The 57261-nt window shown below is 63.4% G+C and carries 50 protein-coding genes and 2 pseudogenes (1 of these 52 only partly in view); 30 read left to right on the top strand and 22 right to left on the bottom strand.

Features of this window, described 5'->3' with window-relative positions; genetic code table 11:
• Window positions 1-1532, top strand: partial view of an ATP-binding protein gene (locus K7I12_RS07420; RefSeq protein WP_231663756.1) — the 3' portion only. The gene continues 97 nt to the left of window position 1, outside the view; the window shows 1532 of its 1629 coding nt (coding positions 98-1629); the start codon falls outside the window, past its left edge; its stop codon occupies window positions 1530-1532.
• A 23-nt stretch (window positions 1533-1555) separates the two neighbouring features.
• The gene (locus K7I12_RS07415; RefSeq protein ID WP_031382491.1) at window positions 1556-2005 is read left to right on the top strand and encodes a lipocalin-like domain-containing protein; all 450 of its coding nucleotides are present in this window, start codon (window positions 1556-1558) and stop codon (window positions 2003-2005) included.
• Here K7I12_RS07415 and K7I12_RS07410 read toward each other — a convergent pair whose 3' ends face one another.
• Entirely contained in the window at window positions 2006-2920 is a 915-nt protein-coding gene (locus tag K7I12_RS07410) for a LysR family transcriptional regulator (protein WP_031382492.1), read from the bottom strand.
• Between the two features lie 135 nt (window positions 2921-3055).
• Here K7I12_RS07410 and metE point away from each other — a divergent pair, with 135 nt between their 5' ends.
• The 5 genes from metE to K7I12_RS07385 all read left to right on the top strand — a co-directional run bounded on the left by metE (window position 3056) and on the right by K7I12_RS07385 (window position 8749).
• Entirely contained in the window at window positions 3056-5344 is a 2289-nt protein-coding gene (gene metE, locus K7I12_RS07405; protein ID WP_231663755.1) for a 5-methyltetrahydropteroyltriglutamate--homocysteine S-methyltransferase, read from the top strand.
• A gap of 185 nt (window positions 5345-5529) precedes the next feature.
• A complete protein-coding gene (locus tag K7I12_RS07400) occupies window positions 5530-6147 on the top strand; it encodes an FMN-dependent NADH-azoreductase (protein WP_031382494.1) in 618 nt (205 codons plus the stop codon).
• A gap of 34 nt (window positions 6148-6181) precedes the next feature.
• On the top strand, window positions 6182-6586 hold the full coding sequence (locus K7I12_RS07395; protein WP_031382495.1) for a DoxX family protein: 405 nt from the start codon (window positions 6182-6184) through the stop codon (window positions 6584-6586).
• Window positions 6587-6765: 179 nt separating this feature from the next.
• A complete protein-coding gene (gloA, locus tag K7I12_RS07390) occupies window positions 6766-7206 on the top strand; it encodes a lactoylglutathione lyase (RefSeq protein WP_031382496.1) in 441 nt (146 codons plus the stop codon).
• A 388-nt stretch (window positions 7207-7594) separates the two neighbouring features.
• Complete coding sequence (locus K7I12_RS07385; RefSeq protein WP_051907319.1) at window positions 7595-8749, top strand: GGDEF domain-containing protein; 1155 nt, start codon at window positions 7595-7597, stop codon at window positions 8747-8749.
• A 19-nt stretch (window positions 8750-8768) separates the two neighbouring features.
• Here the strand turns inward: K7I12_RS07385 and K7I12_RS07380 are convergent, their stop codons facing one another.
• The 4 genes from K7I12_RS07380 to K7I12_RS07365 form a co-directional block, all read right to left on the bottom strand.
• The gene (locus tag K7I12_RS07380; protein ID WP_031382498.1) at window positions 8769-11669 is read right to left on the bottom strand and encodes a valine--tRNA ligase; all 2901 of its coding nucleotides are present in this window, start codon (window positions 11667-11669) and stop codon (window positions 8769-8771) included.
• Between the two features lie 155 nt (window positions 11670-11824).
• Window positions 11825-12259, bottom strand: a complete 435-nt coding sequence (locus K7I12_RS07375; protein ID WP_031382499.1) for a DNA polymerase III subunit chi — start codon at window positions 12257-12259, stop codon at window positions 11825-11827.
• A 313-nt stretch (window positions 12260-12572) separates the two neighbouring features.
• Window positions 12573-13670: a branched-chain amino acid aminotransferase gene (locus K7I12_RS07370; RefSeq protein ID WP_231663753.1), complete on the bottom strand. Its 1098-nt coding sequence runs from the start codon at window positions 13668-13670 to the stop codon at window positions 12573-12575.
• 205 nt (window positions 13671-13875) lie between these two features.
• A complete protein-coding gene (locus K7I12_RS07365) occupies window positions 13876-15399 on the bottom strand; it encodes a leucyl aminopeptidase (RefSeq protein WP_231663752.1) in 1524 nt (507 codons plus the stop codon).
• Window positions 15400-15602: 203 nt separating this feature from the next.
• Between K7I12_RS07365 and lptF the strand changes: the two genes are divergently transcribed.
• The 3 genes from lptF (at window position 15603) to K7I12_RS07350 (ending at window position 19030) form a co-directional block, all read left to right on the top strand.
• Window positions 15603-16688: an LPS export ABC transporter permease LptF gene (gene lptF / locus K7I12_RS07360; protein ID WP_231663751.1), complete on the top strand. Its 1086-nt coding sequence runs from the start codon at window positions 15603-15605 to the stop codon at window positions 16686-16688.
• A complete protein-coding gene (lptG, locus tag K7I12_RS07355) occupies window positions 16685-17743 on the top strand; it encodes an LPS export ABC transporter permease LptG (protein ID WP_231663750.1) in 1059 nt (352 codons plus the stop codon). The genes lptF and lptG overlap by 4 nt, the downstream gene beginning before the upstream one ends.
• Window positions 17744-17959: 216 nt before the next feature.
• Entirely contained in the window at window positions 17960-19030 is a 1071-nt protein-coding gene (locus tag K7I12_RS07350; RefSeq protein WP_231663749.1) for a lipopolysaccharide kinase InaA family protein, read from the top strand.
• Window positions 19031-19035: 5 nt separating this feature from the next.
• On the opposite strand, the gene K7I12_RS07345 is transcribed toward K7I12_RS07350, so the two are convergent.
• The 3 genes from K7I12_RS07345 to K7I12_RS07335 form a co-directional block, all read right to left on the bottom strand.
• Window positions 19036-19752 (bottom strand): hypothetical protein, encoded by a 717-nt coding sequence (locus K7I12_RS07345; RefSeq protein WP_231663748.1) that lies wholly within the window; start codon window positions 19750-19752, stop codon window positions 19036-19038.
• Between the two features lie 80 nt (window positions 19753-19832).
• Window positions 19833-20834 carry a glycosyltransferase family 2 protein gene (locus K7I12_RS07340; RefSeq protein ID WP_087718478.1) on the bottom strand — a complete coding sequence of 334 codons (1002 nt, stop codon included), beginning with the start codon at window positions 20832-20834 and terminating at the stop codon, window positions 19833-19835.
• Window positions 20831-23245: a mitochondrial fission ELM1 family protein gene (locus tag K7I12_RS07335; protein ID WP_231663747.1), complete on the bottom strand. Its 2415-nt coding sequence runs from the start codon at window positions 23243-23245 to the stop codon at window positions 20831-20833. Before K7I12_RS07335 ends, K7I12_RS07340 begins: the two co-directional genes overlap by 4 nt.
• Before the next feature lie 145 nt (window positions 23246-23390).
• Here K7I12_RS07335 and K7I12_RS07330 point away from each other — a divergent pair, with 145 nt between their 5' ends.
• Window positions 23391-24644: a glycosyltransferase gene (locus K7I12_RS07330; RefSeq protein ID WP_231663746.1), complete on the top strand. Its 1254-nt coding sequence runs from the start codon at window positions 23391-23393 to the stop codon at window positions 24642-24644.
• A gap of 63 nt (window positions 24645-24707) precedes the next feature.
• Here K7I12_RS07330 and K7I12_RS07325 read toward each other — a convergent pair whose 3' ends face one another.
• The 6 genes from K7I12_RS07325 to K7I12_RS07300 all read right to left on the bottom strand — a co-directional run bounded on the left by K7I12_RS07325 (window position 24708) and on the right by K7I12_RS07300 (window position 31434).
• Entirely contained in the window at window positions 24708-26426 is a 1719-nt protein-coding gene (locus K7I12_RS07325; protein WP_231663745.1) for an ABC transporter ATP-binding protein, read from the bottom strand.
• Window positions 26427-26467: 41 nt separating this feature from the next.
• Window positions 26468-27667, bottom strand: a complete 1200-nt coding sequence (spt, locus tag K7I12_RS07320; RefSeq protein ID WP_231663743.1) for a serine palmitoyltransferase — start codon at window positions 27665-27667, stop codon at window positions 26468-26470.
• Complete coding sequence (locus K7I12_RS07315; protein WP_231663742.1) at window positions 27667-27915, bottom strand: acyl carrier protein; 249 nt, start codon at window positions 27913-27915, stop codon at window positions 27667-27669. Before K7I12_RS07315 ends, spt begins: the two co-directional genes overlap by 1 nt.
• An 80-nt stretch (window positions 27916-27995) precedes the next feature.
• Entirely contained in the window at window positions 27996-29006 is a 1011-nt protein-coding gene (locus K7I12_RS07310; RefSeq protein WP_231663741.1) for an NAD-dependent epimerase/dehydratase family protein, read from the bottom strand.
• 5 nt (window positions 29007-29011) lie between these two features.
• Window positions 29012-30784, bottom strand: a complete 1773-nt coding sequence (locus K7I12_RS07305) for a fatty acyl-AMP ligase (RefSeq protein WP_231663740.1) — start codon at window positions 30782-30784, stop codon at window positions 29012-29014.
• Between the two features lie 194 nt (window positions 30785-30978).
• Window positions 30979-31434 carry an HIT family protein gene (locus K7I12_RS07300; protein ID WP_231663739.1) on the bottom strand — a complete coding sequence of 152 codons (456 nt, stop codon included), beginning with the start codon at window positions 31432-31434 and terminating at the stop codon, window positions 30979-30981.
• 306 nt (window positions 31435-31740) lie between these two features.
• Here K7I12_RS07300 and K7I12_RS07295 point away from each other — a divergent pair, with 306 nt between their 5' ends.
• Both K7I12_RS07295 and K7I12_RS07290 read left to right on the top strand, forming a co-directional pair.
• Window positions 31741-32946, top strand: coding sequence for a hypothetical protein (locus K7I12_RS07295; protein WP_231663738.1), 1206 nt, complete (start codon window positions 31741-31743; stop codon window positions 32944-32946).
• Window positions 32930-33736, top strand: a complete 807-nt coding sequence (locus K7I12_RS07290) for a nucleotidyltransferase family protein (RefSeq protein ID WP_231663737.1) — start codon at window positions 32930-32932, stop codon at window positions 33734-33736. The genes K7I12_RS07295 and K7I12_RS07290 overlap by 17 nt, the downstream gene beginning before the upstream one ends.
• Window positions 33737-33813: 77 nt before the next feature.
• Here K7I12_RS07290 and K7I12_RS07285 read toward each other — a convergent pair whose 3' ends face one another.
• Together K7I12_RS07285 and K7I12_RS07280 are read right to left on the bottom strand one after the other, a co-directional pair.
• Entirely contained in the window at window positions 33814-34599 is a 786-nt protein-coding gene (locus K7I12_RS07285) for a phosphocholine cytidylyltransferase family protein (RefSeq protein ID WP_231663736.1), read from the bottom strand.
• Between the two features lie 232 nt (window positions 34600-34831).
• Window positions 34832-35854, bottom strand: a complete 1023-nt coding sequence (locus tag K7I12_RS07280; RefSeq protein ID WP_231663735.1) for a metallophosphoesterase family protein — start codon at window positions 35852-35854, stop codon at window positions 34832-34834.
• A gap of 43 nt (window positions 35855-35897) precedes the next feature.
• On the opposite strand from K7I12_RS07280, the gene K7I12_RS07275 reads away from it, so the two are divergent.
• From K7I12_RS07275 to K7I12_RS07245, 7 genes and pseudogenes are all read left to right on the top strand, one after another.
• On the top strand, window positions 35898-37109 hold the full coding sequence (locus tag K7I12_RS07275) for a CDP-alcohol phosphatidyltransferase family protein (RefSeq protein WP_231663734.1): 1212 nt from the start codon (window positions 35898-35900) through the stop codon (window positions 37107-37109).
• Window positions 37110-37119: 10 nt separating this feature from the next.
• Window positions 37120-38112 carry a diacylglycerol/lipid kinase family protein gene (locus K7I12_RS07270; protein ID WP_231663733.1) on the top strand — a complete coding sequence of 331 codons (993 nt, stop codon included), beginning with the start codon at window positions 37120-37122 and terminating at the stop codon, window positions 38110-38112.
• Window positions 38113-38157: 45 nt separating this feature from the next.
• On the top strand, window positions 38158-39159 hold the full coding sequence (locus K7I12_RS07265) for a hypothetical protein (RefSeq protein ID WP_231663732.1): 1002 nt from the start codon (window positions 38158-38160) through the stop codon (window positions 39157-39159).
• A 22-nt stretch (window positions 39160-39181) separates the two neighbouring features.
• Window positions 39182-39940, top strand: coding sequence for an aspartyl/asparaginyl beta-hydroxylase domain-containing protein (locus K7I12_RS07260; protein WP_231663731.1), 759 nt, complete (start codon window positions 39182-39184; stop codon window positions 39938-39940).
• A gap of 122 nt (window positions 39941-40062) precedes the next feature.
• Window positions 40063-40239: pseudogene (locus K7I12_RS07255) on the top strand ((2Fe-2S)-binding protein); the annotation flags it as partial.
• Between the two features lie 285 nt (window positions 40240-40524).
• Window positions 40525-41007, top strand: coding sequence for a bacterioferritin (gene bfr / locus K7I12_RS07250; RefSeq protein WP_231663730.1), 483 nt, complete (start codon window positions 40525-40527; stop codon window positions 41005-41007).
• A gap of 387 nt (window positions 41008-41394) precedes the next feature.
• Window positions 41395-41574, top strand: a complete 180-nt coding sequence (locus K7I12_RS07245) for a hypothetical protein (RefSeq protein WP_231663728.1) — start codon at window positions 41395-41397, stop codon at window positions 41572-41574.
• Here K7I12_RS07245 and K7I12_RS07240 read toward each other — a convergent pair.
• Window positions 41571-42239 carry an MFS transporter gene (locus K7I12_RS07240; RefSeq protein ID WP_331460578.1) on the bottom strand — a complete coding sequence of 223 codons (669 nt, stop codon included), beginning with the start codon at window positions 42237-42239 and terminating at the stop codon, window positions 41571-41573. The genes K7I12_RS07245 and K7I12_RS07240 overlap by 4 nt on opposite strands.
• Window positions 42213-42512, bottom strand: a pseudogene (locus tag K7I12_RS17595) (MFS transporter); the annotation flags it as partial. The pseudogene K7I12_RS17595 and the gene K7I12_RS07240, both read right to left, overlap by 27 nt.
• A gap of 286 nt (window positions 42513-42798) precedes the next feature.
• Between K7I12_RS17595 and K7I12_RS07235 the strand changes: the two are divergent.
• Entirely contained in the window at window positions 42799-43503 is a 705-nt protein-coding gene (locus tag K7I12_RS07235; RefSeq protein ID WP_231663726.1) for an extensin-like domain-containing protein, read from the top strand.
• Window positions 43504-43754: 251 nt separating this feature from the next.
• Here the strand turns inward: K7I12_RS07235 and K7I12_RS07230 are convergent, their stop codons facing one another.
• Window positions 43755-44390 carry a hypothetical protein gene (locus tag K7I12_RS07230; protein WP_231663725.1) on the bottom strand — a complete coding sequence of 212 codons (636 nt, stop codon included), beginning with the start codon at window positions 44388-44390 and terminating at the stop codon, window positions 43755-43757.
• An 86-nt stretch (window positions 44391-44476) separates the two neighbouring features.
• Here K7I12_RS07230 and K7I12_RS07225 point away from each other — a divergent pair, with 86 nt between their 5' ends.
• Window positions 44477-45616 (top strand): IS630 family transposase, encoded by a 1140-nt coding sequence (locus K7I12_RS07225; RefSeq protein WP_231663798.1) that lies wholly within the window; start codon window positions 44477-44479, stop codon window positions 45614-45616.
• Between the two features lie 32 nt (window positions 45617-45648).
• Here K7I12_RS07225 and K7I12_RS07220 read toward each other — a convergent pair whose 3' ends face one another.
• Window positions 45649-46314 (bottom strand): HAD-IA family hydrolase, encoded by a 666-nt coding sequence (locus K7I12_RS07220; protein ID WP_231663724.1) that lies wholly within the window; start codon window positions 46312-46314, stop codon window positions 45649-45651.
• A gap of 42 nt (window positions 46315-46356) precedes the next feature.
• Complete coding sequence (locus K7I12_RS07215; RefSeq protein WP_231663723.1) at window positions 46357-47205, bottom strand: MurR/RpiR family transcriptional regulator; 849 nt, start codon at window positions 47203-47205, stop codon at window positions 46357-46359.
• A 185-nt stretch (window positions 47206-47390) separates the two neighbouring features.
• On the opposite strand from K7I12_RS07215, the gene K7I12_RS07210 reads away from it, so the two are divergent.
• Genes K7I12_RS07210 through K7I12_RS17665 form a run of 8 tightly spaced genes read left to right on the top strand, consistent with a single transcriptional unit; the run spans window position 47391 to window position 55754 of the window.
• Window positions 47391-49343 carry a bifunctional 5-dehydro-2-deoxygluconokinase/5-dehydro-2-deoxyphosphogluconate aldolase gene (locus K7I12_RS07210; protein ID WP_231663797.1) on the top strand — a complete coding sequence of 651 codons (1953 nt, stop codon included), beginning with the start codon at window positions 47391-47393 and terminating at the stop codon, window positions 49341-49343.
• A gap of 3 nt (window positions 49344-49346) precedes the next feature.
• Window positions 49347-50849, top strand: a complete 1503-nt coding sequence (locus K7I12_RS07205; RefSeq protein ID WP_231663722.1) for a CoA-acylating methylmalonate-semialdehyde dehydrogenase — start codon at window positions 49347-49349, stop codon at window positions 50847-50849.
• Window positions 50850-50892: 43 nt separating this feature from the next.
• The gene (locus K7I12_RS07200; protein WP_231663721.1) at window positions 50893-51582 is read left to right on the top strand and encodes an SDR family NAD(P)-dependent oxidoreductase; all 690 of its coding nucleotides are present in this window, start codon (window positions 50893-50895) and stop codon (window positions 51580-51582) included.
• Between the two features lie 52 nt (window positions 51583-51634).
• Window positions 51635-52669 carry an L-idonate 5-dehydrogenase gene (locus K7I12_RS07195; protein ID WP_231663720.1) on the top strand — a complete coding sequence of 345 codons (1035 nt, stop codon included), beginning with the start codon at window positions 51635-51637 and terminating at the stop codon, window positions 52667-52669.
• Window positions 52670-52694: 25 nt separating this feature from the next.
• Window positions 52695-53189 carry a TRAP transporter small permease gene (locus K7I12_RS07190; protein ID WP_231663719.1) on the top strand — a complete coding sequence of 165 codons (495 nt, stop codon included), beginning with the start codon at window positions 52695-52697 and terminating at the stop codon, window positions 53187-53189.
• A 9-nt stretch (window positions 53190-53198) separates the two neighbouring features.
• A complete protein-coding gene (locus tag K7I12_RS07185; protein ID WP_231663718.1) occupies window positions 53199-54491 on the top strand; it encodes a TRAP transporter large permease in 1293 nt (430 codons plus the stop codon).
• 19 nt (window positions 54492-54510) lie between these two features.
• Window positions 54511-55518 carry a TRAP transporter substrate-binding protein gene (locus K7I12_RS07180; RefSeq protein ID WP_231663717.1) on the top strand — a complete coding sequence of 336 codons (1008 nt, stop codon included), beginning with the start codon at window positions 54511-54513 and terminating at the stop codon, window positions 55516-55518.
• A gap of 5 nt (window positions 55519-55523) precedes the next feature.
• Window positions 55524-55754, top strand: a complete 231-nt coding sequence (locus K7I12_RS17665) for an extensin family protein (protein ID WP_442908031.1) — start codon at window positions 55524-55526, stop codon at window positions 55752-55754.
• Between the two features lie 181 nt (window positions 55755-55935).
• Here the strand turns inward: K7I12_RS17665 and aguA are convergent, their stop codons facing one another.
• Window positions 55936-57078 (bottom strand): agmatine deiminase, encoded by a 1143-nt coding sequence (gene aguA, locus K7I12_RS07170; protein ID WP_231663715.1) that lies wholly within the window; start codon window positions 57076-57078, stop codon window positions 55936-55938.
• Window positions 57079-57261 lie beyond the last annotated feature (183 nt).

Raw genomic sequence — 57261 nt, 5'->3', positions numbered from 1 at the left:
TGATCGTCGATCAGGTGCGCCGCGAGTATTACCGCGAGTCCATGGCCGAGGCGCCCATGGCGCTACTGGCGACGCTGGTCGCCGAAGTCGATCCCGCCAAGCGAGAATCCTGGCTGGCCGATCAGAGCAAGCGTCTCGGCATGCAGCTGACCTTGCGCGCGCTCGACGAGCCCGACTTCAACTACTTTCAGCGAGCGCGCCTCGAGGAATCCCGTCCGCTGGTTTCACGCGATGGTGACGGCAACTGGCATTTGTGGCGGCGCCTGTCCAACGAGCCGCTATTGCTCGAGGCGCGTCTCAGCTCTCTCTCCGAACAACAGCTACGTGGCCTGGTCGGCAGCCTGCGTGTCTGGCTAGAAGGCAAGTACTCCCCCGAATTGCCGTTGCAGAGTCTGATCGACCGTCAGGCACTGCCGGTCTCGCTGTCCCTGACGCCGCCCACGGTACTCGACGAAGAGCAGCTCGAGCGCCTCGCGGACGGCGACGTGGTGATGCATCTGCTGCCCGAGCGTGGCACGGTCTCGGCTTTCGCACGACTCAAGCCGATGACCGATAACAGCGGCACGCGCTGGATACGGGTCGGGCCGCTGTATGCCTTCGACCCCATGCCGCTGGTGCTTACCCTGGGGTTGGTGCTGGTCGCGCTGACGCTGCTGGCGGGAGCGATCTACTTGATCGTGCGCAGCGTCGAGGCGCGCATGGCGCGGCTGGAAAAGGCTGCGACACGCATCGCCGGCGGCTATCTGGATACCCGCGTCAAGGTCGACAGCAGCGACTTCATGGGCCGTCTGGGCATGGCCTTCAATGGCATGGCCGCTCAGGTTCAGTCGTTGATCCGTGCCCAGCAGGAGATGATCCGTGCGGTCTCCCACGAACTGCGCACGCCGGTGGCGCGGATTCGCTTCGCCGTGCAGATGGTCGACGACATGACCGAGCAGGAGGGCGTGCGCCGCCAGCTCAAGGGCATCGACAGCGATATCGAGGAGCTCGACCAGCTGATCGACGAGATTCTCACCTACGCCAAGCTGGGCAGCGACAACGCCAGCGGCGTGCGCCTCGAGGCCGAGACGGTGGAATGCCGCGACCTGGCGGGGCGGGTCGTCGAGGCGCTCGACTCGCTGCATCCGCATATCGAGCTGGCGATCGCCCCCGGCGAGGAGATCGAGGTGGTCGCCGAGCCTCGTTACCTGCAGCGCGCGTTGCAGAACCTGGTCGCCAACGCCTGCCGGCACGCCGAGTCGCGGGTGTTGATCACACTGTCCCGCGATGCCCGGGCGGTCCGCCTGGACGTCGAGGACGATGGCCCCGGTGTGCCCGAGCATGAGCGCACGGAGGTCTTCAAGCCCTTTGCCCGGCTCGACGATAGCCGGACTCGGCGCTCGGGCGGCTACGGCCTGGGCCTGTCGATCGTCCAGAAGATCATGCTCTGGCATGGCGGCAGCGTCGTCGTCGACGATAGTCAGATCCTGGGTGGTGCGCGCTTCAGTCTGCTGTTGCCGGGCACCGCTTCGCCATCGCGTATCGGTAACTGACCGACCCTTCACGAGGTATCACCATGACCGCATCTCACTCAGCGACGCCTGCGCCTCACGATCTGGCCGGCTCCTGGCAGCTGGTGCGCTTCGTCTACTGCTGGCCGGATGGCCGTGAGCTGGCGCCGCTGGGCGACGCCGCAGGCCAGCTGTGCTATCTGCTCGACGCTGATGGCGAGCCCGGACGCATGGCGGTGCAGATCGTGGCGCGCGACCGTCCGCCCTTCGACATGGCCAGCGAAGCCAGTCTGGCGGCGCATTTTCGCAGCGGTTTCGCCTACGCCGGCCAATGGGCGCTGGAGGAAGATCAGGTCCATCACGACGTCGACCTGGCCAGCCTGGCGTGTTGGGAGGGCGCGCGGCTGTCCCGTACGGTGCGGCTGCAGGGCGGCCGACTGACGCTGACCACCGACCAGCCCAGCCCGCAACGGCCCGAGGGCGGGTATGTGACGCTTCTCGAATGGCGGCGCTGATCAGGCCGGCTTGATGCCCTCGAGTACCGCGAACGAGGTCTCCCGCGCGGTACGCAGGAAGTCCTCCATCCATGGCAGTTCGCGGCTTTCCTCGCGGATCGCCGCGAACAGCGTGCTCCATACGCCCTGTTCGCCGAGCGGCAGCGCCTTCACGTAACCGCGCTCGAGATATTCGGTGAGCGCCCAGTTGGGCAGCGCGCAGACCCCGCGACCACTGGCCACCAGTTGCATCATCATGATCGTCAGTTCGGCGGTGCGCACCTCGCGCGGCGCCAGTCCGGCCGGGTCGAGGAACTGGCTGAACACGTCCAGCCGGGCGTGTTCGACCGGGTAGGTGATCAGCGTCTCGTCGGCGAGTTGCGCAGGGGTGACGAAGCCGTGTTCGGCCAGCCGATGCTGCTTGGCCACCGCCAGCAGGCCCTCGTAGCGGAACAGCGGCTCGTAGTGCACGCCGGGCAACGGTTGCGGGTCGGCGGTGATTACCAGATCGAGCTGTTCGCGGGCCAGGGCCGGCAGCGGGTCGAAGTTATGGCCGCTGGGAATGTCGACTTCCACTTCCTGCCAGTGATTGCGAAAGCGGTCGATGGTCGGCATCAGCCACTGGAAGCAGCTGTGACACTCGATGGCCATATGCAGCCGGCCTTGCTCGTCGCCGGCCAGGCGGGCCAGGTCGCGCTCGGCCATGCGCACCTGCGGCAGGATCTGATCGGCCAGCGTCAGCAGACGCTCACCGGCGCGGGTGAAGGTCACCGGACGCGTCTTGCGCTGGAACAGCGGGTTGCCCAGGCGCGCCTCGAGATCCTTGATCTGGTGCGACAGCGCCGATTGGGTGAGGTGGACGCGCTCGGCGGCCTCCACCAGCGAGCCGGCGTCACGCAGGGCGATGAGAGTGCGGAGATGACGTAGCTCGAGCATGTCATGAAAGCCATTCACGTTGATGATTAGATAATTTAGTTTGATTCACCCGGCGGTGCCAGCGAGACTCTTTGGCCAATGGCGACGGTACAAGCCGCCCCATCTTACCGGCTAACAGCAACCGAGGAAGCAACGATGACGCTGGCACATACTCTGGGCTACCCCCGCATAGGCGCTGGGCGCGAGCTGAAGAAAGCCGTCGAAGCCTATTGGCAGGGCGAGAGCGACCAGGCAACGCTTCAAGCCACTGGCGCCGAGCTGCGCGCCCGGCACTGGCAGGCGCAGCGCGACGCCGGGCTGGATTTCGTCACGGTCGGCGACTTCGCCTTCTACGATCAGGTGCTCAACGTCTCGGCGCTGATCGGCGCCGTGCCGCCGCGCTTTGGCGATGTCGCGGGCGCGATCGATCTCGATACCACGTTCCGCATGGCCCGCGGGCGGGCGCCGACCGGCACGCCGGCCGCCGCCTGCGAGATGACCAAGTATTTCGATACCAACTACCACTATCTGGTCCCCGAACTGCAGCCGGGCCAGACCTTTCGCGTCGCCAGCGAGCAGTTGTTCCGCGAGGTCGACGAAGCCCATGGCGCCGGCCATCCGGTCAAGGTCGCGCTGACCGGTCCGCTGACCTGGCTGTGGCTGGGCAAGGAGAAAGCGGCGGCGGGCTTCGAGCGGCTCGAACTGCTCGACGGCCTGGTCGCCGTCTACGGCGAGATTCTCGCGCGGCTCGCCGGGCAGGGTGTGGAATGGGTCCAGCTCGACGAGCCGGCGCTGGTCCAGGATCTGCCGCGCGCCTGGCAGCAGGCCTATGAGACGGCCTACAACAAGCTGCAGTCGGCACCGGTCAAGCTATTGGTGGCGAGCTATTTCGGCGAACTGGGCGACAATCTGAACCTGGCCGCCGGGCTGCCGGTGGATGCCCTGCACGTCGATTGCGTGCGCGCCCCGGAGCAGCTCGAGCGGGTGCTCGACCGGCTGCCGGCCTACAAGATTCTCTCGCTGGGGGCGATCGACGGGCGCAACATCTGGCGCGCCGATCTGGCGGCGCTGCGCGAGAGCCTGGCCACCGCGCGCATGCGCCTCGGCGAGCGGCTGTGGCTGGCGCCGAGTTGCTCGCTGCTGCACGTGCCGGTGGATCTCGACGCCGAAACCCGGCTCGACCCGGAACTCAAGCGCTGGCTGGCCTTCGCCCGCCAGAAGCTCGACGAGGTGGCGACCCTGGCGCGGCTGCTCGACGGCCGCGGCGGGGCTGCCGATCGCGCCTATCTCGAGGCCGCCAGCGAAGCGCTCGAGTCGCGCCGCCAGTCGACGCGCATTCACAAGCCGGCCATCGGCGAGCGATTGGCGGCGGTGAGCGCCGATGACGCCCGGCGCGCAAACGACTATCCGCAGCGCGCCCGGACCCAGCGCGCGCGGCTTGACCTGCCGCTGTTCCCGACCACCACCATCGGCTCGTTCCCGCAGACCGGCGAGATTCGCGCCGCCCGGCGCGCCCTCAAGCGCGGCGAGCTCGACGCGACGGCCTACGAGGCGCGCATGCGCGAGGAGATCGCCTTCGCCGTCGAACGCCAGCAAGCGCTGGGCCTCGACATGCTGGTGCACGGCGAGCCGGAGCGTAACGACATGGTCGAATACTTCGGCGAGCAGCTCGACGGCTTCGCCTTCACCGACAACGGCTGGGTACAGAGCTATGGCTCGCGCTGCGTCAAGCCGCCGGTGATCTTCGGCGATGTCAGCCGGCCCGCGGCGATGACGGTGCGTTGGAGCGAGTACGCCCAATCGCTCACCGACAAGCCGATGAAGGGCATGCTGACCGGCCCGGTGACCATCCTGCAGTGGTCGTTCGTGCGTGACGATCAGCCGCGCGAGACCTCGTGCCGGCAGATCGCCCTGGCGCTGCGCGACGAGGTCGCTGATCTCGAGGCGGCCGGCATCCAGGCGATCCAGATCGACGAGCCGGCGCTGCGCGAAGGGCTGCCGCTGCGCCGGGCGCACTGGCAGCGCTACCTCGACTGGGCGGTCGAGTGCTTTCAACTATCGGCCGCCGTGGCGCGTGACGAGACGCAGATCCATACCCACATGTGCTATTCCGAGTTCAACGACATCATCGAGGCGATCGCCGCGCTGGATGCCGACGTGATCACCATCGAAACCTCGCGCTCGGACATGGAGCTGCTCGACGCCTTCCAGGAATTCGCCTACCCCAACGAGATCGGGCCGGGGGTCTATGACATCCATTCGCCGAATATTCCCCAGGTCGACTGGATGGTTCAACTGATGGACAAGGCCGCCGAGAAGGTGCCCGCCGAGCGGCTGTGGGTCAATCCGGACTGTGGCCTCAAGACCCGCGGCTGGGCCGAAGTCGAGCCGGCCCTGGCCAACATGGTCGAGGCGGCCAGGGTGCTGCGCAAGCGCCATGGCTGAGGTGTGATCCTGGCGCAGAAAAACGACCGCTGTGGCGATCCCGCAGCGGTCTGCAAGACTGTGGACAGGGCATCGAGCGCCAGTGATAATCGTTTAAATCGAATGGTGAGCGCGGTTTTTTGCGATTTTCATTTCAAAAAAACCATCCAATAATGTCGCCATTACTTCACTTTAGAGAACTGGAAATGACGACCCCGACCAAGATACTGTTGCTGACTAGTTCGATCCTCGGCGATGGTGGCCAATCCCGTGGACTGGCCGAGCATTTCAAGCATCAGGTCGCCGAGCGTGGCGATGTGCAGATCACCGAGCGTGACCTGGTGGCCGATGCACTGCCGCATCTGGACAGCGCCGAATTCGCCAGCTGGATGGTGGCCGAGGAGGAGCGCAGCGCCGAACAGCGCGAACTGGCGGCACGCTCCGAGGCGGCGCTCGCCGAGCTGTTCGCTCACGATGTGCTGGTACTGGCGGTGCCGCTCTACAATCTGGGCATTCCATCGCAGCTCAAGGCCTGGTTCGACCGGGTGCTGCGCGCCGGCCAGACCTTTCGCTACACAGAAAATGGGCCGCAGGGGTTGGTCGAGAGCAAGCGCGCCGTGATACTGGCTGCGCGTGGCGGCCAGTACGTCGGCACCGCGCTCGATTCGCAGACGCCTCATCTTCGCCACATGCTGGGGCTGATGGGCATCGAGGAGGTCGATTTCGTCTACGCCGAGGGGCTGGCGATGGGCGATCGACATCGCGAGGCGTCGATCGGCGAAGCCAGGCAGGCGATCGGCCATTACGTTTCATCGCGGCTCTGATCGCGCGGCCGAGAGAAAACTGGGAGAAACTGTCATGCGTCAACTGCTGCAAAACGATGATCTGGGGAAACTGATCATTCGCCTGAGCGTCGGGGTCCTGATTCTGTTCCACGGCATCAACAAGGTCCTTAACCCGGGGAGTTTCGACTGGCTGGGGCAGATGCTCTCGGGCGTCGGTCTACCGGCATTCATCGCCTACGGCGTAGTGCTGGGCGAGATCGTCGGGCCGCTCATGGCGATTCTTGGCTGGCAGGCGCGGATCGGCGGTCTGCTGATGGCGGCCAACATGGTCGTGGCTATCGTGTTGGTGCACCTGCCGCAGTTCTGGACGCTCAACGATCAGGGTGGCTGGACGCTGGAACTGCAGGGCATGTTTCTCTTCGGTGCGCTGGCGGTGATGTTCCTGGGTAGCGGACGCATGGCGATAAAGCCCGACTGATCATGGTCCGGAGGCGTCGCGGCGGCCGTCTTGCTGGTTCGAGGCTTGCTGTGGCGGCCGTCGTCCATGTCTCTTGCGGCGTTGCCCCGCGCGGCATGCCCTTCGGGTGTCGTTCACCGAACGTCGCTGGTGGTCTACCATGGAAGAGTTCAACACACTGACGGATCAGGAAAAATATCATGCAATATCTGCACACCATGGTTCGCGTCAGCGATCTCGATGCTTCCCTGCATTTCTACTGCGAACTGCTGGGACTCGAGGAGATCAGCCGCCAGGAGAGCGAGAAGGGTCGCTTCACGCTGATCTTTCTCGCCGCGCCGGAGGACCGGCAGCGTGCCCGGGAGGAGCGCACCGCGATGCTCGAGCTGACCTGCAACTGGGACCCCGAGGAGTACTCCGGCGGGCGCAATTTCGGCCACTTGGCCTATCGCGTCGAGGATATCTATGCTTTGTGCGAACGCCTTGAGGCCAACGGCGTGACCATCAACCGCCCGCCGCGCGACGGCCACATGGCCTTCGTCCGCTCGCCCGACGGCATCTCCATCGAGCTGCTGCAGCAGGGCGACGCACTGCCGCCGCAGGAGCCTTGGGCGTCGATGGAAAATACCGGCAGCTGGTAAGGGAGTCCATGAAAGGAGCGATCGGATGGCCAGGGCATACTCTCCCATGCCGAGCGCTTCGAGCACGTCACGGCCACATGCAACATGGCCACATGCAACGTGGTACGTGGCGTTTTCAGACAAGCGGTTTGCCGACAGGGTGGCGGGCCATGCGCCAAAGGGTCTACCCTAAAGCTGTTATTCCGGCTTGGAAAGGCTGGCGTCGCGGTGGCGGCTGTCAGCATTCATGTCCCGCCAAGGAGTGGCGTGGTCTCATCACGGCCGGACCGAACGGCGCAATGCAAGCTGGCGAATAGCGTCGGATTGACAACCGGAGCCGAGCGATATCGCCACGACGGCGAATCGAAGACTGCAACCATCCCGGTGGCGGAAGGAGAAAAGGATTTCCATGAACGGCAAGTTCCGTAACCTCGGAAGCTGGCGCGCATTGTCGCTACCCGCCTGTCCGCTACCCGCGGATCGTCAGCGCTATTTCTACACGCTGTCGCAGCTCTACCTGATCGCGGCCGTCGTCTACCTGTTCGATTTCATTCCGATGTTCTGGCTGCTGAGCGATACGCGGCTATTCATCATCAGCGTGACCGGGCTGGGCATGACCGTGGTCGCCCGCGAGCTGCATCGGCGGGGCCACATGGGCGCCGGCGTATCGCTGATGCTGAGCATGATGACGGCGCATATGCTGGCCTCGATCGGCACGTACGGCAGTGGCCTGGGCTTCGAGCTGTATTTCGCGCTGATCCTGCTGGTCACCTACATCAGCGCCTTGCGCCAGATCGCCAAGCTCGGGGTCAGCCTGGCGGTGATGGGCCTGACGACCTATCAATTGATGGGAACCCCCGAAGTGACGCTCGTCGACAGGCTGGGAGGCTGGGCGCCCCAGGTCCTGCTGATCGCCAATCTGGCGACCGTAGGAGTGCTGTTCGCGGTGATTCTGCGCCGCTTGGAGGGGGTTTCCCAACGCCTCGAGATCAGCTATCGGCGTCAGGCCCATCACGATGCCCTGACCGGGGTGTTCAATCGGCGTGCCGTGCTGCACGAGATCGAGCTCGCGCTGGACAATGCGCGGCCGTTTGCGCTGCTGATGATCGACATCGACCATTTCAAGACGATCAACGACCGCTATGGGCACAAGCTTGGCGACCGAGCGCTGTGTCATCTGGTGGAGTGCCTGCGGGTGAGTCTGCGCGACGAGGATACCCTGGGCCGTTACGGCGGCGAGGAGTTCATCGCCGTGCTGCACGGCAAGAGCCATGGCGAGGCGCTGTGTGCCGCCGAGCGTCTGGCCTCGGCCGTGCGCGAAACGTCCTACGCGCTTGAGAGTGGCGCCTTGAACATGACCCTCAGCATCGGTGTGGCGGTCGATGGCGAGGCCCAGGATATCGACAACCTGATCGCGCTGGCCGACCGGCGACTCTACCAGGCCAAGCGCGACGGTCGCGACCGGGTCTGTGGCACCGACACCCCGGCGATGCAAGGCGAGATACCGGTGGTGCTCGACAGGGCGGCCGAACAGATGCGCGCGGTGTTCGAGCGGGCCAGCTGACTCGCTGCCCTGCGGTCGCTTACAGCGCGGCGATCTTGTCGCGCTGTTCGGCGAGCGCCGCGCGGCTGGCCCTGGCCTCGGCCAGCTTGGCGCGCTCCTTGTCGACCACCGCGGCGGGCGCCTTGGCAATGAACCCTTGGTTGCCGAGCTTCTTCTCGATGCCGCCGATGAACGCATCCTGCTTGTCGAGCTCCTTGGTCAGGCGCTTGAGTTCGGCGTGCTTGTCGATCAGCTCGGCCATCGGCACCAGCACTTCCATGTCGCCGACCAGTTGCGTCGCCGCCAGCGGCGCCGCGGCCGGATCGTCGAGCCAGCGGACGCTTTCCAGCTTGGCGAGCTTGGCGAGGAACACCCGGTTGGCGGCGAGGCGCTCGCGGTCGCCTGCGCTGCCCTTGGCCAGCAGCACGTCGAGCGACTTGCCCGGTGCCAGGTTCATCTCGGCGCGAATGTTGCGCACCGCGACGATCACCCCCTTGAGCCACTCGATATCGCGCTCGGCCTGCGCGTCGCGCTTGTCGGCATCCGCCTGAGGCCATGGTTGGCTCATCACCGACTGCGCGCCGTTGCCATCTGCCTTGCCGGCCAGCGGTGCGACCCTTTGCCAGATCTCCTCGGCGATGAACGGCATCATCGGCTGGGCCAGGCGCAGGATCGTCTCGAGTACGTGCACCAGCGTGCGCCGAGTGCCCCGCTTGGCGGCGGGCGAGGCGTTGTCGGTCGCTCCCGACATCCTGTCTCCCGCGACATTGGCACTTCCCTGTGCGGCATCCCACAGCACCGGCTTGGAGAGCTCCAGATACCAGTCGCAGTATTCGTTCCAGACGAATTCGTAGAGCGCCTGCGAAGCCTGGTCGAAGCGGTATTCATCGAGCGCCTTGGTGATCTGGGTCGCGGTGTGCTGCAGACGCGAGACGATCCAGCGATCCGCCAGCGACAGCTCCACCGCCTGGCCGTCGTCGCCCAAGTCCTGGCCCTCGGTGTTCATCAGCACGTAGCGCGAGGCGTTCCACAGCTTGTTGCAGAAGTTGCGGAAGCCGTCGAGGCGGCCCATGTCGAACTTGATGTCGCGTCCGGTGGTGGCCAGCGACAGGAAGGTGAAGCGCAGCGCGTCGGTGCCATGGGGCTCGATGCCCGCGGGGAATTCGTCGCGGGTCGCCTTGTCGATGGCGCGCGCCTTGTGCGGCTGCATCATGTTGCCGGTGCGCTTGGCGGCCAGGCTTTCCAGGTCGATGCCGTCGATCAGGTCGATGGGGTCGAGCACGTTGCCCTTGGACTTGGACATCTTCTGGCCCTGGGCGTCGCGCACCAGGCCGTGCACGTAGACCTGCTTGAAGGGCACCTCGCCGGTGAATTTACACGTCAGCATGATCATCCGCGCGACCCAGAAGAAGATGATGTCGAAGCCGGTGACCAGCACGCTGGTGGGGTGGAAGGTCTTAAGCTCCTCGGTCTGTTCGGGCCAGCCCAGGGTGCCGAAGGTCCACAACCCGGAGCTGAACCAGGTGTCGAGCACGTCGTCGTCCTGGGTGAGGATCACCTCGGGGGCCAGGTCGTATTTCTCGCGCGCCTCGGCCTCGCTGCGCGCGACGTACACGCCGCCCTCGGGGTCGTACCAGGCGGGGATGCGATGGCCCCACCACAGCTGGCGCGAGATGCACCAGTCCTGCAGGTCGCGCATCCAGGCGAAGTACATGTTCTCGTAATTCCTGGGCACGAACTCGATGTCGCCATTCTCCACCGCCGCGATCGCCGGCTTGGCCAGGCTCTCGACGGCGACGAACCACTGGTCCGTCAGCAGCGGCTCGATGACGTCGCCGGAACGATCGCCATAGGGCAGGGTGTTGGTGACGCTTTCGGTCTTCTCGAGCAGCCCGGCTGACTGCATGTCGGCGACGATCGCCTCGCGGGCGGCGTAGCGGTCGAGCCCCTGGTAGGCGGCGGGCAGGCCGGGGTCGATGTCGGCGTTGGGCGTGCCGTCGAGGTTGAAGACCTCGGCGGCGTCGCGGATCTGCGCGTCGGGGGTGAACACGTTGATCAGCACATGGCCCTGGCGCTTGCCCACCGCGTAGTCGTTGAAGTCGTGGGCGGGGGTGATCTTCACGCAGCCCGAGCCCTTGTCCATGTCGGCGTGTTCGTCGGCGACGACGGGAATCCGCCGGCCGACCAGCGGCAGTTCGATGAATGTGCCGACCAGCGAGGCATAGCGCGGGTCGGCCGGGTTGACCGCCACGCCGGTATCGCCGAGCAGCGTCTCCGGGCGGGTGGTGGCGACGACGAGATAGTTCTTGCCGTCGTCGGTGGTCGCGCCGTCGGCCAGCGGATAGCGGAAGTGCCAGAACTGGCCCTGCTGCTCGCGGTTTTCCACCTCGAGATCGGAGATCGCGGTGTGCAGCGTCGGGTCCCAGTTGACCAGGCGCTTGCCGCGGTAGATCAGGCCCTCGTCGAACAGCCGCACGAAGACTTCCTGGACCGCCTTGTAGAAGCCGTCGTCCATGGTGAAGCGTTCGCGGCTCCAGTCGACGCTGGCGCCCATACGGCGCAACTGCCGGGTGATGTGGCCGCCGGACTCGGCCTTCCACTCCCAGACCTTGTCGATGAACGCCTCGCGGCCCAGGTCGTGGCGGCTCTGGCCGCTCTCGGCGGCGATCTTGCGCTCGACCAGCATCTGGGTGGCGATTCCGGCATGATCGGTGCCTACCTGCCACAGCGTGTTGCGGCCCTGCATGCGCTGGTAGCGGGTCAGCGTATCCATGAGGGTGTCCTGGAACGCATGGCCCATGTGCAGGCTGCCGGTGACGTTGGGCGGCGGGATCATGATCGAGAAGGGCTGACCTTCGCCCGAGGGCGCGAAACGGTTGTCGGCTTCCCAGCGCTGGTACCAGCGGGTCTCGATCTGTTCGGGTTGGTAGGTCTTGTCCATGGAGCGCTCTTGTGAAGATGGCGGCATCGGCCCGGCGGCCCGGCTAAGTTGTGCAAGTGAGCGGCGCGGCGGGCTCGGCCGAACGGCTGATGAAAATGGGCCCGATTATAGCGCCCGGGGTCGGCAACGTCATGAGTGGCCAGAAAGCTAGGCGCCTACAGCTTGTGCGCCTTCACCGGGTAGCCGCGCTGCTTGTAGGTCTGCCAGCAATCGCGCTTGGCAGTGAGGATGGCCTGGTGCTGGTTGATGATCTCGGCGACCCGCTCGAAGCGCGAGAACCATTCGGGGATCGTCAGACTCAGGTTGAGCATCGCCTCGCTGCCCGGCGCATCGAGGGCCGGCTCGGGCAGCGCCTGCCAGCCGATGGTCACCGGCACGTCGTGGCCGCTGTCGCTCAGCGCGTGCGGCACGTAACTGTCTTCGCGAAAGGTCCACAGCCGCTCGTCGAACGCCTGGGCCTCGTCCTCGTCCTGGGTGTGCACGTGCAGCCGGTAGCCCTTGCGGTAGATGGTCTCGGCCAGCCGGCAGGCGAAGTCGAGGCGCGCCTCGCGGGTGGTATCGGGCAGGATGTAGAAGTCGACGTGGGTCACGGCTAGGGCCTGATGATGGGCTATGGGCTATGGGCTACGGGCTATGGGCTACGGGCTACGGGCTACGGGCTACGGGCTATGGGCTATGGGCTATGGGGGCGTGGGAGGGAATTTATTCCCGATGGCGGTGGGCACTGTACCTCCCCGGCCATACCGGGCGCCTGACGGCGCCAATCGGGAACAAGTTCCCTCCCACAAAGGCCCCTGACCATGCTCCTGAGCCACCTTCATCGGGAACAAGTTCCCTCCCACCCGGCTGCGAGTCGGCGCTGTACTGCTCGCGACTCGCAGCCCGTCGCCCGATTGCGAGGGCTTACGCCAGGCGCGTCAGCCAGCCGTGGGTATCCTCGCGGCGTCCGTACTGCAGGTCGAGCAGCTGGGTGCGCAGGCGCTTGCCGATCTCGCCGCCGCCGTCGACGAGGCGGATGCGCTCGTCGTCGCTGACCAGCTCGCCGATCGGCGTGACCACCGCCGCGGTGCCGCAGGCGAAGACTTCTTGGATCTCGCCGGAGGCGGCGCCGTCGCGCCATTCGTCGATGCTGATGTGGCGCTCTTCCGGGGTCAGGCCCTCGTCGCGGGCGAGCTGCATGATCGAGTCGCGGGTCACCCCCTCGAGGATGGTGCCGGTCAGCTGGGGCGTGACGACTCGCCCGTCGCGGTAGACGAAGAACAGATTCATGCCACCGAGCTCCTCGACCCACTTGTTCTCCACCGCGTCGAGGAAGGCGACCTGGTCGCAGCCATGCGTCTCGGCTTCCTTCTGGGCGGCCAGCGAGGCGGCATAGTTGCCGCCGCACTTGGCGAAGCCGGTGCCGCCGGGGGCGGCGCGCTTGTAGTTCGACGACAGCCAGATCGACACCGGCTTGACGCCGCCCTTGAAGTAGGCGGCCGCCGGCGAGGCGATCACGTAGTAGTCGACCTCCTTCGACGGGCGTACGCCGAGGAACGTCTCGCTGGCGATCATGAACGGACGCAGATAGAGGCTGGTCTCCTCGGCGGCGCTGGCCGGAGTGGGCACCCAGGCGTGGTCCTGGGCGACCAGCGCCTTCAGCGAGCCGATGAAGTCGTCGTCGCTGAGCTCGGGCAGCGCCAGGCGACGCGCCGAGGCGCGAAAGCGCGCGGCGTTCTTCGCGGGGCGGAAGGTCCACACCGAACCGTCGGCATGCCGGTAGGCCTTGATGCCTTCGAAGATCTCCTGGGCGTAGTGCAGCACGGCGGCGGCGGGATCGAGGGTCAGCGGGCCGTAGGGGCGCACCTCATGAGCGTGCCAGCCGTCGTCCGCGGTCCAGCGGATATGCGCCATGTGGTCGCTGAAGTGGCGGCCGAAGCCGGAGTTACTAAGGATCTCGTCGCGGATGGCGGCATCCGTGGGGTTGGCATTAGGCCGTACGTCGAAGCCAGAGGTGGTCACCGGAAATCTCCGTTACAGGGCTGGGCCCCGGCGAGCGGCGAATCGCCGGGCCGTGGGACCGTTGCGGTTGGACGTTGCCACGCGGCTTCTGGGTGGGCCGGCGTGGCGGACAATGCAGCGAGAATGCCATACACGCCCCGTGTCGTAATGGACAATGAAATTAGCATGCGAACGACGCGCTGCGAAGTGTCGCTCGTCGCAGTTGTTACTCGGCCTTTTCCGGGGTCTCGTCCAGCTCGGCTTCGCGATCCAGCAGGTATTGGGTCAGCAGGCCCACGGGGCGGCCGCTGGCGCCTTTCTGCTTGCCCGAGGCCCAGGCGGTACCGGCGATGTCGAGATGCGCCCAGGGGTAGGTCTGGGTGAAGCGCGACAGGAAGCACGCCGCGGTGATCGAGCCGGCCGGGCGCCCGCCGATGTTGGCCAGGTCGGCGAAGTTGGAGTCGAGCTGGCTCTGGTAGTCGTCCCACAGCGGCATGTGCCAGGCGCGATCCCAGGCGGTTTCGCCGGCGTCGAGCAGGTCCAGCGCCAAGTCGTCGTCGTTGGAAAACAGCCCGGTGGCATGATGGCCCAGGGCGATCACCGCCGCGCCGGTGAGGGTGGCGATGTCGACCACGCTGGCCGGCTGGTAGCGCTCGGCGTAGGTCAGCGCATCGCACAGCACCAGACGGCCTTCGGCGTCGGTATTGAGCACCTCGACGGTCAGCCCCTTGAGGGTCTTGATGATGTCGCCGGGCTTGGTGGCACGGCCGTCGGGCATGTTCTCGGCGCTGGCGACGATCGCCACCACGTTGATCCGGGGCTTGAGCGCGAGCAGCGACTTGACGGTGCCGAACACGCTGGCGGCACCGCACATGTCGAACTTCATCTCGTCCATGTCGGCGCCCGGCTTGAGCGAGATGCCGCCGGTATCGAAGGTGATGCCCTTGCCGATGAGCACGTGGGGCGCCTCTTCAGCGTCGTCGGCGCCCTGGTAGCGCATCACGATCAGTCGCGAGGGCTCTTCGCTGCCGCGGCCCACCGAGAGCAGCGAATGCGCGCCGAGCACCTCGAGCGCTTGCTCGTCGAGGATCTCGACGTCGAGCGCGCCGGCCGAAGCGTGGCCGAGTTGCTCGGCCTGCGCCGCCAGGTAGCGCGGCGTGCAGACATTGCCCGGCAGGTTGCCCAGGGTGCGTGCGTAGCTGACGCCGTCGCCGACGGCGCGGCCGATCCGGGCGCCGTGTTCGCTGGCGGCGGCTTCGGCGGTGTCGCTGATCAGCAGGCTGACCCGCGACAAACGCGGAGCCGGCGCGGGCTCGGACTTGAATTCGCTGAAGCGATAGATGGCGCGCTGCGCGGCTTCGGCCGTCGCGCGGGCTTTCCAGTCAGCGTCGCGGTCGGGCACGGGCACGTCGCCAAAGGCCACCACGGCCTCGTCGAGCGGCAGTTTCACCAGCGCCTGGAAGGTGGCGTCCAGCGCGCTGCGCAGGCTGGCCTCGTTGCACTTGGCGCGCGTGCCGAGGCCGACCAGCATCAGGCGCTCGGCGGCCAGGCCCGGCGCGAAGGGAATCAACTGCACATTGCCGAGCCCGGCAGCGAAGTCGCCGCGCTCGATCAGCTGGCCGATCAGGCGCTCGCTGGCGTCGTCGAGCTTGGCGGCTACCGGGAGCAAGTCACCATCGGTGAATACCGGAACCACGAGGCAGGCCGTCTCGACCTTGGCCGGGTTGACGGTGAGAACAGGAAATTCCATGACATCTCCACGACAGATATTGTCCGCGACTGCCTTGCTGGCGAGACAGGCGAGCGGGGATTCTGGATAATGCCGACACTGACACGTGGCACGTGGCCGGCTGAACTCCCCCAGTGTACGCAAGGCAGCCCCGCATTGCATGGACCGTCAGCCTGCGCTGACCTGGGCACAGGCCAGCAGGGGAGCCATTTCGGGAGACACTTTTGATCATCTTTCGCTACCTGACACGCGAGATTCTCACCACCATGGTCGCCGTTGCCGGCGTGCTGCTGCTGGTGATCATGGGCAACCGCTTCATCCGCTACTTTAGCGATGTGGCGCAAGGGGACTTTCCCGCCAGCCTGCTCGGCACATTGATGCTGTATCAGTTGCCGAGCTTCATGCAGCTACTGCTGCCGCTGGCCTTCTTTCTGGCCATCCTGCTCGCCTACGGCCAGCTCTATCTCAACAGCGAAATCACCGTACTGATGGCCTGTGGTGTCAGCCCGCGCAAGCTGTTGCGTGTGGCATTATGGCCAGCCGGGATCGTGGTCCTGGTGGTGGGAGCATGCAGCCTATGGCTGACCCCGGCAGGGGGGCGCTACAGCGAGATATTGATCGAGGAGCAGCAGAGCCGGCTGGATTTTTCCGCGCTCACGCCGGGGCGCTTCCAAGATTTCGGCGATGGCCTTACCGTCTATACCCAAGCGTTCAACGATGACCAGACGGAGATGCAGCAGGTCTTCATCAGCGAGCGCCAGCGGCGCGACGACGGCACCCCCGAAACCGTGGTGACACGGGCCGAGGGCGGTTACCAGACGACCGACGAGGAAACCGGCAGCCGCTTTCTGGTGTTGACCGACGGTGAACGCTACAGCGTCGAGCCGGGACGCAACATCGCCGAGCGGCTGGAATTCGGCACCTATGCGGTGCGTCTGTCACGCGTCGCGCAGATGGCTCAGCTCGACGATGAGGAGTACGCCTCGACACCGGCGCTGGTTGCCTCGGGCTCCGGCGAGGCGCTGGCCCAACTGCAATGGCGGCTGAGCATGCCGCTGATGATTCCCATCCTGACCCTGATCGCGCTCCCGCTATCACGCGCCAATCCGCGCCAGGGGCGTTTCGCCAAGCTGCTGCCGTCGATCTTCCTGTATATCTGCTACATGAGCCTGCTGCTGGCGGCACAGGACGCCATCGCCAGGGGGCAGTTATCGGCGACGGTGGGCCTGTGGCCGATCCATATCGCTTTTCTCGCGTTCGGCTTATGGCTGAATCGACTCAGGCGTCCACGCCGGAGGCGCGCCTCATGAAACGTCTCGACCGCTACACGGCGCGAAATGTGCTCGCCGCGATGCTCGTCGTCCAGGTCCTCCTGATGGGGCTGGACACGGTGATCAACTACATTTCCGGGCTTGAGGACGTGGAAAACCGCTACGGTGCCTTCGAAGTGCTGTTGTATACCCTCATGCGATTGCCGTGGCGTTTTTATCAGTACGCGCCGGTGGGCGTCCTGCTCGGCGCGTTGATCGGGCTGGGTGCCATGGCGTCGAATAACGAGCTGACCGTGATGCGCGCGGCGGGATGGTCGCTGGCACGCATCATCTGGGCGGTGATGAAGCCGCTCGGACTGGTGATCCTGCTGACCATGGCGGTCGGTGAATACGTTGCGCCGATTACCGAGCAGTACGCCGATTCATGGCGGGCGGAACAGCGCCAGGGGGATAATGGCTTGGCTGAACGGGGCGGCGGCTGGCAGCGTGAAGGCAACGATTTCTACCGCTTCGTCTCGATGCGCTCCGACAATACCCTGATCGGCGTCCTACGCTATCAATATGACGGCCAACGCCTGGAAAGTGCCCTGTATGCCGAGCGCGCCGTGCCGATGAAAGGCGGATGGCAGTTGCAGGACGTGCAGGTGACCCGCTTCGAGCCCGACCGTACCGTGACCGACACCTATGCCAGCGAGCCCTGGCAGACATCGCTCGACCCGGAACTGCTCAAGCAGATCATCATCGACCAGGACAGTCAGTCGATCTCCGATCTATGGCGCTATGGCCGCTATCTCAATGCCCAGGGTACCGACGCCACCGACACCTGGCTGTACTTCTGGCAGAAGCTGCTGCAGCCGCTGGTGCTGGCGGGGCTGGTGCTGGTCGCCGCCTCGTTCGTGTTCGGACCGCTCAGAAGCGCTGCCGCCGGCACGCGGGTCTTCTACGGCACCCTCGTCGGCTTGACGTTCAAATACCTGCAGGACCTGCTTGGCCCAGCCTCGACGATCTTCGGTTTCTCGCCGATCTGGGCGGTACTGACGCCCACCCTGGCCTGTTTCCTGGTCGGGTTTTTCCTGCTCAGGAGAGCGGAATGAGGGTGGTAGCGTGTCATTCCCTGTAATTTCCCATCTCATTTAGCCTTGGCCAGCGAGTGCCACCTTGGGTGGTGGGCTCGCTGGACGCTTTCCTTAGCGGCATGCTGAACTTCCCTTGTGCCTGGAATTTTCATATTTCGGTGTGCCCGTCTGCGCTTATTCCGATATATTAAGAAAATATTAAAATTTTATTAAAGATGGCGAAGGGGCAGGGCAATGGCATTAGGCATCCAGCGGGGAGGTATGCAACGGTGCCGACCGCAGTTCCTGACTGCCCGCTTCGACGGGCCGGTAGCCTTCTCCAACTCGGGATGGCAGTGGTGGCTTGGCGAGGGGCAGGCACATCGGCCAGCGCAGACGATCGATCATCATTTTCATGCCGGCGCCGGGTCCGGCGTTACCCTGTTACGTGAGAAAGCCGCGAGGTCGCGCCGACTTTATTCTCTTGCGCCGCCGAGCTTGCCGGCAACACCGCGTCACTTCGTCAAACAGATGGCGGTATCGCCGCGCAAGAGGCTGGGAGCGCTGCTGGGGTGCAGCAATGCACTGCTCGGGTTCAGCCACGGCACGGCGGAGCTCGCTCATAACCTGGCATTGCACGAGCGAACGGTGCATGGTGTCCGGACCTTTGCCTTTGGCGAGTACTTCCGGCACGGCCTGCCCGTACAGCAGGTATTGCTGCAGGAATATCTGCTCGGTTGGCAGCCGTTCAACGTCGTCTGGCAGGCGCATGAGCACGAGGCAACCCGACGCCATGCGCTACTGTCGAAGTTGATCGCCATGTTGGCGTCGTTGCGCGATGCGGGCATCAGTCATCTCGATCTTCATCCCGGCGATGTCATGGTGTCGCCCGATCCTCAGGCACCGCTGCGCGCGATCGACTGCGGACAGATGAGCATGGCGGCCGATCCCGCCATCTTGACGGCTATGCATCTTAGCGTGTTCCTGCATGAACTCAATGGCAAGCGTCTCTTGCCGTCACCGCAGCTTGAAGAGAGTGCCCGAACGCTGCTGTACCGTCTCGTAGGTGGCGAAGCCGAGTTTGCTGGCGCCGAGCGGCTGGTGTCGCTGCTCGTGCGCTATTCGAGCAAGAAGCCGTTCTCGAGACGTCGGCTGCTGCAGCGCAGACGAGAACGGCTCGATACCAGCATCATCGAGACGCGTCTGCAGGCCCTCTCCCATAGTCGCAGTCTTCCTGCCCAGGTTGCCCACGCATCGTCTATCGGCAGTCGGCAGGAGTTACGGCTTATTGCGTCTATCGAGGACGTGGTGACCATGGCGCCTTGAACCGATCAGGCCGCGCGTCCGAACAGCCCCTTGAGCCTCTTGGTAAACTGCTTGAGTGGGCGGCGTTCGTTGATGACCGCGATAAAGACCTTGCGGTAGTGCCCTGGCGGACAACTGATCTCGCGTACACCATGCCAGGAATTACCACGTCGGGTGAACAGCAAGCTGTAGTTGCCCATCGCATGGGATTCGGTAGCGCTGTCGAAATCCTCGAAGGCTGGCGCACTTTTGCTGTCGAAGCGGCCATTGTCATCGAGCACCACGGTTTGCCCGCCCCAGACGGGCTGCCAGTCGTCTTCGCCATTGAAGTAGAAGATGTGCGAGCCCAGCTTTTCGCGGGCGTCACAGTGTGGCGAGACCGAACAGCTAGCCGGCGTGTAGTGCCAGTGAAAGCGCAGGCTGAAGGCCTGGGTGCCTAACATGCGTGCCATGAACTGCCGATAGTGCGGTCCGTGCAGTTCCTGCATGAAGGCTTGCCAGTGCGGCGAAAGTTCAATATCCGGCGAGTATTCCAGCGCCAGGCGGTCGTGGGGTTGCTGACCGTAACGACGCATCTTGCCGAATACTTCCTCGAAGTGCTCGGCGGCGGGCAGGCTGTCGCGCAATGCCGCGTAGCCTTCCTCGGTCAGCAGGCCGGCCGGGTTGGCCCATGGATAAGGGGGACGTTGCTGGAACGCCTTGGCATCCATGTGCTCCAGTGCGTCGACATCCAGATAACGCATGACATGTTCCTTCCTTCAATAATCACTGATGATCAATTTCTGTCTGCTGGCGAATCAGCCATGAACTTGAACGTGCGGCCTCAGGATGCCAGGCGGCGCAACAGCGTCGCGGGTAAGCGCCTGGCCAGCGGTGAGCGTATCAGGCGCAGATAGGCGGCGGACCCGAGCTGGCGGCGTGCATGCCAGCACAGGTCTATCCAGCGTTCGGTCATGACCCGTGTCAGCGCCTCGGGCACATGGCGTCGGCTACGCCGGTTGGCGGCGTCGAGCCGAGCCAGCCACTGATCGGCCCAGCCGAGATATTCTTCGTTCAGCGCCGCGCCGAGTTTCTTGGGCCGCGCCAGCGCATAGTGGCGATCGAGATCTGCCTCGCTCGGGACGAGTCCCGTCTCGATGAGCGCCCGGCGACAGATCTCACGCTTGCGCTCACGGCCTAATGCATCGGTCTGCTTGGTGAAGCGTCCGCTGTGTTCGCGTCCGCAGACCAGGATGTCAGCGAGGTTGGCCATCCGCTGCGTCCGCGACAGTCGCTGGTGCAACTCGTAGTCCTGACAGCGCGGAAAATCCTCCCTGTAGCCATGCTCGCGCAAAATAGCCGTGCGCGCCATGATCGTACGGTTGGTCAGTGCGCAGTAGAACGCCAGGCTGGCGGCGACGTCATCGGCGGCTAACGGCTGGCGCCGCACGCGCTTGAGATGCTGTCCCTGATCGTCCATGAAATCGCAGGCGCTGCCGACCTGCGCCAGTTCCGGATGGCGGTCCAGGGTCTCGACCTGGCGGGCGAGCCGATTCGGCCATGACTTGTCATCGCTATCGAGCAGGGCGATATATTCTCCACGCGCCAGCTCTAGGCCGCGGTTGCGGGTTGCCGGAATGCCCAGATTGCGCGCATTGCCCTCCACGCGCATGCGTGGATCCCGGTAGCGCGACAGGACCTCGAGAGTGGCATCGGTCGAGCCATCATCGACGATCAGCAGTTCGAAGTTCTCGAATGTCTGCGCCAGGATGCTGTCGACAGCCGTCGTGATGTAAAGCTGGCGGTTATGTACCGGAATAAAGACCGTGACGCGCGGCGTGCTCATCGGCGCTCGCGCCAGTAATGCTCGCCGGCGCGCTCGCTAATGCTCTCTACCGTGGCGCTGACCTCGTCGGCGACATCAACGCGCTGACAGCGTGGGGCGGTGCTTTTCGATGCCTCGCTCGATACATCGCGGACATCCTCAACTAGATTGCGCATGGCGAGCACATTGTGCAGGCGCTCGGCACTGCGCGGTGCGGGCACCAGGCCCAGGCAGAAGGCGCGATCGTAGAGCCGACCTTTCCAATCCTGCTGGCGATGGGTGCCGCGGGTTCCGGTCGCCTGTGTGCGCCCGTGCATGAACGCCTCAAACCGATGCCCGAAACGACTCCATGATGTCGGCGGCAATGCGAGCGGAAAGACATGCACCGGTTTTTTGGTCCGAATGGCTTCGGCCTGCATCGATACGCTGTCGCCTGACACGACGAATGCGTCGCACAAGGCCAGATAGGCCCGGTAGGGGTTGTCTGCACCGTCTTCGTGGTGCCAGGCGTAGCGATAACTGGGAACATCGATGCCAGCGAAAAAGGCGTCCGCCGCGTCGGGTGGCGTGCGCGGGCTGGTGGTGATCAGCAGTGACCCTCCGCGAGCCTTGGCCAGGCGACAGGCGGCCTGAGCCATCGCACGGGCAACGGTGGCATCGAAGTGCTGCGTCTTCGTTGCGCCGCCGACCAGCACGCCGATACGGGGCCGGGGAAGATCGTCGAAGCGCGCTTGCCAATCCGCGGCGGCCTGATCGAGCGCCGCAGGGTCGGGCGCGTTGAGAGGCAGGAGGTTATGGATGACATTGTCCCGTGCCGGCAGGCCATACTGAGGCGTGGTGATGATCAGATCGAACCAGTCCAATGGCGCGCGCGGGCGGCCGAGGAAAATCAGCTGTGTGCGTCCTCCTGACTGCTGCTTGACCCAGCGTGCTGCGCCGACACTGCGCCGGCCCGTGCTCAGGATCAGATCCGGCCAGGGGGGCTCGAGGCGATCGGACTGGGTCAGATCGATGTTGGCAAGAGATGGGCGGCTGAACAGCGCGGGTCTTGGCGCAGACGGTTTGAAGTTCAGCCGTTTTTCCTCGCTGGGCCAGCCCAGTCGCTGTGCCAGCAGCGACAGCTGCGCATTGTCACCGTGATGCCGGCCCAGCAACAGCCATACCCGTGGAACGCGACCATGCCCCTGGCGTGCGCCGCTCAGTCCGGACTGGACGCACTCTCTCATGCCGGTTCCCGTGCGCTGGATATCAAGATGCCAGACGAGATCGGGATAGGCCCCGCTGATGCGGCGCAGCTGTTCGCGCCACCAGTGGGTACGGTAGAACGGCTGATCGTCGACGCGCCGGGGATCGGGGAGCTGAATGCCGACATAGAGTAAACAGCGGGCGCGCTGAGCCAATTCTCCCATGAACCAATGGATGTCTTCGGCGGGAAGATGTTCGAGCACCCCTGTGACGGCGACACCATCGAAGGCGGCATCCACCGCAGCGTCGCGCTCAGGATGCCAGAGCTGGCTCGCTTCCAGATTGAGCGGCGAGGGCGGCGCGGTCTGCCGAGCGGGCCGGCACCATAACAGCGAGGCGGCGTCGCACTCGCTTGCCAGCTGTGCGGCGCGGCGGCTGCTGCGCAATGCTTCATCGGCGTTATCAGGTGTTTCGAGCGCTTGCAGCGCCTGCTCGAACCAGGGGCTTGGCGCCTGGCGGGAAAAGGGTCCGTAATACTGAGCATCCGCTTCCTGCTCCAGGCGGTGCCATAAATCGCCCAGCGCGTTGGGATGATAAGAGTAGATCCTCGGCGTCGGCTGCCAGGGCTGCTGGTGCAGCGCGGTATAGTGCAGCACATGGGTCCGGTTGTGTTCGTACTCCTCGTCGCGGGCGTTCCAGTGGCCGTCGAGTTCGCCCCACAGGCCGGGCTGTTCGGCCGGCGTGTCGGTCAGCGTCTTCTTGGCGGCCTGCCTGGCCTGATCGAGGTTCCACCACTGCGCCATGCGGGCGCAATCCATCACCATGACCGACGTGTCCTTGGCCGAGATGGCAAGATAGCCATGTTCGGCCATCGGCAGGTCGAACAGCACGGCGGGATCGGTGAAGTAGATCTGGTCGACGTCGTTATAGATGGCGCGCCCTTCGCGGCCGGCGAAATCGGGAATCGCGAAGCGGTAATTGGTGAAGCCGGTGCGCCATGTCGACTGATCGAAACCGGCGATATCCTTCATCAGGTAGATGCGGTATTCCCGTGCAGGATCGCGTACGCGTTCGACCGAATAGAAGAATATGCGCTGGGCTCTTACCTGGGCTTTCTCGGTGCCCAGGAAAATGCGCACCGGAGGACGCGGCGAGGGTGCTGAGGTCAACGCCGGCAGTATCACGCAGTGGGGCTGATGCGAGGTATCGGCGCGCTCGACTCGAATCGGTCGGGCGGCGATGGTCAAGGTCTCCTCGTTGAGACATGAAGCATTGCTTGTCAACGGAAAATCCCCTTCATTAAGCGCGCCTAAAGCGGTTTGTTGGCATGCTACACTACGATAAATCAAAAAGCAGCGTTGGCGCCGATTCGACCATGAGCCCGGTTTTTGCGTGACACAACAACTCCCCAGGATTGCCCTGCTATTGCCTTCGCTTGCTGCCGGTGGCGTAGGCCGTTCGATACTTCATCTGGCTGAAGCGTTTTGCGCTGCCGGCCATCCGGTGGATCTGGTGCTGTGTCGTGCCGAAGGCCCTTATCTATCGGCGATACCGGCAGGCGTCAACATCGTGACGCTACAGCCACGGAGCGGTCTAGTCACACGGCTGGAGCTCGTTCGCATGGACCCCGCCGGCCTCACTGCATTGGCGCGCCCGGTGCTGCTGACGCGGCATCCGGCGCCCGTCCAGCCCTATCTGGCCGATCTGGCTCGTTATCTGGCCGGCGTGCGCCCGGCGGCGCTGCTCGCCGCCAAGACGCCCACCAATCTGCTGGCGCTGTGGGCTCGGCGCTTGAGCGGCGCGCCCACCCGTGTCGTCATCAGCGAGCATACTCAGCTTTCTCGGTCCATCATGCTCAGCCGCAAGTGGCGCTGGCGTCATATTGCGCCGCTGATCGCACGCACCTACCCACGGGCCGATGCGATCACTGCGGTTTCCGATGGTGTCGCCGATGATCTGGCGATTACCGCCGGGCTGCCGCGCGGCGCCATCGATACCGTCTACAATCCAGTGGTCACGCCGGGGTTGGCGGTCCGTGCCGCCGCGCCGGCACCGCATCCGTGGCTGGAGGATGATGGATCACCGGTCATTGTGGCGGCGGGGCGACTGGTGCCACAGAAGAACTTTACGTTGCTGCTGAACGCCTTCGCCCGGCTGCGTGAACAGCGTGCGGTGCGGTTGATAATCCTGGGCGAGGGGCCCGAGCGGCCCCGGCTTGAAACGCTGACCCATACGCTGGGAGTAAGTGGCGATGTGGCACTGCCCGGCTTCGTGGATAACCCCTATGCGGCCTTTTCCCGGGCGGCGCTGTTCGTGCTCTCTTCCGATTACGAAGGGCTAGGCAATGTCTTGATCGAGGCGCTGGCCTGCGGCTGCCCTGTGGTGAGCACGGACTGCCCCAGCGGTCCGACGGAAATCTTGCAGGGCGGGCGCTTTGGCGAACTGGTGCCGGTAGATGACATCGAGGCGCTGACCGCGGCCATGACGCGCACGCTCGATGCGCCGCTGCCGGCGGAGACGCTGCGCCGGCGCGGTGGCGAGTTCAGCCTGGAACGCAGCGCCAAGCGCTATCTGCAACTGCTGTTGCCGACCGAGTTTGCCCGGACAGAGAAACTGAACCCTGACGGAAAGGCGAGTTCAATGTGACGGCCAGCAGCGAAACGACGGCGCAAGGCATCCTATCCATGCCTACGCCGTCGTCGAATCGGTTCAGGCGGGTTGATATGCAAGATTGTTGTCGCCGATCTCGACCGTCACCAATTGCCCCCGTTCGAGCCGATAGACCCGGTCGGCGGCGCGCATCAGCGCCGGCTGGTGGGAGACGGCGACGATGGTCAGTTCGCTCTTCAGGCCTTGCAGGGTCTTGCTGATCGCTGCCTCCGCTTCCATGTCGAGCGCGCTGGTCGCTTCATCGAGAATCAGCAGTTTGGGACGGTGGGCCAGGGCGCGGGCAATGACGATGCGCTGACGCTGACCGCCCGACAGTCGTGAACCGCGCTCGCCCACCGAAGCATGAATCCCCTCGGGCATCTGGCTGACGAATGCCCAGGCGTCGGCCTGGCGCAGGGCGCGTTCGGCGTCCGCCTCGGTCAGCGTGGGATCGCCGAGCGTCACGTTGGCGAGCACGCTGTCGTGCAGCAGCAGCGTCTCCTGCGGCACATAGCCGATCAGGCGGCGCCAGGCGAGCCGGTCGAGCCGGTCGATCGGTACACCGTCGATCCGCACCTGGCCGGCGCTGGGCTCGAGCAGCATGCACAGGATATCGAGCAGGGTGGTCTTGCCAGCGCCGGAGGGGCCGATCAGGGTAGTGAACGAGCGCGCCGGGAGGGTCAGGTCGGTCACGTTCAGAATCGCGTGGTCGCCGTAATGAAAGCGCACGCCCTCGAACGTGATCTCCCGCTCGAGGGTCGGGCGCAGATCACCGCTGACCGGCTCGGCATTGTCGCGTGCTGCCTGGACCGCATCCTTCAATGCCCAGTAGGCGCTTTCCTGGGTCTGCATCTGCTGATAGCGACGCTGCAGCTGGTTGAGCTGCATGACCACCCTTGCCAGCAGAAATACCATCACCATCACAGACGGTAACGAGAGGCCCCAAACGACGAGGGCCAAATAGAGGCCCACGGCGACGAACAGCGTCAGGATCGGCTCCTGAATGGCCTTCATCCCCTCGCGGGCCAGCACCTGGCGCTCCATGGCGCGGTTGAGCTTATGGGTCTGGCGCTTGAGCAGCGCATCGGCGACATCGTAACGCGCCATCGCCTTGAGCGGTTTGACCGAGCCCAGCGTATCGGTCAGGCGTGAAAGTAGCTCACGCATCAGTCGGGTCTGCTTCTTGCCGGCGCGCTTGGAGGCGCGGACCAGTCGATACAGCATGATCGACATCAGCACGCCGAGTCCCAGCGAGACCATTGTCGCCTGCCAGCCGATCATCAGCGCGACGATGGCATAGACGACCACCTGAATGAAAAGTGAGATGACGTTGGCGCAGTGCTCGTAGCCGGTCGCGGCACGGGTGGCCTCGGTAGCCACCGAGTTGGCCATGCCGCCGGCGGGCTGGCGCAGGTAATGCTCCCAGCGGCTGGCCAGCAGCGAATGGATCAGTTCGAGGCGCAGGTCGGTGGCCACCCGGGCGACGGTATAGCCGACCTGACGGTTGGCCAGCAGGACCAGCGCACTCTTGACCGTCATGCCGATAACGATGATCGACAGGATGACGCCGACGGTGGTCGGCAACCCGATGGCATCCATGGCGGCGAGGACCTTCTGCGAAAAGGCATTGGGTTGCTCGTTCTCGCCGAGCGCCACCGATAGCAGCGGCAACACAGTGGTCAGGCCAATCCCTTCAGCGATGCCTGCAAATAGCAGGCAGATCAACATGATGACCGTGCGTTGGGGATAGAGGCGAAAGAATGCGAAAAGCAGGCGCATGTGCGAATCCGTGGGCGTTCGTTCGTGGCGACCGCCGGTGCTCACTCGCTCCCGTGACGGTCGAGCATCGGTTTCAAGGCAGCGAAGGCGTCGATGATCTGGTCGATCTGGGCGATGTCATGGGCCGCGCTGACGCTGATGCGCATCAATGCCTGGCCGCCCGGCGTAGCCGGCGGCAATACCAGATTGACATAGACGCCCCGGTCGAGCAGTCCGTGCCAGAAGGCGACGCCCTGCTGGGGCGATCCCAGCAGGGTGGCGACCACCGGGCCAGGCTCTGGGCCCAGTTCGAAACCGAGCCGTGCCAGTCCGTGATATAGCCGCTCGGCATTGGCCCACAGGCGCTGGCGGAGTTCGCCTCGCGAATGGACGATCTGCAGGGCGGTGCGTACCGACGCGATCGTCGCCGGGGAGGGCGAGGCGGTGAAGATGTACGGGCGGCTGGCGTAGCGGATCATGTCGAGCTGCGGATGATGGCTGGAGGCGAAGCCGCCGATGGCGCCCAGGCTCTTGCTGAAGGTGCCAACCACGAAGTCGACGTCGGCCTCGACGCCTTCGGCTTCGGCCAGGCCGCGCCCATGGGCGCCCAGCACTCCCAGCGAGTGGGCCTCGTCGACCAGCAGGTAACCCCCATGGCGGCGCTTGACGGCGACGATCTCGCGCAGCGGTGCCTGATCCCCCAGCATACTGTAGATGCCTTCCACCACGATCAGGGTATTGGCGGTGCGCTCGCCCAGACGGCGCAGGCGTTTCTCGAGGTCACTCGCATCATTGTGACGAAAGCGAATGATGTCTGCGCCAGTGAGGCGGCAGGCATCGTAGATGCTGGCATGGCAGTCGGCATCGAGCACGATGACGTCGTCGGCACCGGCCAGGGTGCCGATCAGGCCGAGATTGGCCACGTAACCGGTGGAGAACACGACCGCCGAGGGGCGCGCAAAGAAGCGCGCCAGTTCTTCCTCGAGACGGGTGTGGCTGGCGTAGCTGCCATTGGCCATACGTGACCCGGTGGTGCCGGTGCCTTCTCGATCAAGAGCGTCGTGTGCCGTCGCGATGCAGTCGGGGTCGAAAGTCAGTCCCAGGTAGTTATTGGTGCCGGCGAGGATCACCGACCTGCCGTCTACGCGCCCTTCGGTGGGCGAAAGGACTTCATCGATGCGGGTACCAATCGGGCTCGGTTCCTGCTGGATCAAGGCGTGGCGCGCATCGCTCAGGGACTGGAATTTATCGAACAGAGACATTATCGGCTCTCGAGCAGCTTGTTGATCGCCTGGGCCAGCTGGTTGGGCGTGCGGATATCGGCGAGGACGTTCAGAGGAACGGAGATATCGAATTCGTCTTCGGCATCCAGCATGAGATCCATTACTTTGACCGAGTCGAGCCCCAGCTCACTGACCATATCGACGTCGGGACGCAGATTGCTGTCAGGCGGCGCCAGGCGTTCGAGGTGCGTCATCAACCGCTCGAGAACCTGTTCATGTTGCGGCATGCGTGCTATGTCCGTTGCTGGCGGCGTGCGCCAGATTGAATGTAATGAAAAAGCAGGGCAATGGAAAAGCCGACAGCTGGTCAGTCCGCCGCCCACTGCCGGCGATCGCCAAGCGCCTGCTCCAGCGTAGTCTGCGGTACCCACCCGGTCGCGCGGGTGAATGCGTCATTATGGCATGTCCAGTCGAGATGTCTCAGCTCGCGGAACTTGCCGGGCGTGAGCATCGGCGAACGGTGCAACGCGCGTGCCAACAACAGATTGGCCTGCGCCATGCCGTGCAGTATGCCGGCAGGAATCGGCAGACGACGTACCGGCGCGCCACGCACGGCAGCGCCGATCGCGGCGATGTGCGGCCAAGTGTAGCCGCCAGGGTAGCCATCGTGAAGCTCGAAAGGACCGCCTTCGGCGGGAGCGTCAGCCGGGGAGTGACGCAGCCAGGCTATCACTGCGGCCACCAGGTCGTCGACGTGCAAAAACGACAGGCGCGCCTCGTGCGGGCCGGTCATCGGCAGCCAGCCGCGCATCAGCATCTCGAACAGGGGGCGCAGCTCGCGATCCCCTGGCCCGTAGACCGCCGTGGGGCGAAATACCGTCACCGCCGGCCGCGCTGACGATGCGACTCCTCGTTGCTCCGCCTGGCGCTTGGAGGCGGCGTACCAGGAGAATTCCGCCTGGCGCTTGGAGGCGGCGTACCAGGAGAGTTCCGCCTGGCGCTTGGAGGCGGCGTACCAGGAGAGTTCGGGATGGCGCGCGGCCAGCGAGGACATCAACAGCAGGCGGGCGCATCCCTGACGCTGCGCCGCCTCGAACAGCCGACGGCTGCCCTCGACATTGATGCGCCGGAAAGTGGCGTCATCGGCGCCACGCACCGCGCCGGCACAATGGATGACGGCCTCCGCCCCATCGACCAGCTGCTCCAGTGCCGCCGTATCGTCGAGCGACCCGCTGACCCAGCGGACATGCGAACCTTCCGGCTCGGCCGGCAAGCGCCGCGTCAAAGCACGCACTTGCACACCATCGCTGACCAGCCGGGCGAGCAGCCGGCGGCCGATGAAGCCGGTGGCCCCGGTAAGCGCGACACGCGTGGCCATGGGGATCAGGACGCGCCGGCCCCGGTCAGCGAGGCGGCTGGCGAGGCCAGTCCCAGCGACTCACCGCCCCCCTGCAGGTAGCGTCTGCACGCCTCGCTGCGCGAAAGCTTGCCGGACGACGTACGCGGCAGCGAGCGGGGGGGCAGCAGAACGACACGGCACGCAACACCGAAATCGCTGCGAATCAGGCTGGTCAGCTCATTGACCAGTTCATGTCGACGTTGCGCGTCGCTGAGATGGCACTGGACCAGCATGACAACCGCCTCCTCGTCGTCCGCCGCCGCTGTGAACGCGACGACATCGCCATGCCGGACGCCCTGGCAACGTCCAGCGAGATGCTCGAGGTCTTCGGGCCAGATGTTGCGGCCGTTGACGAAGATCAGGTCGCGATGACGCCCGGTGATGAACAGCCCCTCTGGCGTCAGGTAGCCCAAATCGCCGGTATCGAGCCAGCCATCACGGAGCACCCTGCGGGTCTTTTCGGGATTCTGGAAGTATCCCGACATGACGCTGGGGCCGCGCACGGTGACGTGGCCTACCGCGCGCTCGGGCAGGGGTTGCCCCTGCTGGTCACGAATCACGATTTCATGGCCGGGCAGCGCATGACCGCAGTTGACGAAGCCAGTGATGGCCATATCGCCACCTGCCGATGCCGGGCGGGCGTGAGCATGATGCTCGAGATGGGCACGGTCGATGCGCTCGCAGGCGATGCCCTGGCCAAGCGGCGCGAAGCTGACCGCCAAGGAGCATTCCGCCAGACCGTAGCAGGGCAGAAAGGCCCGCGAGTCGAAGCCGGCAGGCGCGAGGCATTCGGCGAAACGCTCGAGCACATCGGTACGCACCGGCTCGGCGCCGACGCCGGCGACACGCCAGCTCGACAGATCGAAGCGTTCGAGATCGCCACTGCGCAGGCGGCGCGCGCAGATATCGTAACCAAAGGGCGGCGCAAAGGCGATGGTGCCACGATTGCGGCTGAGCAACGTCAGCCACTGCATCGGGCGCATGGCGAATTCGCGCGCGCCCAGATAATCCACCGACAGCTGTGACGCCATCGGTCCGAGCACGAAGCCGACCAGGCCCATGTCATGATAGAACGGCAGCCACGAGACGCAACGGTCGCCCGGGCGCACCCCCAGGCCGTGGGTGACGATCCCGCGCAGGTTGGCCATCACGGTGGTCTGATCGATCATCACGCCACGCGGAAAGCCGGTACTGCCCGAGGTGTACTGCAGATAGGCCAGCTCATCCGGACGCGATGGCTCGAGGGGGTGCACATTGGCGTCGAGCCGATGAAACGCCTCGCCACCACCGCTGAACAGCAGCTCGAGTTCACTGCCGGCCTCCGTCAGGAAGGGCTGCATCTCGGCAGGCGCAATCGCTACGCGGGCCTCGCAGCTGCGCAGCAGGCGCGCGAGGCGTTCGACATAGCTGGCATGGTTGCCGAGGTTCATGTTGATCGGCAGCGGCACGGGAACGAAGCCCGCATACTGGCAGCCATAGAAGATTTCCATGAACAGCGGGCTGGTATCGGCGACAATGGCCACCTTGTCGCCCCGTTCCAGTCCCAGGCGACAAAGACGGTAAGCCGCCGCCAGAGCACGCTGACGCAGCTCGGCGTAGCGCAGGGGGGTGGCGAGACGACCGCGGCCATCATGGAAGTTGTAGCCCGTCACACCCTGCGCGGCGTAGTCGAGCGCTTCGGCCAGGGTGGCGAAATCGGCCAGCCGCTGGGGAAGCGGGTTCCGCGTTGGCGTTTCAGTGATATAGAGTTCGGTCATCAAGGGTGGGTCTCGATCATTAAAGAAAGGTGCTGTCATAAAGGCAATGCGCGCCAGCTGGAAGCACCTTAATCAGTGGCAGTGTCCCGGATGGCCCTGACCGGCTCGATAGATGTTCAGACCTGCGCGTGGCGTCACACCGACATGGCACCTGCCGGCGACTGCCCTGGAGGAGGCAGCATGTCATGCGAGAGTCATGCCCAATGCTGCATGATCGCTGAGTGGATCCGTGCATTGCGCGCAGCGTCGCTGGCGTTGACGGCATCCAGCCTGGGGGGGCCGGGCCAGCCGGCATCGGCGAACTCATGACCGTCGAACGTTCGCGGCGTCGCGTAGCGTGGGATGACATGAAAATGCACGTGCGGATCGACCATCATCAACATCAGGTAATTGATCTTGTCATAGGCGAACGCCTGGCTCAGGGCGGCCTCGATGTCGGCGCTGACCTCGGCCAGCTCGGCAAAAGCCTCCCGCGGCAGCTCGGGAAAGGCGGTGGCCGGCCCCTTGGCGATCAGCACCAGCGCGCCCAGGGTCACCTGGGCATCGCGAAACAACACGCTCCAGTGACGATAGTCACGCAGAACATTGTCAGGAGCGCCGAATTTCGCCATCGTCGAGTTCAACTCGATGTGCGGTTGTGTACTCACCATCCTTGTCACCTTTGCTTGCGATCACTCAGTATACGCCCTGAACCTTAAAGCTTGCTTAAATTACCATTAGCGCGCTATGCGTGCCATACGCCGCGCGGCGACCGGAGTCTGCCACCCATCGCTTGCGCATTGCAGCGACTGCCAAAGATACCTATGATGCGCTACTCGATGCAAAGCCCTTGAAGCGATCGCCTGTCATTGCGCCGCCGACCGCCTTCTTCTGCGTCGAAACCGGCGTCGCGGCGCGTCATGCCCGTCGCGATGTGTCATGTCGCTCAATGCCGGCAGCACGCATTAAGGCTCCACGTGAACAACCACACCCCTTCCGAAAGACCGGCCTCCTGCGATATTCATCGCCCCGCCGCCACGGCCGTGCGCGACCCCGGCACGCCGCTCGAAGTGCGGCCGCTCAGTGGACGCCGGGAACTGGCACTCTTTGCGCGTCTGCCGGGCCGCCTGCTGCATGACGACCCGCAATGGGTGGAACCGCTGTACCTCGAGCGTCGCCTGCATCTGACCCGCAACCCGGCGTTCGAGCATCTCACCTGGCAGGGCTTCATCGCCTGGTCGGGCGGCCGCCCGGTAGGACGCATCAGCGCCCACATCGACAGCCTGCACCGCCAGTATCACGGCGCCGACACCGGGCATTTCGGCATGCTCGATGCCATCGACGATCCCGATGTGTTCGCCGCGCTCTTCGATGCCGCCGAGGCCTGGCTGCGCCAGCATGGCGCGCGGCGCATCAGCGGCCCGTACAGTTTCACCATCAACGAGGAGTGCGGACTGCTCGTCGAGGGCTTCGACACCCCCCCATCGATGATGATGGGACATGCCGGGCGCTACTATGCCACTCACGTCGAGGCGCAGGGCTATACGCCCGCCAAGGACCTGCTCGCCTACTGGATGTCGACACATGGTGTGAATTTCACGCCGACGATGAGGCGCATGATTAATCGCTGGCGCGAGCGGATCCACATACGCCCCCTGCGTCGCGACCGCTTCAACGAAGAGCTCGACATCCTGCGCGACATCTTCAACGACGCCTGGGCGCAGAACTGGGGATTCGTACCCTTCACCGATGCCGAATTCCGCGAACTGGGCACCAGCCTGAAGATGCTGGTGCCGCCCGAACTGATCCAGATCGCCGAGATCGACGCCAAGCCCGTCGCGTTCATTGTCGGTTTGCCCAACCTCAACGAGGCGATCGCCCCGCTGCATGGTCGCTTGCTGCCACTGGGCTGGCTGCGTCTGTTGTGGGCGCTCAAGGTGCGCGGGCCAAAGACCGGCCGCGTGCCGCTGATGGGCGTGCGCCGCGAATATCAGCATAGCCGCCTAGGGCCGACACTGGCCTTGGTACTGGTCGAGTCGATCCAGGCGTCGCTCATCCGCCATGGCATCGAAGCCGTGGAAATGTCCTGGATCCTCGAGGACAACGCGGGCATGCGCAATATCCTCGAGCATATCGGAACCGACCTTTACAAACGTTATCGCCTCTATGAAAAGCATCTCTGAAGGACAGCTTGGTGCCGTGGTGCTGGCGGCGGATCGCCACGCCGACGACCCGGTCGCGCGGGAGGCCGGGGTCGCCTGCAAGGCGTTGACCCCGGTCGCTGGCGTACCCATGCTGCGCCGCGTGTTCAGCGCCCTCGACGGCAATGGACGTATCGCGCGCATCTGCCTGGCCGGACCACCGGCGGCGATCATCGAGCGCGAGCCCCTGCTTGGCGAGCTGCTTGGCCGCAACGATGTGAGCTGGGTGGAAAATGCCGCGACGCCCAGCGCCAGCGTCGGCGCCGCCCTGCGGTTGCTGCCCGATGACATGCCGGTCATGGTGACCACCGCCGATCATGCCCTGCTGACGCCGGCCATTGTCACCGCGTTTGTCGATCGCGCCCTGGCCAGCGATGGCGACTTCGTGGTGGGCGTGGCACGCCTGGAGACAGTGAAGGCGCGTTTTCCCGGTACGCGACGCACGGCGATACGCCTGTCCGACGGTCCCTACTGCGGCTGCAACCTGTTTGCCTTCACCACACCGCGCGGACGCGCGCTCGCCGACTTCTGGCGCCGGGTCGAACAGCAGCGCAAGCGCCCCTGGCGGGTCATCGGCGGAGCGCTGGGCTGGGGAGCCGTGGTGCGTTACCTGCTCGGGCGCCTGACGCTCGAGCAGGCCCTGGACAGGCTATCCCGCCGGCTCGGTATACGCATCCGGGCCGTGGTGCTGGATCACGCCGAGGCGGCGGTCGACGTGGACACGCCCGCCGACCGGCAGCTCGTCGAAGCGATTCTCGCCGGCGAGCGCTGATCGGCGCGCAGCATTCGCAGAGACCGGCGGAGAGAGACCGGCGGGCCCGAGAAGGAGAAGGAAAGGAGAAGAGGCGCTCAGCCGCGCGCGGCTGTCGCCGCCGCGTCACGGGCCTGCCAGCGGGTCACCAGGTGGCGCGCCTGCTCGAGATCCCTGGGAAAGTCGAGCTCCGCCCAGCGCAGCCCCTCGATGGGCTGGGCGAAGATGTCGCCGCCTGCCGCGAGTTCGTCGATCACGCTCAGATACCAGCGCTTGAGCGCCGCGGGGTCGCGCATGATGCGTTCCAGCGTGTCGCGGAACAGCGCCGCGCCAGTGCCGCGGAAGGTCATCATGCCGATCGACTCGCCGTTCACCGTGTCCGGATCGAGCGTCTTGCCGACCCGCGCCAGGCGATCACCATGCAGGCTGACCTTCATGTCGTCGGCGTCATAGCGCGCCTTGCGGTCGATGGCCAGGGTGACCGGATGCTGCGGCGCCTCCAGCAAGCGTTCCAGCACCGGCAGCTCGAACAGGGTATCGCCGTTGAGCAGCAGGAAGTCTTCCCGCATCGCCTCGCGCGCCATCCAGCAGCTAGCCAGGTTGTCGGCGACCTCATAGAAGGGGTTGAAGACGATATCGATCAGCTCGGGTGCATAGCGATCACGCAGGCATTGCGTCACTTGATCGATGCCATAGCCGAGCACGACGGTGATCCGCTCGAAACCGGCGGCGAGCAGATGATCGATCTGATGCTCGATGACGGTCTTGTCGCCAAAGCGAATGAGACACTTGGGGTGACGTTCGGTATAAGGCAATAGACGCTTGCCCTGGCCGGCGCTGAGAAGGATGGCCCGGAGTGGCCGCGAAGGAGTCGATTGTTGCATGGTGGGTCGATATCTCGTCTGTGAAGTACTGTACATGAAGGCCAGGAGGGCGGGGTGCAGGCTCTGCAGCCCCGGAGCCGAGCATTACCCTTCTTTCGCTACTCTTATCACTACTCTTTCATCAAGGCGCTCGACCATCAAGGCGCTCGACTTTAACAACTCAGCCCCAGCCATTCACGCTTGAATGTATCACCTTGGCCTGAGCAAAGGCTTAAGGGTCGGTAAGGGATTGTCAGCAGTCTGCATTTTCCAGCACAGCGAACGGCTGTACGCAACGCCGCTGCTCGATGCGGGTAGGCTCCCCGGCTTCACTCAGGCAGTGGCGTGTGGCCGTCAGGGCCCAGTGATCCGCCTGGCGCGTGATGTGAAACAGCGTGTAGCCGGCAGCCGTCGTCGCGTCGGCGTCCGGCACAAGCGAGGCCGAGGGGGCGCCGAACACCGCTGCCTGCCCGTGCGGCGTGGGCACGCAGGCATCCATGCGGCAATGGGCGTGACCATGCAGGACCAGCTCGACGCCGGCACGTGCCAGTACGCGACGCAGCGCCGGTGCATCGGTGAGGCGCTTGCGCCAGTTCACGGCGTTGCGCTGCAACGGGTGATGAATCAGCAGGATACGAAAGCGCCCCGCGCGCCCCGCCCGGCGCAGACAGTGCTCCAGACGCACGAGCTGTTCGGCACCGAGCGCGCCGGTAGCCAAGGGCCAGGGCGTGGGCAGCGCCGTAGAGACGCCGATCAACGCGACCGGACCACGATGGCGAACGAAGGGAAAGCGCGACACATGCGCCGTGTCACTCATCGCTGTTGCGTTGCGCATCTCGGCATGCAATTCGTCTTGCATATAGTCGTCTTGCATATAGTCGCGCCACAGTCCGACAGTATCGGCCCACGGCGCCGGCGCATAGGCGTCGTGATTGCCGGGCACGACGGAGACGTCATGCGGCGCGCCCAGCGCATGCAGCCATGTCAACGCCTGGCGGCATTCGGCGGGCGTGCCCAGATGCGTCAGGTCGCCGGTCACGGCAATGTGGTCGGGCGCCGCACCGCGCAGGTCGGCGAGAAGCGCTGTCAGCACCTCCGCCCGATGCACATGCTGGCGCTTGCGCCGCCAGGCCCAGTAGCCGAAGGCACGCTTATTGAACAACTCTTTCCACGGCGGCACGTCGAAAGAGGTCAGATGGGGATCGGAGAGATGCGCCAGACACAGCGACGCATCTTGCTCAGCAAAAGTCGGGGGTGCCGTTGTCATCATCTGCATAATATAATCTCAGGATTTTGATCAGAAAAGGATCATCGGTGGCATGATGACAATAAGCGTGTATTTCGAAGAGGATTCGCCTGTCCGGCTATGGGGCCTGACGCCTCGTCAACGGCTGGTGAAATCGCTGGCACCCCTGCCCGACGTGGTCCTCGCGGATGACACCCCAGCCTCCCGGCCTGGCACCGCTCAGCCCGGCACCGAGATCCTCGTCCTGCGTGCCGATTATGTTTACGATCAGCGCGTGCTGAACGGTCTGCTGGATAGCGAAGCCGGGCAGCTCGCGCTCACCGATCCCGGCGATGACAGCGTGGTCGCCGTACGCGCGCGCGCCGACCAGTGGCCGAGGGATGCGCGCCCATCCCTGGCCAATGCACCGCTGTCCTCCCTGCAGCGCATGACACCGGCCACCGTCGCCAGTGGCGCGCATCAGTCGAAACTGCGCAAGTTCGATACGCCCTGGGTGGCCCGGGTGTCGGCGCCGGCGCGCAGACGTCTCGAAAATGCCCTGTTCAGTGCCGCCTACAAGGGCGTGACCGATCTCGTCACCAAATGGGCCTGGCCGCTGCCGGCACGCGCCGTTACCCGGCTGTGCGTGCGCTGGGGGCTGCGCCCCAATCACGTGACGTCGCTGAGCTATGTGCTGGCGATCGTGGCCGGGGTGCTGTTCGGGTACGGCGAATTCGGCGCCGGCCTGCTCGCGGGCTGGATCATGACCTTCCTCGACACGGTGGATGGCAAACTGGCCCGCGTGACGCTGACGTCGAGCCGCTTCGGCAACATCTTCGATCATGCCCTGGACCTGATCCACCCGCCGTTGTGGTACATCGCCTGGGGAGCTGGCCTGGGCGTCACAGCGGATGTGACGGGGCTGTTGTGGTTGATCGTGATCGGCTACATCGGCGGACGTCTGTGCGAGGGCGCATTTAAGTTCGCGGCGCCATTCTCGATGTTCACCTGGCGCCCCTTCGACTCGGTCAACCGCCTGGTCACCGCGCGCCGCAACCCCAATCTGATCCTGCTGACGCTGGCCTGGGGGGCGGGCTCGCCGCATGTCGGCCTGGTCCTGGTCACGCTCTGGACGCTGCTCTCGACGCTGGTCCTGGCGGTCCGCCTCGGGCAAGGACTGCTGGCACGCGTCCGCGGCGAGCCGCCCCGGGCCTGGCTGCACAGCGACGACCCGCGAGCCGGACGCCATCCGCTGATGGTGCGCTGGTTCACCTTCCCCGACCCCGCCATCCGTTCGGGCAGGTAGGGCCTCGCCGGTGCTTCATTCCGCTGATGTCCCGCGCCGCATTGGCGTACTGTGCAATCCGCACAGCGGGCACAACCGCCGCCATCTGGCGGCGATTCGCCGCACTGCCGAGCAGCAGGCAGCGCTATTCGTCTACCGCGAGGCCACGACGCCCGAAGCGATCGTCGAGACGCTGCGTGCATTGCATGCCGAAGGTGTCGAGCTGATCGCGATCGCGGGGGGTGACGGTACGCTGCAGGCGGCCCTGACCGGCCTGCTGCGCGACCTGGCGCTGCCGGCCGAGGCGTTGCCGAAGCTGCTGGTGATCGCCGGCGGCACGACCAACATGAGCGCGGCCGATCTCGGCACGCGCTGCCAACCGCCTGTCGCGCTGGCCAGGCTGGCGGCTTGGCTCGAGGGCCGCGGCCCGGGGCCACGCTCCTGCTCCCGTCCTCTCGTGCGCCTGACACTGGGACGCCCGGCGGCGGCTCAGTATGGCCTGTTTTTCGGCAGCGGCGCGATCCAGACCGGTGTCGACTATTTCAATGAGCGGGTACGTTGCGGTCCGGTGGCGGGCGCCTGGGGGCCACGCCTGGCCTTCCTGCGGGTGACGGTGTCGATGCTGCGCGGCCGGCCCCATCCGCTGCTGCCTGCTGCGCCGTGCCGGCTGGTGCTGGATCGCGACGAGGTGCTGGAAGGCCGTTACCTGCTGGTGCTGGTATCGACCCTCGAGCGGCTGCTGCTGGGCTCGCGACCGTTCTGGGGAGAGCAGGCCGCGCCGCTGCATTTCACCGCGGTGCGCTACCCGCCACGTGCCCTGTGGCGGCGCCTGCCGGCCATTCTGCGCGGGCGCGGCCGCCAGGCCGTACGCGACGGGGAGGGCTATGTCAGCCGCAACCTGACGTCGCTGCGCCTGGAACTCGATGCAGGCGGCATTCTCGACGGTGAACGCTTCTGCGCCGAACCCGGCGAGGCCATCGAGCTGTCGGCAACGCCGGCGATCGATTTTCTCGTCTTCCCGTGACCAGCGCATCTTTCCATGACTTTCTCGTCTACCCCTGAGGCGCCCATGCGTACCTTCCATTCTTCCCCGCCTGCCGCGCTGGTCGCTCAGGTTGCCGAACAGGCCGCGCGTCCGCTGCCCGAGGGGGTGGCACCGCTCGTGGCCCGCGTGCAGGAGCGTTTCGGCCAGGCTACCTGCGCGGTGCTCTTCTACGGCTCCTGCCTGCGCAGCCACGACCCGGGTGATGGCGTGGTCGATCTCTATGCGCTGGTCGACCGCTACGCCGCCGTCTACGATCGCCGTCTGCTGCGGCTGGTCAACGCTTGGCTGCCACCCAACGTGTTCTATCTCGAGACACAGGATGCCCAGGGGCGGCGCCTGCGCGCCAAGTGTGCGGTCATCACCCTCGACGATTTCGTACAGGGCACGACCCGCTGGTTCGAGACCTATCTATGGGGGCGCTTCGCCCAGCCCTGTCGCCTGGCCTATTGCCGCGATGAAGCGATCCGCATGTGGGTGAACGACACTTTGGCCGGGGCGGTGCTCGCGCTGTGGCGTGCCGCGCTGCCCTGTCTGCCGGATACCTTTGAGGCCGCCGAGGGGTGGCAGCAGGCCCTGGCCCTAAGTTACGGTGTCGAACTGCGTCCCGAAGGCGCATCGCGCCCGGCTTCGCTGCTGGCCGGGCAGGAGGCGGAGTACCGGCGGCGGCTGGCGGCGGCGACCGAGGCGCTGCCTGGATTGTCGGCGACTGACGATGAGTACTGTCGCGATGAGTACTGTCGCAATGAGTACTGTCGCGATGAGTACTATCGCAATGCCCAGGACGCGGCCCAGCGCCGCCGGGGGCGTCGCGCCTGGCGCTGGCGGCGCCGGCAGGGACGTGTCCTGCATATCGCCCGACTGATGAAGGCGGTGCTGACCTTCGAAAACGGCGTCGATTACGTGGTCTGGAAGCTGGAGCGCCACAGTGGCCGGCGAATTCCCGTCAGCGAGCGTTTGCGCCGCCATCCGTTGCTGTTCGGTTGGCCGCTGCTGTGGCGGCTGCTGCGTGAGCGTGTGCTGCGCTGATATCACGAGGAAGACGAACATCATGAATGAGTCCTCACCCCCACCGACTGCCACAAGACCTCCCGGCAAGCGCAGGAAGTCCTGGTACATCAGGACCGGGCGCCGGCTGCTGACCTCGGTTGATCGCTTCATCGCCCGCCATTCGCGGGTCGGCGATCCGACCTTCTTCGACCCTGCCGAGTTTGCCTGGGTCCGGCCGCTGGAAGCCGATTGGCAAACCATTCGCACGGAACTCGACGACATCCTGCGCGAGCGTGATGCCCTGCCCAATTTCCAGGACATCTCCCAGGACCAGGCACGCATCAGCCAGGACGATCGCTGGAAGACCTTCTTCTTCTACGGCTACGGCTATCGCATGGATGACAACTGCGCGCGCTGTCCCGAAACGACCCGTTTGATCGAAAGCGTGCCGGGGATGACGACGGCGTTCTTCTCGATACTCGCGCCTGGCAAGCACATCCCGCCGCATCGCGGCCCCTACAAGGGCGTGATGCGCTATCACCTGGGGCTGCAGGTGCCGGAGCCGCGCGAGCGTTGCCGCATCCGTGTCGGCGATGACATCGGCTACTGGCAGGAGGGCGGCAGCCTGCTGTTCGACGATACCTACGAGCACGAGGTATGGAACGACACCGATGGCGTCAGGGTGGTGCTGTTTCTGGATGTCATGCGGCCGATGCGCTTCCCGGGCGCGCTGGTCAACCGCGTGGCATTCAACCTGATCCGCCTGTCGCCCTACGTTCAGCGCGCGCGCAGGAACCAGCAACGCTGGTCGCGGCGCTAGGAGCTGTTGACGTTTCGTTGCGGTCGTCATGGTCAATGGGGTCGATAGTTTTTCGCGATCAGGGTTGCGGTTCAGCATGCGAATCATTTACATTTAATCTCGCGATGCCAAGCGAGGTGTTTATGTACGTATGTCTTTGCAAGGGCGTTTCCGACAAGGCCATCCGCCAGGCGGTGGCGCAAGGGGCGCGGAGTTGGCGTGACGTGCGCGAGCAGACCGGCTGCGCGACCCAGTGCGGCAAGTGTGCCTGCATGGGCAAGGCGATCGCCCGCGAGGCCATGGAGCAGTGTGTCATGGAGCAGTGTGTCATGGAGCGGGGCGCCTTCGCGCAACCGCCCGCGGCGCACCAACTCGCCGATCTCGCCTACGCTGTCTGAAAGGGCGGGCTGAGTGCGGATCGCAGCGGCCCTCGTTATGATTCGCCAGCCCTTTTCATTTGCGAAGCCTTCAGCGTAACTTGTTGGCATGATTCGACTTTTTGGCCGACATGAACGATACTTTCCCGCAGCGGCGATGCCGGCGCGCAGCCACGCGCCCGGCGTTTGAAGACTGGATTGATAGAACAACGCAGCGAGGAGATTCCCATGCAAGGCGACACCAAGGTCATCGAACACCTCAACAAGGCACTGGGCAACGAGCTGGTGGCGATCAATCAATACTTCCTGCACGCCAAGATGTACAAGGACTGGGGACTGCTCGGCCTGGCGAAGTGGGAGTATGACGAATCGATCGAGGAGATGCGCCACGCCGACGCCTATATCGAGCGCATCCTGTTTCTCGAGGGGCTGCCCAACCTGCAGGACCTGGGCAAGCTGCGCATCGGCGAGAACACCCGCGAAATGCTCGAAAGCGACCTGGCCATCGAGCACGAGGGGCGCAACGACCTGATCGAGGCGATCGCCTACTGCGAGCAGGTGCGGGATTACGTCAGCCGCGACCTGTTCCGCAAGGTGCTCGACGACGAGGAAGAGCACATCGACATCATCGAGACCGAGCTCGGCCTGATCGACAAGGTGGGCCTCGAGAATTACCTGCAGAAGAAAATGCACGAGTCCGACGAGGGCTGAATGCGTGCAGGCGCCTGACCGGTGTTGCGAAAAGGCGCCCCACGGAAGCTGTGTGAAGACCGCTTTCTGAGATGGCAAGATGGCTGTGACTCACCCGTTCGCGGCTATTCCTGTAGGCGACATCGGCAAGGATCGCCCCGTAGCCAGACTCCCGCTGCTTTCTACCAGCCTTGAAGACTCCGTCCCGGAAGATCGCCCGGTGCGGGTGGTCGGTGCCTGTGGGAATTCCCTGGGCGTCATCGAAATGCGGCGCAAGACGTGTACTGTGGCAGTAACCCCGAAGGGCTGGTGAAAAACGCCGGCGGCGCTTATGTTGAGGGCACATGTTCGTCACGGACGGTCAGTCACGGACGGTCAGTCACGGACGGTCAGTCACGGAGTCCTGCCATGACCCGCACGCTGAAACCGCCACCCCGGCGTGGTGCGATGCCCCGCAAGCCCCGCAAGGCCCGGGCCACCGGCCGACCCCTGGACATCGACCGACTGCTCGACGGGTTGGTGAGCGTCGCCGTGCTCGTCGCGCTGACGGTCGGGCTGGCGGCGCTGGTGGTGAGCCTGCTCGATTAACGTCTGGCGTTGTCGGGAGCGACCTCCTCGAAACGATCGACCCGGCGCAGCGGCGCGAAGCCCCACAGCCACAGCCCGACCACGGCGAGGGTGCCGACGCCGCCGATGACCGCCGCGGGCACCACGCCGAACCACGCCGCGCTGGTACCGGCTCGGAACTCGCCGAGCTCGTTGGAGGAGCCGATGAACAGCATGTTGACGGCGTTGACCCGGCCGCGCATGTCGTCCGGCGTGGCCAGTTGCAGCAAGGTCAGGCGGATGTTGACGCTGATCATGTCGGCGGCGCCGGCGATCACCAGCGCCGTCATCGACAGCCAGAGCGTCTCGGACAGCGCGAACACCAGGTTGGCCGCACCGAATACCGCCACGGCGGCGAACATCACCCAGCCGACATGCCGGCGGATCGCACGCACGCCGAGATACACGCCCATCAGCAGCGCGCCCACGGCGATCGCGCTGCGCAAAGCGCCCAGGCCCTGCGGCCCGACGTGCAGGATCTCCTGGGCATAGATCGGCAGCAGGGCGATCACCCCGCCCAGCAGCACCGCGAACAGATCGAGCGAGATCACGCCGAGGATGATCGGCTTGGCGCGGATATAACCGATGCCGGCGGTGAAGGCGCGGGCACAGCCGAACAGCGCCAGTACGGCGTAGTACCCGCTCACGTCGCGCGACGAGGTATAGGAGAGCCATAGCAGCAGGCCGCTGCACACCGCCTGCAACGCCCAACTAGCCTGCAGGATGCGCTTGCGCTCGAAGCGATCGACCAGGTCTCCGGCGGGCAGCAACAGCACGACCATCGGCAGGAACTGGGCGAGGCCGACGTAGGCCAGCGAGAGCGGATCGCGAGTGATGTCGTAGACCTGCCAGGCGACCACCACCGCCTGGATCTGCATGGCGAACACCGCGGCCAGGCGCGACAGCAGAAAGGCCAGGAAACCGGACTGGCGATAGACCTTGCCGCTGGTTTCGAGGGTCGAGTCGGCGTCGGGCTGGGTGGTTCGCGGCTAGCTATTATGGGGCGGGTTCGAAGGGGGGCGGGGCGTCGCTGGGCATGAGCTTTCCGGGCAAAGGTGAGCCGAAAATTCTACGCCCCGCGACGGATAAGGTCATTACGGCTAACTGATAAGCGGCTAATGACCCGCTGGATGGCCACTATCGCGGCTTGGGTCGAACCTGGTGAGTCGGTAGTCTGATCAACGACAAGCCGACAAGGATGCGTCGATGAAGGGCTTCTGGAGCACCGCCTTCCTACTGTTGCTGATCGCCGTGGGCGTCGCCTTCGACAAGGGCGTCTGGACGATCCCCCGCGAATGGAACCCCTTCGCGCCGCTCACCGTCAGCGATCCGCTGACCCCGGTGACCCAGTGGAAGCTCGATCGCCTGAAGGGCGATCGCGAGGCCTGCCGGGCGGTGCTCGCGTCGGCGCCGCCAGGCACCCTGAACTACGCGCCGCTGGCCGACTACACCCCGGTCGCCGGTTGCCCGCTGGATAACGTGGTGCGCGTGCGCGGCGGCGAGGTCGGTTTCAATGCCAGCTTCGTGGCCAGTTGTCCGCTGGCGGTGGCCTGGGTGCTGTTCGAGCGCTATCGTCTGCAGCCCGCCGCCGAGGCGCATTTAGGCGCGCGTGTCGTCGCCGTGCAGCATTACGGCAGCTTCGCCTGTCGCAACATCTATAATCGCAAGAACGCCCCGCGCAGCGAGCATGCCACGGCTGAGGCGCTGGACGTCGCCGCCTTCCGGCTGACCGACGGGCGGCGCATCAGCGTGCTCGACGACTGGGGCGGCGACGATGCCGCCGGCGAGTTCCTGCGCGAGGCGCAATCCGGCGCCTGCGGGCTGTTCGGCACGGTGCTCGGCCCCGAGTACAACGCCGCGCATGCCAATCACTTCCATCTTGGCATGCGCGGCATGAGCTTCTGCCGCTAGGAAATACTGCACAAATGCCTGCGCGAACTAGGCGTCCCCGACGAATCGCTGCGTTGCGCGGTGCTGGTGCGCCAGCCCGATCAGTCCTCACATATAACCCATATGCTGCGGTTCCTGCGCTCCGGGCGCCTTGCGCTTCCTCCCGCTCACCTATTTGTGCAGCACTTCCTGGGACGACGCTACGTGGTGTGTCCCGGCAAACGGCGGGCAGTGGGCGGCTCTTGTCCACATCGGCGGGCGGCGTCACGGACTCAGTCGACATCGCTGGCCAGGGAGACGGGGCGCTCGTCGTCCCGGGGCCGCGGCCTGCGGCGGCCCTTCATCCAGGCGGTGGCTGCGATGAAGTAGAGCAGTGTGGGCAGGACGATCAGGCTCTGGAACGTGTCAAGGCAGGCCACGGCGATGGCGTACCAGGGGCTGCGACGATTGACTGGCTGGTAGCCGGCGGGAGGCGTTTCCGTGGGGCTGCGTTCGAGTACCGGGCCGTAGGCGGCTTCATAGGGATCGCTGGCGTCGTTGCCCCGGGCTGCACCGGCAAGGCGGCACAGCAGCGGATAGCTGAGGAAGCCGACCAGCCACACGGAGATGAACAGGGCGAACAGATGTATTGCCTCGAGCATCAGCAGCACGATCCCCACTACGATACCGAGTCCCCACGCGGCGAAGGCGGGCAGGTTGGTGTCGCGTCCTTGCTGCTCACGCCAGAAGGGGTGGATGCCCAGCCGCGGGAGTAAAAAGTGCTCCGCAGCGATGACCGCACCTACCGGGGCGATCAGCATGATGAAGTAGGACAGCACGTTCAGCCATTGGGTGAACACGAACGGGAAACAGACAATCACCGTCGTCGCGGCGCCGGTGGTGAGGCCCGCGAGTGTTGCTCGGCGCAACCTAAGTAGTAGATCGTTCCATTAATATATTTACAAATGCGTCGTGAGCCGCCATGCTCGCCATACTATTCAGACTGGAGATGATCATGGGACGGAAAAGTGGTCGAGCGGTACTGGCGCTGTCCGACGAGCAAAAGGCCAAGTTGTCCGGTTTGGCGGCCTCGCGTACGGCACCGGTGCGCGAAGTGGAACGCGCCAAGGTGCTGCTCAAGTACGCGCAAGGGCTGTCGATCAGCGAGATTCATCGGCAATTGGGCGTAAGCCGACCGATGATTTACAAATGTGTCGACAAGGCGCTGGCGGCCGGCGTTCAGGCGGGGCTGAAGGATGCCTACCATCGGCCTCACGCGCCTGAGATCAGCGACGAGGCCAAAGCGTGGGTGATCAGCATCGCCTGTACCAAACCGAAGGAGCTTGGGCTGGCGGCTGAGTTGTGGAGCATCTCGGCATTGGCGCGCTATGTGTCCGAACAAGCGGAGCGGTCGGGATTTGCGCGTCTTGCCGGGGCCGGCAAGAGTACGGTCTGGCGAATTCTCGACGAGAATCAGCTCAAACCCCACAAGATCACCTATTACCTGGAGAGGCGCGATCCCGACTTCGACCGCAAGATGCATGAGGTACTGATGGTCTATCGGGACGTTGCTCTTTACACCGAAGGCGCCGTTCATGAGGGCCGGCCGACGCCGATGTACACGGTCAGCGTCGATGAGAAGCCGGGAGTTCAAGCGATTGGCTTGACGGCTCCCGACTTGCCGCCGGTTCCGGGCAAGGCGCCGACGGTGAGCCGGGATTACGAGTACGTCCGTCATGGCACTGTCTCGATTCTGGCCGGCATCGACTTGCATACCGGCCATGTGTTTGCCCAGGTTGAAGACCGGCACCGTAGCCGCGAATTCATTGCGCTGCTCCGGTCGATCGACGCCTACTACCCGCCGGAGGCCATCATCCGTGTCGTCCTGGATAATCATTCGTCGCACATCTCGAAGGAGACGATGGCCTATTTGGCCACGCGGCCGGGCCGGTTTGAGTACGTTCACACGCCCACGCATGGTTCCTGGCTCAACCTGATCGAATGTGCTTTTTCAAAAATGGCCCGGACCTTCCTTCGCCATATCCGCGTCGCCTCGATTGCCGAGCTCAAGGCGCGCATCCTGAAGGGCATCGGTGAAATGAACGCGGCCCCGGTTGTCTTCCGCTGGAAAAAGTTCGACGTGGAGGTCGCATAATACGTAACCATATTGTTGGAACGATCTGGTAGTTATATCTTTTCTAATAGCCGAGCTATAACGGCAGGTAGCTCTCTAGGGTGGTGTATAGCTATTGCCCCGTCAGGGGTCGTCTCCTCATCGGGGAAGCGATTGAAATGTATTACATGCATGCCTGCCTCGAGACCTGCAATGACACCCACCACAGCATCATCGATGACTACGCACTTGTTGGGTGTGAACCCCATCATCTCGCCGGCTTGCCTATAAAGTGAGGGGTCGGGTTTCCAAACACCCAGTGTGTAAGCGCTGAACAGGCGATCTTCAAAAAAAGGGGCGAGGCCACTACTCTCCATGGCGCAACGAATTTTCTTCTCGGGGCCGTTGGAGACGACGGCCTTAAGATGATCAGGCAGTGCCAGGAGTGCTTCTCGCATACCTTCGATGGGGAGGAGTTCGGCGCGCATGCGTTGCTCCATAAGTTCCCGCATGTTGGCTTCCAAGGCTGTATACCGATCGCCCAGGGGTACGTCATGGCGCTTGGCCAAGGTCTCGATAATCGTGAGAAAACGTACGCCACGGAATTCCTCAAGATACTGCGTTGCGGTAAAGGGCAGGTCGAACTGGGGCAATATCTCGCCGAGGACATCAGCGAGAAGTATCTCACTGTCGACCAAGGTACCGTCGGAATCGAAAAGTAGGCAGGGAAGGCGAGTCATACAACACTCCAGAAAGCGGTTACGGCAGGCTGATTCCGCGAGTTAGCGGCCAACGGGTGGCGTGGAGCCAAGTTCGTGCCGGACCCCCAGGGAGATCGCCAGGCTTTGGGCGAGGCATAGCGACGCCGTTAATCCGCGAAAGCTTTTCACTTCGGCCTCCTGTACCACGAAGCAAACGTCCGCTAACTGGGCGAGCGGGCTCACATTCGAATCAGTGATCACGACTAGAGGGATACGGCGTTCACAGGCCGTGGCCGCCAGTTGCCGGGTCTCTTCGGCATAGGGACTGAAACTGATCACCATCAGCGCATCGTGATCGCCAATTGACCTGACCTGTTCTCCATACATTCCGCCAAGACCATTGACCAGGAAAGCGCGCTTGTCGATGTGGTGAAGTGCATAGGTCATGTAGCTGGCCACCACGAAGCTTCGACGTGCACCCATGACATGTATGGCGCGTGCTGCCTCGAAGATATCCAGCGCCTGTTCCAGGCCGTCCGGGTCGATACGCCCGGGAAGTTGCTCCAAGGCCAGGCGATTGGCGTCAGCGAATTCCCAGAGAAGCTGCGTGCTGTCAGGCGTCTCGCCGGTGGCGCTACGTACCGCGCGGATGCGCTCCGTATAGTTGGGGAGTTCATCAACGAGCCTGGCCCTGAAAAGTCCTTGCATCTCCGAAAAGCCGGACAAGTCGAAGGTATTGGCGAAACGAATCAAGGTCGATGGAGTGACGCCCGCGGTCTCTGCGATTTTGGCCACTGTGGAAAATGCGACATCTCTAGGATGATCGAGCAGATAACGCGCCGCTTGCTGGAGCCTGGGGCTCAGTGATCCATATCGGGCTGTGACGCGCTTCTTGAGCTCGTCGAAGTTCTGAGGCGAGGGCTGAGTCATCGAAAACAAAGGGACCTTAGATTATGAGTACACGCTAGCATTAATGGAATTTTAATTCCATTATCCCAAAGTATAGGAACATTTGGTTTGACTGAGGTATCAAATGGAACGAATATTCCAGATATACCTTGTGTCGCTAGGGGCTTGTGAAGTCGCTCCCCTAGATAAAGGAGAGCATCTTGACCATGCATGACCCTAATCGGAAATATCCGTTGGATTTGATCTGCCTGGGGCGTGTCGCCGTTGATCTTTACTCGGAACAGCTCGGTAGCCCTCTGGAGGACGTGACTAGTTTTGCCAAGTACCTTGGTGGCAGCTCCGGCAACGTGGCGTTCGGGTCGGCCCGGCTTGGCTTGAAGTCCGCCATGCTTTCCCGCGTGGGCAACGAGCAGTTGGGTAATTTCGTGCGTAAGGAGTTGCAGCGTGCAGGCGTCGATACGACACCCCTGCAGACTGACCCGCATCGCCATACCGGGTTGGCTCTGTTGGCGCTCAAGGATCGCGAAACCTTCCCACTGCTTTTCTATCGCCGCGACTGCGCCGACATGGCAATTGACGCGGAATTAATCGATACCGATTACATTGGCTCGGCACAAGCCCTCGCCATCACCGGTACGCACCTTTCGACTGACGTGACGAGCCGGGCCTGCAAGAAGGCTTTGGACGCCGCCGCACGCCACGGCACCAAGCGCGTACTGGACATTGATTACCGTCCCGTGCTTTGGGGGCTTACCGACCCCGGCGATGGCGAAACACGCTACGTCTCAGATGCCCGGGTCACCGAGGATCTACAAGGCTGGTTATCGCATTTCGATCTGATTGTCGGGACCGAAGAAGAATTCCACATCGCCGGGGGAAGCACCGATACATTGGCCTCCCTGCGTGCCGTTCGTGATGTGAGCGATGCGACACTGGTATGCAAGCTCGGCCCCCTAGGCTGCGTCGTCTTCGAAGGCGCCATTCCCGACCGAATCGAAGAGGGGGTGCTGGTCAAGGGTGTCCAGGTCGAGGTGCTCAACGTGCTCGGGGCGGGCGATGCCTTCATGAGTGGCTTGCTACGTGGGTGGCTGCGGGGCGAAAGTTGGAAAACCAGCGCTGCCTATGCCAACGCGTGTGGCGCGCTCGTGGTCTCACGTCACGGCTGTGCCCCGGCGATGCCGACCGAAGAAGAACTCATGGATTACCTGGCTCGCCGCGAGAAGGTCGCGCGTCCGGACAAGGACGAGCGGCTTAATCATCTTCATCGAGTCACCACTCGCATCCCCAAGAATTGGTCCGAAGTATGCGGGTTGGCCTTCGACCATCGACGCCAATTGACGGACATGGCGATGGCTGTCGATGCCGATGTGGGCCGCTTGCCTGACATGAAGCGCCTGCTGGTGAAAGCGGCTGAGCAGGGCGCGCGCCAGGCAGGCCTTGCGACGCCTGCAATCTTGTTGGACGACGTCCTGGGTCAGGATGCCTTGAACGAGGCGACCGGGCGCGGTTGGTGGATCGCTCGCCCGGTAGAGTTGCCGAGTTCCCGGCCCCTGCGATTCCAGCATGGCGAGGATCTCGGCAGCCGGTTTCGACATTGGCCTTCCGAACACATTATCAAGTGCCTCTTCTTCTATCACCCGGATGATCCGGTCGAGCTGCGGCTCGAGCAGGAAGCGCGTGTCCATCGCTTGTATGAAGCGGCCCGTCTAAGCGGCTTGCAGCTCTTGCTCGAGGTTATTCCACCGTCGGATAGCCCTATCGACGATTCAACGCTGCCACGCAGCCTTAGTCGTCTCTATGAGCTCGGCATACGACCCGATTGGTGGAAGCTGCCTTCCATGTCTGAAAGGGGGTGGAAATCCGTCGGTGAGATCATCGACGAGCAAGACCCCCAATGTTGTGGCGTCGTTCTGCTGGGCTTGGATGCGCCAATGGGCCAGTTGAAGGAGAGCTTTGGCCTTGCCGCGAAGCACCGTCACTGCAAGGGCTTTACGGTCGGGCGCACTTTGTTCGCCCAGCCCTGCCGGGAATGGTTGGCGGGGCAGCTAAATGATGACGAGCTCATAAGCCATGTCGCGAGCAACTACTCGGAACTCATTCACGAGTGGCATTCACTACGTCAGCGCGACAACGCAACACACGTTGAGGAGAGAAGATAAGTCATGCGGACTCTGGGAAACTACGTCAATGGACAAAATGTAGACAGCACGAGTACGCGCTCAGCGCCTGTCCATGACCCAGCCACGGGCGAGCAAACCGCACAAGTGATGCTCTCCTCTGCCGAAGAGACACGCGATGCCGTTTTGGTCGCCGAGCAGGCTTTTTCGGGTTGGTCCAAAATTACTCCGCTCAAGCGGGCGCGTATTCTATTCAAGTTCAAGGCCTTGGTCGAAGAACACACTGATGAACTGGCGCAGCTGATCGCCAGTGAACATGGAAAAGTGTTTTCCGATGCAAAGGGGGAAGTAATTCGTGGGCTAGAAGTGGTGGAATTTGCCTGTGGCATACCCCATCTGCAGAAGGGTGAGCACTCCACTAACGTGGGGACGGGCGTGGATAGCTTCACCATGATGCAGCCGCTGGGCGTGTGCGCTGGGATATCACCGTTCAATTTTCCTGCCATGGTGCCCATGTGGATGTTCCCCATAGCATTGGCCTGTGGCAATACCTTCGTCATGAAGCCCTCGGAAAAAGACCCCTCAACGCCGATGCGCCTGGCCGAGCTACTCAAGGAAGCCGGCTTGCCGGACGGCGTCTTCAATGTCGTCAACGGCGATAAGGAGGCCGTCGATATATTGCTCACGGATGAGCGCGTCCAGGCTGTCAGTTTCGTCGGCTCGACGCCTATCGCCGAATATATCTATGCCACTGCTTCTGCACACGGTAAGCGTGTGCAGGCACTGGGGGGCGCCAAGAATCACATGGTGATAATGCCTGATGCTGATCTCGACAAGGCGGTGGATGCCTTGATGGGGGCCGCATACGGCTCCGCGGGTGAGCGCTGCATGGCGATCTCGGTTGCGGTGCCTGTGGGTGAAGAAACGGCTGAACGGTTACGCGAAAAAGTCGTGGTCCAGCTCAATCAGCTCAGTATTGGTCCGGGGCTAGTCGAAGGGTCCGACAACGACATGGGGCCTCTCATCACCCGTGAGCACTTGGAGAAAGTCAAGGATTACATTCGCATCGGTCAGAAAGAAGGAGCCGAGCTGGTCATAGACGGTCGACAAACGCCGATTCAAGGAGCTGCCAACGGTTATTTCATCGGCGGTTCATTATTTGATCGTGTCACGCCTGGAATGCGTATTCAAAGAGAGGAAATTTTCGGGCCTGTGCTCTGTATTGCGCGCGCGGCAAGCTTCGACGAGGCCGTTACGATGATCAACGAGCACGAATATGGCAATGGTACGGCGATCTTTACTCGTGATGGCGATGCTGCTCGCCAGTTCTGCGAACAGATTCAGGTGGGTATGGTAGGCGTCAATGTGCCGATCCCTGTTCCCATGGCATTCCACAGCTTCGGTGGCTGGAAGCGCTCGCTATTCGGCCCGCTCCACATGCATGGCCCCGATGGCGTGCGGTTCTATACCCGTATGAAGACCATCACACAGCGCTGGCCGGGCGGTATCCGTGAAGAGACCAATCACTTCACGATGCCGACAAACTGACCTGCGTGAAAGTGGCTTGAGACTTGGAAGGGGGTTGGGAGTTGTGAGTGATAAAACAGTACTGATCACAGGCGGGGCTTCTGGCATCGGGTGTCAGACCGCTCAGAAATTCAGGGAAGAGGGCTATCGGATAGTCGTTGCCGACCGCTATCGCTGTGAGGTGGAGCCTGACCTGTTTATTCAAGCGGACTTGACTGATCCGACAGCCAGGGAGGCTATCGTTGCGCAGATCGATCGGCTCGATGTACTGGTGAACTGTGCTGGCGTCAACCTGCAGGAGCAAGAGTGGGAGCTTGCAGGGTTCGAAATGTCCATGACGATCAATTGCACTGCCGTGTTCGACCTGTCCACGCAATTAATCGGAAAGCTAAGTGAAACGGGTGGCGCCATCATCAATATCGCCTCGATGTGGAGCTACTTCGGTTCGCCCAAGTCACCTGGCTACAGCGCAAGCAAGGGAGCGATCGTCTCCCTTACCCGGTCGATGGCGGTTGCCTGGGCTGACAAGGGCGTGCGCACCAATGCAGTGGCCCCTGGCTGGGTCAAGACCAAAATGACCGAGGCAGCACGTGCGGATAGCGCACGCTTCGAGACAATTTCGGCACGTATCCCCATGCAGCGGTGGGCAGAGCCGGAAGAAGTGGCATCCGTCATCTTTTTCCTGGCCTCGGAAAACGCCTCCTACGTCAATGGCGCAATTATTCCGGTCGATGGTGGCTACATGGCAGGCTGAGGCCGTTTGTCATTCAACGATCATTGACATCTCGTATCCAGATGGTGGAAGCATGAAATCTTACGTGATTCACGGTCCCAAGGACCTACGCATTGACGAAAAGGAAGAGCGAAGCCTGGCAAGTGATGAGGTCCGCCTGGGTCTGGCCTATGGCGGTATCTGTGGCTCAGACATGCATTATTACCAGGACGGTAAGGTAGGGCACTCGATCGTCAAGGACCCCATGGTGCTTGGCCACGAGCTGGCAGCCGTCGTATTGGAAGTGGGACAAGGCGTCAGCGGTGTCTCCGTAGGTGATCGGGTCGCTATCAATCCCGCGTTGCCTTGCGGCACGTGCGCCATGTGCCGGCAGGGCGAAGTAAACGTCTGCTTCAACATGCAGTACCTCGGGAGTGCGGCCAAGCGACCCCACAGTCAGGGGGCGTTCGAAGAGCGGCCCGTGGTGAAAGCTCACCAATGCGTGATATTGCCTGTCGATGCGGACCTTAAGCTGGCCGCGCTGGCTGAACCCTACGCTATCTCGTTGCATGCCGCCAACCTTGGCGACGTCGCCGGAAAGCGCGTGTTAGTGACCGGGGGGGGCACGATCGGCACCCTCGCGGCGGTGGCGGCCCTGGACCAAGGTGCTAGTGATGTCTATGTATCCGATGTTCATGCGGCGGCACTGGAACGCGTCAAAAAACTTGCGGATGTCCGCACGCTGGATGCCAGAAATGTCGAGGAGCGCGTCGTTTCCGGGGAGCTTGAGTTTTTCGACGTAGTACTGGAAGCCTCAGGCGCAACGCAGGCGTTCAACACGGCGGTGAAAGTGCTTATTCCAAAAGGACGGTTGATCCAGATCGGTTTCCTGGCACCTGAGGCGTTGGACATGAATTCGATTCTGACCAAAGAATTGACCATCCGCGGGGCCTACCGATTCTTGAATGAATTCGAGAAGGCGGTCGAGTCCGTGCTGTCCAAGCCCGAACTGGTAGAAGCCGTTTCGGCAACGTACGACTTCGGGGTCACTGACGAGGCATTCGAATCGTCCTTGGATAAGCAGAAACACTTGAAAGTCATGATTCGTCAAGAAGCTTACGCTTCATGACGACTAACGACACGAGGCGACCCGTATGTTGAATATGCTTCGCTCTAGAACAATGGAAGAGTGGCTTTCAGCGGTCCTAATGACGGTTGTCATTGCCTTGCTGGGAATCCAGGTTGTCTTGAGGTTCGGTTTTGACCGTAACTTGAGCTGGCTTGAAGAAGTGTCACGTTATTTCTTCGTTTGGGCGATTTATTTTGGGTTCGTTATCGCTGCAGAGCAAAATCGACATATACGAGTCACGTTTCATATCTCGATGATGCCCGCGAAGTTTCAGACGTTTATATTGACTATCGCTGATACCGTGTGGCTGGTATTCAACGTTATACTTATCTGGCAAGGCGGAAAGCTGTTTTATGAATCAATGCAATTCCCCTACATTTCACAAACTACAGGCATAAACCTGGCGTGGGTGCAAGTGATAGTACCCTTGGGCATGTTGTTTATTTCCGTGCGTGTCATTGGCTGCATGGTGTCCCGCTGGAAGCATGGCTTGGACACAATCGACACTCGAGTTGACTAAAGGTACCCTATGAGCCCCGCAATCATTCTTACAGTTGGCTTTGTCGGCTTCTTGCTGCTCGGTGTGCCTGTCGCGATTTCGATGGGGATGGCAGCGATATTGAGCATGCTGCAATCCGGGTTGCCGCTATCCTACGTCGTGCAAAGCGCCTATTCCGCCGTCAATGATTTCACAATCATAGCGGTCCCGATGTTTATCCTGGCCGGTGCCCTGATGGAGAAGGGCGGGCTGACCGAGCGACTAATCCTGTTCTCGCGTGCGCTGGTCGGCCCGGCGCCCGGTGGGCTCGCTACGGTAACCATCGTAGCTTGTACTTTATTCGCGGCAATTTCAGGATCGGGGCCGGCGACGACCGCGGCGATTGGCTCCATTATGATCCCCGCCATGATCAAGGAGTATAAAGATCGTGGGTTCTCGAGCGCCATCACCGCGAGTGCGGGTGGTATCGGCGTGGTAATTCCCCCCTCGATCCCAATCATCATTTATGGCATTACGTCGGAAACCTCGATCACGGCGCTCTTCGTCGCTGGAGTTCTCCCTGGGCTCTTGCTGGCATTGGCGCTTTACTTGACAGTGCTGGTCATCAGCAAGAAGCGAGGCTATGTCGCTCAGGATACAAGCAAGCGTGACGTTGGCGAGATATGGCGCACGGCAAAAGAAGCTAAGTGGTCGCTCTTCGCGCCGGTGATCATTCTTGGTGGTATATACCTAGGGGTCTTTACCGTCACGGAAGCCTCCATTGTCGCGGTATATTACGCGCTTTTCGTAGGTACCTTCATCCACCGAGCCATTCGGTTACCCACGTTCATCGATAGCCTGGGATATACTGCGCGAGTGGCGGGAACCGTAATGCTGGTCTTAGTAACAGGCCGTGTTGTCGGCCGACTGCTCTCCATGTATCAGATTCCCCAGCAGATATCGTCGCTTATGCTGACGACTTTTACTGACCCCGTCACACTGATTCTAGTTATCATTGCACTACTGATATTTGTTGGCATGTGGATGGAGACGCTGACGCAGATTATCATTCTGACGCCACTTTTGCTGCCTGTCGCTGTAGGCGTCGATATCCATCCCGTTCAATTTGGCATCATGTTCGTGATCGCCTGTGAAATAGGCTATTCCACGCCACCGCTCGGTGTGAACTTGTTCGTGGCCAGCGAAATAGGTGAAACGACAATCGAGAAAGTGAGTTGGGCGTCATTACTCTTCATTGGCGCCGAGGTGGCGGTACTCCTCCTCGTAGCCTTTGTTCCCCAAATCAGCTTGGCATTGCCGGAGCTTCTGGGGCTGATTCGTTAACAACCAAAGAGGTATTACCATGGCCTTTAAAAAAATAATGGCTGGCATGGGGGTCTGCAGCCTGGGGCTCGCCAGCTCGGCTGTTTTCAGCGCAGAGTTCAACATGCGCTTGTCCCACGGCGATAACGAAAATAACCCGACGAACTATGCCGCTGTAAAGTTTGAAGAGCTAGTCGAGAAGTACAGCGATGGACGTATCGACGTAACAATCTATCCGTCCAACCAGTTGGGGGATGAACAGGAAGTTGCACAGTCGATGCGCATGGGGACCATCGAGTCTGCAATTGTCTATACAGGCAACCTGGTGCCGCTGGCGCCTTCGGCCGGTGTGCTGATGCTTCCCTATGCTTTCACTTCATCGGAACAGGCCTGGGCGGCCATGGATGCGTTGCAGGAGCCTCTCAATGAGCGCATCACCAGCGAGGCAGGGGTGCGTGCCGTAGGGCTCCTGGAAAAGGGCTTCAGGGTCCTGACCACAGCGGAAGAACCTGTTCGTACGCTCGATGATCTCGAGGGGCAGAAGATTCGAGTCTCTCCGAACAATATTGCCATTGAAACATTCAAGGCTTGGGGTATCGACCCAATCCCCATGGCGTGGGCGGAAGTATTCTCCGCGCTTCAGCAAGGGGTCATAGACGGCCAGGAGAACCCCTACACCACTGCGATTTCGAGTAACTTCTATGAAGTACAGGATTACATCACCGAAATTCATTACATGATGTGGACGGGGCTGTTGCTGGTCAGCGAGCGCTTCTACCAGCGGCTACCGGAAGCCCTGCAGAATGCCGTTGATCGCGCCGGCCGGGAAGCGGCCGACTACGAGCGTGAGCTTTCCGCCAAGCTGACCAAAGAGGCCAAGAACGAGCTTGTCGATCTGGGAATGGAGCTACTAGGCCCCCCTGAAGACGAAGCAAAGTGGCAGGAAAAAGCCAAGGCAATCTGGCCAGACTTCTACGCAGACATTGGCGGCAAGGAGTGGGCACTTGAAGCCCAGCGAATCATGGATGAAGCCATTAAAAATAAGTGAGTTAAATTTGCTGCGGTGTTCTGCTCCCAAGATTCATAGAACAACCGCAGCACTTTGGGTCGCACGGTAGAGGTAGGAGCCAGTGCCTGTACCTTGAACTACACGCCGGCGAGTTCCTGCGCGAGGCGCAGTCCGGCGCCTGCGGGCTATTCGGCACGGTGCTCGGCCCCGAGTACAACGCCGCCCACGCCAATCACTTCCATTTCGGTATGCGTGGCATGAGTTTCTGCCGCTAGGAAATACTGCACAAATGCCTGCGCGGACTAGGCGTCCCCGACGAATCGCTGCGTTGCGCGGTGCTGGTACGCCAGCCCGGTCGGAATCCTCACATATAACCCATATGCTGCGGTTCCTGCGCTCCAGGCGCCTTGCGCTTCCTCCCGCTCACCTATTTGTGCAGCACTTCCTGGGCCGACGCTACGTGGTGTGTCCCGGCAAACGGCGGGCGGGCTGCTGCTGGGTGATGCAGTGGATATTACCGCCCCCCAGTAGTATCTCGCGGGCGTCGACGGCGATCACCCGGCGCGTGGGAAACAGGCCCTCGAGAATCGCTCGTGCCGTGTCGTCGTGGGCCGGATCGAGCCTGGGCATCACCACCGCCGAGTTGCCGATATAGAAGTTGACGTAGGAACCGGCCATGCGATCGCCGGGCTTTCGTGGGCGCGAACTGCTCAGCCGGTCGACGCCGCTGGCCTCGGACTCGGCGATGGTCAGCGGGCCGGGCATCGGCAGCTTGTGCACGGTCAGCCGGCGCCCCTTGGCGTCGCGGGCGGCCTCGAGGATATTCAGCGCCTGGCGGGAAATGGCGTGCTGCGGATCGCTCGTATCGTCGGTCCAGGTCAGCGCCACCTCGCCGGGGGCGACGAAGCAGCACAGGTTGTCGACGTGGCCGTCGGTCTCGTCGAGATAACAGCCGCGCGGCAGCCAGATGACCCGGGTCACGCCCAGATAGTCGCCCAGCAGGCGTTCGAGCTCGGCCTTGCTCAGCTTGGGATTGCGGTTGGGGTTGAGCAGGCACTCCTCGGTGGTGATCAGCGTGCCTTCGCCGTCGACGTGGATCGCCCCACCTTCCATTACCAGCGGGGCGATGAAGCGCTCGGCACCGAGCATCTCGGCGATCTTCGATCGGATGCGGCGATCCTTGTCCCACGGGAAATACAGGCCGCCGTTGAGCCCGCCCCAGGCGTTGAATTCCCAGTCGACCAGTGCCAGCCGGCCGTCCGGATGGGTCAGGAAGGTCGGGCCGACGTCGCGCATCCAGGCGTCGTTGCTCGACAGCTCGACTACCCGGATGTGGGCCGGCAATTGATGGCGCGCGTTCTCGTACTGATCGTCGTTGACGCCGACGAACACCGTCTCGCTCTCGGCGATCGCCCGGGCGACGGCGACGAACGCCGCCTGGGCCGGCTTGGCGCCGTAGCGCCAGTTGTCGGGGCGCTGCGGCCAGAGCATCCAGCAGGCGTCATGCGCGGCGAACTCGGCGGGCATCGAAAAGCCCAGCGCGGCGGGGGTGGCGGGTGGGCTGTCGGTGGCGGAGATGATGGCTTGCCGGGTGATCATGGAAGTTCTCGAAAGGGGGCGACTCGTCGTCAGTCTGCCTGGCCGAAGCCCCGGGGGCTAGGCTAGCAGCCTGTCGGACTTTCCACTCCAGCATGAGATAATGCCGGCATCAAACTGACCACGGACCCGCCATGAGCCACTTTCGTTCTGTCGATCGTCATACGGCCTATCTGCTTCCTCCGT

The sequence above is a fragment of the Halomonas sp. IOP_31 genome, from assembly GCF_021151495.1.
GTDB lineage: Bacteria > Pseudomonadota > Gammaproteobacteria > Pseudomonadales > Halomonadaceae > Modicisalibacter > Modicisalibacter zincidurans.
Note: the sequence above shows the minus strand (reverse complement) of the source record. Positions and strands in the feature narration are given on the sequence as shown.

Excerpts from the sequence above, each read along its gene's own strand:
- K7I12_RS07245 (WP_231663728.1), top strand. The coding sequence starts at position 41,395 with ATGACCCGCACGCTGAAACCGCCACCCCGGCGTGGTGCGATGCCCCGC.
- K7I12_RS07225 (WP_231663798.1), top strand. The coding sequence starts at position 44,477 with ATGGGACGGAAAAGTGGTCGAGCGGTACTGGCGCTGTCCGACGAGCAA.
- K7I12_RS07410 (WP_031382492.1), bottom strand. The coding sequence starts at position 2,920 with ATGCTCGAGCTACGTCATCTCCGCACTCTCATCGCCCTGCGTGACGCC.
- K7I12_RS07195 (WP_231663720.1), top strand. The coding sequence starts at position 51,635 with ATGAAATCTTACGTGATTCACGGTCCCAAGGACCTACGCATTGACGAA.
- K7I12_RS07400 (WP_031382494.1), top strand. The coding sequence starts at position 5,530 with ATGACGACCCCGACCAAGATACTGTTGCTGACTAGTTCGATCCTCGGC.
- K7I12_RS07415 (WP_031382491.1), top strand. The coding sequence starts at position 1,556 with ATGACCGCATCTCACTCAGCGACGCCTGCGCCTCACGATCTGGCCGGC.
- K7I12_RS07205 (WP_231663722.1), top strand. The coding sequence starts at position 49,347 with ATGCGGACTCTGGGAAACTACGTCAATGGACAAAATGTAGACAGCACG.
- K7I12_RS07395 (WP_031382495.1), top strand. The coding sequence starts at position 6,182 with ATGCGTCAACTGCTGCAAAACGATGATCTGGGGAAACTGATCATTCGC.
- K7I12_RS07315 (WP_231663742.1), bottom strand. The coding sequence starts at position 27,915 with ATGCCGCAACATGAACAGGTTCTCGAGCGGTTGATGACGCACCTCGAA.
- K7I12_RS07190 (WP_231663719.1), top strand. The coding sequence starts at position 52,695 with ATGTTGAATATGCTTCGCTCTAGAACAATGGAAGAGTGGCTTTCAGCG.
- K7I12_RS07305 (WP_231663740.1), bottom strand. The coding sequence starts at position 30,784 with ATGACCGAACTCTATATCACTGAAACGCCAACGCGGAACCCGCTTCCC.
- K7I12_RS07235 (WP_231663726.1), top strand. The coding sequence starts at position 42,799 with ATGAAGGGCTTCTGGAGCACCGCCTTCCTACTGTTGCTGATCGCCGTG.
- K7I12_RS07260 (WP_231663731.1), top strand. The coding sequence starts at position 39,182 with ATGAATGAGTCCTCACCCCCACCGACTGCCACAAGACCTCCCGGCAAG.
- metE (WP_231663755.1), top strand. The coding sequence starts at position 3,056 with ATGACGCTGGCACATACTCTGGGCTACCCCCGCATAGGCGCTGGGCGC.
- K7I12_RS07300 (WP_231663739.1), bottom strand. The coding sequence starts at position 31,434 with ATGGTGAGTACACAACCGCACATCGAGTTGAACTCGACGATGGCGAAA.
- K7I12_RS07210 (WP_231663797.1), top strand. The coding sequence starts at position 47,391 with ATGCATGACCCTAATCGGAAATATCCGTTGGATTTGATCTGCCTGGGG.
- K7I12_RS07385 (WP_051907319.1), top strand. The coding sequence starts at position 7,595 with ATGAACGGCAAGTTCCGTAACCTCGGAAGCTGGCGCGCATTGTCGCTA.
- gloA (WP_031382496.1), top strand. The coding sequence starts at position 6,766 with ATGCAATATCTGCACACCATGGTTCGCGTCAGCGATCTCGATGCTTCC.
- K7I12_RS07310 (WP_231663741.1), bottom strand. The coding sequence starts at position 29,006 with ATGGCCACGCGTGTCGCGCTTACCGGGGCCACCGGCTTCATCGGCCGC.
- K7I12_RS07180 (WP_231663717.1), top strand. The coding sequence starts at position 54,511 with ATGGCCTTTAAAAAAATAATGGCTGGCATGGGGGTCTGCAGCCTGGGG.
- aguA (WP_231663715.1), bottom strand. The coding sequence starts at position 57,078 with ATGATCACCCGGCAAGCCATCATCTCCGCCACCGACAGCCCACCCGCC.
- K7I12_RS07265 (WP_231663732.1), top strand. The coding sequence starts at position 38,158 with ATGCGTACCTTCCATTCTTCCCCGCCTGCCGCGCTGGTCGCTCAGGTT.
- K7I12_RS07380 (WP_031382498.1), bottom strand. The coding sequence starts at position 11,669 with ATGGACAAGACCTACCAACCCGAACAGATCGAGACCCGCTGGTACCAG.
- K7I12_RS07345 (WP_231663748.1), bottom strand. The coding sequence starts at position 19,752 with ATGCGTTATCTGGATGTCGACGCACTGGAGCACATGGATGCCAAGGCG.
- spt (WP_231663743.1), bottom strand. The coding sequence starts at position 27,667 with ATGTCTCTGTTCGATAAATTCCAGTCCCTGAGCGATGCGCGCCACGCC.
- K7I12_RS07340 (WP_087718478.1), bottom strand. The coding sequence starts at position 20,834 with ATGAGCACGCCGCGCGTCACGGTCTTTATTCCGGTACATAACCGCCAG.
- K7I12_RS07185 (WP_231663718.1), top strand. The coding sequence starts at position 53,199 with ATGAGCCCCGCAATCATTCTTACAGTTGGCTTTGTCGGCTTCTTGCTG.
- bfr (WP_231663730.1), top strand. The coding sequence starts at position 40,525 with ATGCAAGGCGACACCAAGGTCATCGAACACCTCAACAAGGCACTGGGC.
- K7I12_RS07365 (WP_231663752.1), bottom strand. The coding sequence starts at position 15,399 with ATGGAATTTCCTGTTCTCACCGTCAACCCGGCCAAGGTCGAGACGGCC.
- K7I12_RS07275 (WP_231663734.1), top strand. The coding sequence starts at position 35,898 with ATGATGACAATAAGCGTGTATTTCGAAGAGGATTCGCCTGTCCGGCTA.
- K7I12_RS07280 (WP_231663735.1), bottom strand. The coding sequence starts at position 35,854 with ATGCAGATGATGACAACGGCACCCCCGACTTTTGCTGAGCAAGATGCG.
- K7I12_RS07220 (WP_231663724.1), bottom strand. The coding sequence starts at position 46,314 with ATGACTCGCCTTCCCTGCCTACTTTTCGATTCCGACGGTACCTTGGTC.
- K7I12_RS07290 (WP_231663737.1), top strand. The coding sequence starts at position 32,930 with ATGAAAAGCATCTCTGAAGGACAGCTTGGTGCCGTGGTGCTGGCGGCG.
- lptG (WP_231663750.1), top strand. The coding sequence starts at position 16,685 with ATGAAACGTCTCGACCGCTACACGGCGCGAAATGTGCTCGCCGCGATG.
- K7I12_RS07215 (WP_231663723.1), bottom strand. The coding sequence starts at position 47,205 with ATGACTCAGCCCTCGCCTCAGAACTTCGACGAGCTCAAGAAGCGCGTC.
- K7I12_RS07350 (WP_231663749.1), top strand. The coding sequence starts at position 17,960 with ATGGCATTAGGCATCCAGCGGGGAGGTATGCAACGGTGCCGACCGCAG.
- K7I12_RS07325 (WP_231663745.1), bottom strand. The coding sequence starts at position 26,426 with ATGCGCCTGCTTTTCGCATTCTTTCGCCTCTATCCCCAACGCACGGTC.
- K7I12_RS07285 (WP_231663736.1), bottom strand. The coding sequence starts at position 34,599 with ATGCAACAATCGACTCCTTCGCGGCCACTCCGGGCCATCCTTCTCAGC.